The organism is Psychrobacter sp. SC65A.3 (genome assembly GCF_025642195.1).
Classification (GTDB): Bacteria; Pseudomonadota; Gammaproteobacteria; order Pseudomonadales; family Moraxellaceae; genus Psychrobacter; species Psychrobacter cryohalolentis.
This window is the reverse complement of sequence record NZ_CP106752.1, coordinates 2,479,874-2,537,544: the sequence shown is the minus strand read 5'-3', so window position 1 is coordinate 2,537,544 and position 57,671 is coordinate 2,479,874. Positions and strand designations below refer to the sequence as shown.

At 42.4% G+C, this 57,671-nt stretch carries 47 protein-coding genes (2 of these 47 running past the window's edge); 21 read left to right on the top strand and 26 right to left on the bottom strand.

Going from position 1 to position 57,671, the window contains the following annotated elements:
- The 4 genes from OEG80_RS10755 to cysM form a co-directional block, all read right to left on the bottom strand.
- Nucleotides 1-301 carry the 5' portion of a RelA/SpoT family protein gene (locus tag OEG80_RS10755; RefSeq protein ID WP_263240779.1) on the bottom strand. 2,240 nt of this gene lie to the left of the window's left edge, so the window shows 301 of its 2,541 coding nt (coding positions 1-301); the start codon lies at nt 299-301; its stop codon lies off the left edge, out of view.
- A gap of 368 nt (nt 302-669) precedes the next feature.
- Nucleotides 670-2,211: a 23S rRNA (uracil(1939)-C(5))-methyltransferase RlmD gene (rlmD, locus tag OEG80_RS10750; protein WP_263240778.1), complete on the bottom strand. Its 1,542-nt coding sequence runs from the start codon at nt 2,209-2,211 to the stop codon at nt 670-672.
- Between the two features lie 158 nt (nt 2,212-2,369).
- On the bottom strand, nt 2,370-3,185 hold the full coding sequence (locus OEG80_RS10745; RefSeq protein ID WP_263240777.1) for a 3'-5' exonuclease: 816 nt from the start codon (nt 3,183-3,185) through the stop codon (nt 2,370-2,372).
- 87 nt (nt 3,186-3,272) lie between these two features.
- Nucleotides 3,273-4,229: a cysteine synthase CysM gene (cysM, locus tag OEG80_RS10740; RefSeq protein ID WP_263240776.1), complete on the bottom strand. Its 957-nt coding sequence runs from the start codon at nt 4,227-4,229 to the stop codon at nt 3,273-3,275.
- Nucleotides 4,230-4,631: 402 nt separating this feature from the next.
- Between cysM and OEG80_RS10735 the strand changes: the two genes are divergently transcribed.
- The 10 genes from OEG80_RS10735 (at nt 4,632) to tsf (ending at nt 17,658) form a co-directional block, all read left to right on the top strand.
- On the top strand, nt 4,632-8,156 hold the full coding sequence (locus OEG80_RS10735; protein ID WP_263240775.1) for an ATP-binding protein: 3,525 nt from the start codon (nt 4,632-4,634) through the stop codon (nt 8,154-8,156).
- 126 nt (nt 8,157-8,282) lie between these two features.
- Entirely contained in the window at nt 8,283-9,095 is an 813-nt protein-coding gene (locus tag OEG80_RS10730) for a crotonase/enoyl-CoA hydratase family protein (protein WP_263240774.1), read from the top strand.
- A 197-nt stretch (nt 9,096-9,292) separates the two neighbouring features.
- The gene (locus OEG80_RS10725; RefSeq protein WP_020442728.1) at nt 9,293-10,552 is read left to right on the top strand and encodes a multidrug effflux MFS transporter; all 1,260 of its coding nucleotides are present in this window, start codon (nt 9,293-9,295) and stop codon (nt 10,550-10,552) included.
- A gap of 367 nt (nt 10,553-10,919) precedes the next feature.
- Nucleotides 10,920-11,792 (top strand): transporter substrate-binding domain-containing protein, encoded by an 873-nt coding sequence (locus tag OEG80_RS10720; protein ID WP_011512753.1) that lies wholly within the window; start codon nt 10,920-10,922, stop codon nt 11,790-11,792.
- Nucleotides 11,793-11,804: 12 nt separating this feature from the next.
- On the top strand, nt 11,805-14,006 hold the full coding sequence (locus OEG80_RS10715) for an ATP-binding protein (RefSeq protein WP_263240773.1): 2,202 nt from the start codon (nt 11,805-11,807) through the stop codon (nt 14,004-14,006).
- Between the two features lie 20 nt (nt 14,007-14,026).
- Nucleotides 14,027-14,389, top strand: coding sequence for a response regulator (locus tag OEG80_RS10710; RefSeq protein WP_011512755.1), 363 nt, complete (start codon nt 14,027-14,029; stop codon nt 14,387-14,389).
- Nucleotides 14,390-14,435: 46 nt separating this feature from the next.
- Nucleotides 14,436-14,885: a chemotaxis protein CheX gene (locus OEG80_RS10705; RefSeq protein ID WP_020442730.1), complete on the top strand. Its 450-nt coding sequence runs from the start codon at nt 14,436-14,438 to the stop codon at nt 14,883-14,885.
- Between the two features lie 41 nt (nt 14,886-14,926).
- A complete protein-coding gene (locus OEG80_RS10700) occupies nt 14,927-15,376 on the top strand; it encodes a chemotaxis protein CheX (protein ID WP_020442731.1) in 450 nt (149 codons plus the stop codon).
- Between the two features lie 346 nt (nt 15,377-15,722).
- Complete coding sequence (gene rpsB / locus OEG80_RS10695) at nt 15,723-16,517, top strand: 30S ribosomal protein S2 (protein ID WP_011279657.1); 795 nt, start codon at nt 15,723-15,725, stop codon at nt 16,515-16,517.
- A 256-nt stretch (nt 16,518-16,773) separates the two neighbouring features.
- Nucleotides 16,774-17,658, top strand: coding sequence for a translation elongation factor Ts (gene tsf, locus OEG80_RS10690; protein WP_011512758.1), 885 nt, complete (start codon nt 16,774-16,776; stop codon nt 17,656-17,658).
- A gap of 135 nt (nt 17,659-17,793) precedes the next feature.
- Here the strand turns inward: tsf and OEG80_RS10685 are convergent, their stop codons facing one another.
- The 4 genes from OEG80_RS10685 to hflX form a co-directional block, all read right to left on the bottom strand.
- The gene (locus OEG80_RS10685; RefSeq protein WP_263240771.1) at nt 17,794-18,615 is read right to left on the bottom strand and encodes a lytic transglycosylase domain-containing protein; all 822 of its coding nucleotides are present in this window, start codon (nt 18,613-18,615) and stop codon (nt 17,794-17,796) included.
- A 592-nt stretch (nt 18,616-19,207) separates the two neighbouring features.
- Nucleotides 19,208-19,897, bottom strand: coding sequence for an LrgB family protein (locus OEG80_RS10680; RefSeq protein ID WP_149493171.1), 690 nt, complete (start codon nt 19,895-19,897; stop codon nt 19,208-19,210).
- Nucleotides 19,898-19,928: 31 nt separating this feature from the next.
- Nucleotides 19,929-20,357, bottom strand: a complete 429-nt coding sequence (locus tag OEG80_RS10675; protein WP_181209574.1) for a CidA/LrgA family protein — start codon at nt 20,355-20,357, stop codon at nt 19,929-19,931.
- 283 nt (nt 20,358-20,640) lie between these two features.
- The gene (hflX, locus tag OEG80_RS10670) at nt 20,641-22,110 is read right to left on the bottom strand and encodes a ribosome rescue GTPase HflX (protein ID WP_263240767.1); all 1,470 of its coding nucleotides are present in this window, start codon (nt 22,108-22,110) and stop codon (nt 20,641-20,643) included.
- Between the two features lie 413 nt (nt 22,111-22,523).
- On the opposite strand from hflX, the gene OEG80_RS10665 reads away from it, so the two are divergent.
- Nucleotides 22,524-23,324: a lysophospholipid acyltransferase family protein gene (locus tag OEG80_RS10665; RefSeq protein ID WP_263240765.1), complete on the top strand. Its 801-nt coding sequence runs from the start codon at nt 22,524-22,526 to the stop codon at nt 23,322-23,324.
- 155 nt (nt 23,325-23,479) lie between these two features.
- On the opposite strand, the gene OEG80_RS10660 is transcribed toward OEG80_RS10665, so the two are convergent.
- Nucleotides 23,480-24,520, bottom strand: coding sequence for an aldo/keto reductase (locus OEG80_RS10660; protein WP_263240763.1), 1,041 nt, complete (start codon nt 24,518-24,520; stop codon nt 23,480-23,482).
- Nucleotides 24,521-24,561: 41 nt separating this feature from the next.
- The gene (locus OEG80_RS10655; RefSeq protein WP_263240761.1) at nt 24,562-25,059 is read right to left on the bottom strand and encodes an FKBP-type peptidyl-prolyl cis-trans isomerase; all 498 of its coding nucleotides are present in this window, start codon (nt 25,057-25,059) and stop codon (nt 24,562-24,564) included.
- 157 nt (nt 25,060-25,216) lie between these two features.
- Between OEG80_RS10655 and OEG80_RS10650 the strand changes: the two genes are divergently transcribed.
- Both OEG80_RS10650 and OEG80_RS10645 read left to right on the top strand, forming a co-directional pair.
- On the top strand, nt 25,217-25,876 hold the full coding sequence (locus OEG80_RS10650; protein ID WP_263240759.1) for a DUF1294 domain-containing protein: 660 nt from the start codon (nt 25,217-25,219) through the stop codon (nt 25,874-25,876).
- Between the two features lie 96 nt (nt 25,877-25,972).
- The gene (locus OEG80_RS10645; RefSeq protein ID WP_263240758.1) at nt 25,973-26,641 is read left to right on the top strand and encodes a S24 family peptidase; all 669 of its coding nucleotides are present in this window, start codon (nt 25,973-25,975) and stop codon (nt 26,639-26,641) included.
- A gap of 157 nt (nt 26,642-26,798) precedes the next feature.
- Here OEG80_RS10645 and lspA read toward each other — a convergent pair whose 3' ends face one another.
- The 3 genes from lspA to OEG80_RS10630 all read right to left on the bottom strand — a co-directional run bounded on the left by lspA (nt 26,799) and on the right by OEG80_RS10630 (nt 31,646).
- Nucleotides 26,799-27,437 (bottom strand): signal peptidase II, encoded by a 639-nt coding sequence (gene lspA / locus OEG80_RS10640; protein WP_263240756.1) that lies wholly within the window; start codon nt 27,435-27,437, stop codon nt 26,799-26,801.
- Nucleotides 27,430-30,273, bottom strand: coding sequence for an isoleucine--tRNA ligase (gene ileS / locus OEG80_RS10635; protein ID WP_263240754.1), 2,844 nt, complete (start codon nt 30,271-30,273; stop codon nt 27,430-27,432). Before ileS ends, lspA begins: the two co-directional genes overlap by 8 nt.
- 656 nt (nt 30,274-30,929) lie before the next feature.
- Nucleotides 30,930-31,646 (bottom strand): GntR family transcriptional regulator, encoded by a 717-nt coding sequence (locus tag OEG80_RS10630; protein WP_149493177.1) that lies wholly within the window; start codon nt 31,644-31,646, stop codon nt 30,930-30,932.
- 153 nt (nt 31,647-31,799) lie between these two features.
- Between OEG80_RS10630 and OEG80_RS10625 the strand changes: the two genes are divergently transcribed.
- Together OEG80_RS10625 and OEG80_RS10620 are read left to right on the top strand one after the other, a co-directional pair.
- Entirely contained in the window at nt 31,800-32,498 is a 699-nt protein-coding gene (locus OEG80_RS10625) for an aspartate/glutamate racemase family protein (protein ID WP_263240751.1), read from the top strand.
- A gap of 64 nt (nt 32,499-32,562) precedes the next feature.
- Nucleotides 32,563-33,921 carry an NCS1 family transporter gene (locus OEG80_RS10620; RefSeq protein WP_011512773.1) on the top strand — a complete coding sequence of 453 codons (1,359 nt, stop codon included), beginning with the start codon at nt 32,563-32,565 and terminating at the stop codon, nt 33,919-33,921.
- A 97-nt stretch (nt 33,922-34,018) separates the two neighbouring features.
- Here OEG80_RS10620 and OEG80_RS10615 read toward each other — a convergent pair whose 3' ends face one another.
- Together OEG80_RS10615 and OEG80_RS10610 are read right to left on the bottom strand one after the other, a co-directional pair.
- On the bottom strand, nt 34,019-34,570 hold the full coding sequence (locus tag OEG80_RS10615; protein WP_263240749.1) for a protein disulfide oxidoreductase: 552 nt from the start codon (nt 34,568-34,570) through the stop codon (nt 34,019-34,021).
- A gap of 297 nt (nt 34,571-34,867) precedes the next feature.
- Nucleotides 34,868-36,505, bottom strand: coding sequence for a carbon-nitrogen hydrolase family protein (locus OEG80_RS10610; RefSeq protein ID WP_201530774.1), 1,638 nt, complete (start codon nt 36,503-36,505; stop codon nt 34,868-34,870).
- A 533-nt stretch (nt 36,506-37,038) separates the two neighbouring features.
- Here OEG80_RS10610 and OEG80_RS10605 point away from each other — a divergent pair.
- The gene (locus OEG80_RS10605; RefSeq protein WP_020442745.1) at nt 37,039-37,671 is read left to right on the top strand and encodes a BLUF domain-containing protein; all 633 of its coding nucleotides are present in this window, start codon (nt 37,039-37,041) and stop codon (nt 37,669-37,671) included.
- A gap of 147 nt (nt 37,672-37,818) precedes the next feature.
- On the opposite strand, the gene OEG80_RS10600 is transcribed toward OEG80_RS10605, so the two are convergent.
- The gene (locus OEG80_RS10600) at nt 37,819-39,261 is read right to left on the bottom strand and encodes an FAD-binding oxidoreductase (protein ID WP_263240746.1); all 1,443 of its coding nucleotides are present in this window, start codon (nt 39,259-39,261) and stop codon (nt 37,819-37,821) included.
- A 399-nt stretch (nt 39,262-39,660) separates the two neighbouring features.
- On the opposite strand from OEG80_RS10600, the gene serA reads away from it, so the two are divergent.
- Nucleotides 39,661-40,887: a phosphoglycerate dehydrogenase gene (gene serA, locus OEG80_RS10595; RefSeq protein WP_020442747.1), complete on the top strand. Its 1,227-nt coding sequence runs from the start codon at nt 39,661-39,663 to the stop codon at nt 40,885-40,887.
- 124 nt (nt 40,888-41,011) lie between these two features.
- On the opposite strand, the gene trhO is transcribed toward serA, so the two are convergent.
- The 4 genes from trhO to metX all read right to left on the bottom strand — a co-directional run bounded on the left by trhO (nt 41,012) and on the right by metX (nt 45,258).
- Nucleotides 41,012-42,070: an oxygen-dependent tRNA uridine(34) hydroxylase TrhO gene (gene trhO, locus OEG80_RS10590; RefSeq protein WP_263240745.1), complete on the bottom strand. Its 1,059-nt coding sequence runs from the start codon at nt 42,068-42,070 to the stop codon at nt 41,012-41,014.
- Nucleotides 42,071-42,337: 267 nt separating this feature from the next.
- A complete protein-coding gene (locus OEG80_RS10585) occupies nt 42,338-42,919 on the bottom strand; it encodes a tetratricopeptide repeat protein (RefSeq protein WP_263240743.1) in 582 nt (193 codons plus the stop codon).
- A 402-nt stretch (nt 42,920-43,321) separates the two neighbouring features.
- Nucleotides 43,322-43,939 (bottom strand): methionine biosynthesis protein MetW, encoded by a 618-nt coding sequence (gene metW / locus OEG80_RS10580; RefSeq protein ID WP_011512781.1) that lies wholly within the window; start codon nt 43,937-43,939, stop codon nt 43,322-43,324.
- Entirely contained in the window at nt 43,936-45,258 is a 1,323-nt protein-coding gene (gene metX, locus OEG80_RS10575) for a homoserine O-acetyltransferase MetX (protein WP_263242514.1), read from the bottom strand. Before metX ends, metW begins: the two co-directional genes overlap by 4 nt.
- A 511-nt stretch (nt 45,259-45,769) precedes the next feature.
- Here metX and hemH point away from each other — a divergent pair.
- A complete protein-coding gene (hemH, locus tag OEG80_RS10570) occupies nt 45,770-46,789 on the top strand; it encodes a ferrochelatase (protein WP_263240742.1) in 1,020 nt (339 codons plus the stop codon).
- Nucleotides 46,790-46,875: 86 nt separating this feature from the next.
- On the opposite strand, the gene OEG80_RS10565 is transcribed toward hemH, so the two are convergent.
- The 6 genes from OEG80_RS10565 to OEG80_RS10540 form a co-directional block, all read right to left on the bottom strand.
- Complete coding sequence (locus OEG80_RS10565; RefSeq protein WP_263240740.1) at nt 46,876-47,232, bottom strand: hypothetical protein; 357 nt, start codon at nt 47,230-47,232, stop codon at nt 46,876-46,878.
- Between the two features lie 219 nt (nt 47,233-47,451).
- A complete protein-coding gene (locus tag OEG80_RS10560) occupies nt 47,452-48,240 on the bottom strand; it encodes an SDR family NAD(P)-dependent oxidoreductase (RefSeq protein WP_263240739.1) in 789 nt (262 codons plus the stop codon).
- 118 nt (nt 48,241-48,358) lie between these two features.
- Nucleotides 48,359-48,889, bottom strand: coding sequence for a hypothetical protein (locus OEG80_RS10555; protein ID WP_263240738.1), 531 nt, complete (start codon nt 48,887-48,889; stop codon nt 48,359-48,361).
- Between the two features lie 192 nt (nt 48,890-49,081).
- Nucleotides 49,082-52,048, bottom strand: a complete 2,967-nt coding sequence (gene polA / locus OEG80_RS10550; protein ID WP_263240737.1) for a DNA polymerase I — start codon at nt 52,046-52,048, stop codon at nt 49,082-49,084.
- A 239-nt stretch (nt 52,049-52,287) separates the two neighbouring features.
- The gene (locus OEG80_RS10545) at nt 52,288-52,701 is read right to left on the bottom strand and encodes an Ohr family peroxiredoxin (protein ID WP_263240736.1); all 414 of its coding nucleotides are present in this window, start codon (nt 52,699-52,701) and stop codon (nt 52,288-52,290) included.
- 279 nt (nt 52,702-52,980) lie between these two features.
- Complete coding sequence (locus OEG80_RS10540; protein WP_263240735.1) at nt 52,981-54,333, bottom strand: MBL fold metallo-hydrolase; 1,353 nt, start codon at nt 54,331-54,333, stop codon at nt 52,981-52,983.
- A 318-nt stretch (nt 54,334-54,651) separates the two neighbouring features.
- Here OEG80_RS10540 and OEG80_RS10535 point away from each other — a divergent pair, with 318 nt between their 5' ends.
- From OEG80_RS10535 to OEG80_RS10525, 3 genes are all read left to right on the top strand, one after another.
- Nucleotides 54,652-56,247, top strand: a complete 1,596-nt coding sequence (locus OEG80_RS10535) for a peptide chain release factor 3 (protein ID WP_011512790.1) — start codon at nt 54,652-54,654, stop codon at nt 56,245-56,247.
- Between the two features lie 189 nt (nt 56,248-56,436).
- The gene (locus tag OEG80_RS10530) at nt 56,437-57,291 is read left to right on the top strand and encodes an RsiV family protein (RefSeq protein ID WP_263240734.1); all 855 of its coding nucleotides are present in this window, start codon (nt 56,437-56,439) and stop codon (nt 57,289-57,291) included.
- 82 nt (nt 57,292-57,373) lie between these two features.
- Nucleotides 57,374-57,671: the 5' portion of an FHA domain-containing protein gene (locus OEG80_RS10525; RefSeq protein ID WP_263240733.1), read on the top strand. It continues 836 nt past the right edge of the window; the window shows 298 of its 1,134 coding nt (coding positions 1-298); it begins with the start codon at nt 57,374-57,376; its stop codon lies beyond the right edge, outside the window.

Here is a 57,671-nt window from a genome sequence, read left to right as displayed (position 1 = left end):
AATCTAACGCTTCAAGCTCTTGCTGTGAAAACGCCTCGGATTCATCAAGGATTTTATCCCTTAAATAGTCATTTTCAAGATTTGAGTCATGACTGTAGTAGGCGTAATTAACAGAGCGATCAAAGGTAGTATGGAGTTTATGAGTGGCAAGTTGATACTTGATATCTAGTGGGATTTGAGCATAGCTATTGGCAGACTGGTGCGAGCGTTGACTCGCGACCAGTTGCGCTGCCAAAGTTGCACTGTCGGCTTGCGTGGTTTGTCCATCTACCAGCGGTAATCCTTCACGAATTTTTACCATTGCCCACTCCTCTTAGCTATTTTGACTTGATAATAACGCCATCTACAATGCTAGAGCTAAACATGAGCTTGCTATCGATAAATGGTCAGTTATAAATCAATACAGCCGCTAAAAAATCCATTTTTTAGCAGCTATAAAATCAATTATAGGGATCTTGCATAGAATTATGAGCGCTTAGACTCACTATGTTTTATAAATAATAAAAACAGTGACTATTATTATCGCATGTTGCGATGACAAATCAAGCAAGGCTCTGTAATGATAGCGTTAGCCGCATATGCGAGTAACGCAGATATCATTCTTAAATTGCAGCTATTAACGCCTCTAAAAATCATAGGTTAATACTACACTCTGCCATTACATACGGTTTAAGCAGATACTTTTTCAAAGCGCGCGATGGATTCAACGTGACCAGTATGACAAAACATATCCATGACGCCAGCGTGAGTCAAACGATAACCTTGTTCGAGCAATGCTTTGGTATCGCGAGCAAGTGTAGCAGGGTTACAGGAGACATAGACAATCCGCTCGGCGTTAAACTTAGGCAAATATTGCATAATCTCCCACGCGCCAGAACGCGGTGGATCGATAAGCAGCGCATCAAACCCTTGGTTAGCCCACGGTTTGTCTGTACAGTCATGCGTCAAATCTTGGCTATAAAACTCAGTATTATTAATGCCATTACGGCGCGCGTTATCAGCGGCGCGTGCAGTCATAGCTTCACTGCCTTCAACACCAACGACCGAGCCGGTTTCACCAACCAAGCGCGCGAGAGGCAAGCTAAAATTGCCTAAACCGCTAAATAAATCTAGAACGCGTTCACCTGCTTTTAAATCAAGCAAGTCACAAGCAAGCTTGGTCATTTGACGGTTTACCGACAGATTAACTTGGGTAAAATCGGTGGGAATAAATTCAAACGTCAAATCATACTCTGGTAATTGATAATACAAACGTCCAAACTGCTCGCTTAAATCATCTGTATCCCTCAAGGCAATACGTTGGATACTATCCGCACCCTTTGATTGTAGATACAGTTGCCAATTACGTGCTGCAAAAAATACTTTTAGCTTATCTATATCGTCATCTGATAACGGTTCAAGATTACGCACAATTAGCGCAACTGGCTGATCGCCATCAGGCAGCTCTGGTAAATGCTCGCCCATTGCCAACTCAAGCTGAGCAATCTTGTCACGACTCTCTAAAGTGCTAATAAGAGTTTTTAAGTTTTCAATCTCAAAGCCAATACGCGGATCTAAGATATGACACTCATTTAACTCTGCTAAGAAATTACTAGAACGCTCGCGAAAGCCGACCAGAGCCGTTTCTTTTTTGACCACATAACGTACGCCCAGTCGGGCTTTGGTACGATAGCCCAGGCGATCACCGACTACCGGCTCAAGCCAGTGATCAGGTGCCACATTGGCTTGATGGACCAACATCTCAGCAAGGACAGATTGCTTAAATGTAATTTGTGCATCTGGCTGCCAATGCTGCAAATTACAGCCACCGCAAACACCAAAATGCGGGCAGGGTGGTACCACGCGCTCAGGGTTTGGATTGGCAGTGATGCTCACCGCATCACCCTCTTCAAAGCTCGTGCGACTATTGGTAATCTTGACCAACGCACTTTCACCTGGCAGGGCAAAGCTGACAAAGATTTTTTTGCCATGCTTGTCAGTGATATGACCGTCAGCTTCACCAAATCCATTACCATATACGGCAACGCCGCGACCATCATGCGATAAGCCATCGATAGTAAAGGGGAGTGGCTCAGCATCTTTTAGACGACGACGCGTCTTTGATGATGGCTTAGATTTTTTCTTATTAGGCGGAATCGTAATCGTTTGCGTCTCATTTGCCTGTTCGGTTACATCTACGTTGGTAAGCGTCTTTGAATCGGTGGGTTGCATAAACCTGCCTATAAAATGAAGGTGTTAAAAATAATAGCAATTTTAACATATAAAGCGACTAAGGTATTAGGCGCTCACAAAGTAAAAAAGCGGTGATTATAAAACTATAATCACCGCTTACATGTATTGTCCATCAATATATCAACTGGCTAAAATTGCTAGCTGATAAGCCAGTCATTCAAAAATGCCTGATGACGTGGCGTGCCATCTACTTGGGTAAATTTTGTTAGATAATCACGGCTTTGCTGCTGCCAAATGGCAAAATCTGGCAAAGATAGCTGACCGGTCAAACGCAGCCAGCGCAGATATATCAGCCAAGTATTCATCACATCAGACTCGCAATATATTGACAGCGTTTGCCAGTCATTATTGCTGACAAGCTCGCCAACCATACTGCCATCAACATCTGTCTTACCGGGCAAGCCATATAGGCTAGCAACGACATCCATAGCCTCGCGGCGGCTGGCACCGTATTGGCTAAACCGATCCATCAAATCAATATGGCGCGTATGAAAGCGATTGACATAATTATCAAAACGCATGTTTTTGATACGCTCGCCTTCTTCAAATAACCAAGGCGCTGCCAAGTCATATTGCATGGCACGATAAATAAGTACAGGAATATCAAAACCTGAACCATTCCAGCTGATCAGTTTAGGCAGTTTTGCAATATCACTAAAGGCGCGAAAAAACTTGGCAAGAATTTCTTCTTCGCTAAATTTGTCTGCAGTAAGGGAAAATAATGAAAAAGTACCATCTTTAATGTATAGGGCAGAGATACAGACAATGCGCTGTAATGGCAAACGCATAAAATCATGCCCGGCTTCTTGTATACGAATGGAAGTTAACGCACTGAGTGTATCTGCATCGTTGAGCTTAGCCAATTGCGGATAGATACGGCGGGCAGCATCGGTATCTGCAACCGTTTCAATATCAAAGACCAAAATAGGGTCAGACGAAAAAGCTTGTGACATAGAGGTTTCTACCTGATTATTGTCTTACTACACTGCATTAAACGCACTGACCGCATCAACGACATTGTCAGCGATTTATAAATTATCTTAGTTTACATTATCTAAGCTATCATCAACATTATATAAGCCGGTCGATAAATAACGATCACCGCGATCGCAGACAATAAAGGCAATGACGGCATCAGGATTTGCTTTAGCAACTTGTGTGGCTGCCCATGCTGCTGCACCTGATGAGACGCCCGCAAAAATCCCTTCGGTTTTAGCAAGCTTACGCATATAAACCTCAGCGACGCGCTGATCGATATCCATAATCTCATCGACTAATTCGGCATCAAAAATCCCTGGCATATAAGCGGCAGGCCAGCGGCGGATACCAGCGATAGCTGCATCCTCATCAGGCTGTAAACCGATGATTTGTATATCAGGGTTTTGCTCTTTTAAATATTGTGCCACGCCGGTAATGGTGCCTGTGGTACCCATAGAGCTGATAAAATGGGTAATTTTACCGTCTGTTTGCGCCCACAGCTCAGGACCTGTAGTCAGATAATGCGCCTGTTTATTATCAGGGTTATTAAACTGATCTAAGACAATACCTTTACCGTCCGTTTGCATTTGTAATGCCATGTCGCGCGCGGCTTCTATCCCTTCTTCTACCTCAATCAGCGTCGCACCATAAGCCGTCATGGCATCTTTACGTTCTTGGGTTGAGTTGCTTGGCATAAACAAGGTAATCGGATAGCCACGCATCGCCGCTACCATGGCTAATGCAATACCAGTATTGCCACTGGTTGCCTCAACCAACATGTCACCTGGCTTAATATCACCGCGTAGCTCCGCTTGATAAATCATATTAAAAGCAGGGCGGTCTTTGACAGAACCAGCAGGGTTATTACCTTCAAGCTTGGCTAGCATGATAGCACCATTGTCAATCTGCTCTTGTTCAGGTAAGCGCTGCAATTTGACTAACGGCGTTTGACCGACGCAATCAGCAAGGTCAGTAATTTGAGTAATAAAATTGGCGTTTGACTGAGCTGTAGCGGACATAAAGTATCCTTAATAGTATCTATTTTTAAAGTAGTTTAACGCTATAGTAAAGTGCTATATATTCGGCAATACTTTGAGGTAACGGCAGCGTTTTTATTATTTGATAAGATTATGGTATTAAAGTGTTGAATAACCATGTTTTTATAAATGCGTCAATAATAAGTCAATACATCGTGACTGTCAGGTATTTATTATGGAAAATAAAAATTTGCGACATTGTATCATCTTGTTTTTGATGGCGCTTAACGCAGATAGCTTTATCGATGATTGTCTAACAGCGGCTAATGGAATCCTGTTAAGATAATCATAAGATATATAGTCGTTAATAGATGATACCTAAGCGGTCAGTAAAAGCATTGTAAAATGCCAGTAACAAAAACAGTAGTGGAGATGGTGCCCAGTATGGCTCACAAAAAACGTTTTGATACCAGTAGTGCTTATGGTCAGCTGGTCATATTGGTATTTTTGCCCATCTGTTTACTCGCAGCAGTGGGCGGTATCTTGGTGTTTTATGAAACCATGCGTGCCAGTAATTCAGAGCAAGCAGTGTTGGCTGAGGCGGTACTTATCCGCTATTCACCTACGATTGCAGAGATAATACCTGAGCTACTAGAGCAAGATGCTGCCAAGATACAGACTTCAGAAAATAATAATAAAAATGCTAATGACAATAATAATAAAGTCTCGCAAGCTGCGATTGCAAAGTTAGAAGGCATCCAAGATAAACTCAGGCGTATGCGGGCAGAGCAACATGTTCAGCGTATCGCTATTGTCAATCAGAGCAACGACATACTCGCTACAGTTGGCTATGGTACGGAAGAGGCGTGGCCTGCAATCGATCCATCAGAGCGTTTTTTAGCGCAAAAATCCACTCCTATCGGTACCGCATACGGCAGTATATTAGGTGAATTTGAGGGTCAAACACTGTGGTTATTAGTCGATATGGATAGTGAGCCGCTTTATATTGCGCGCTATCGTATCGCTATGGCATTGGTGATTACCGGTTTGTTTACGTTATTAATTCTACTACTAAGTTTAAACATTTATTCAAAACGTTGGATTGCGCCGATTTATGAGCTGCGGCTGCAATTACAACGTACTCACGTCGATAATCTTTATCAGCCTATCCCCGTTGAGTCGAATGGTGAACTAAATCTATTACAACAAGACTTGGTGAGAACATTACGCCGTTTGTATGTCAGTTTCCAAGAGCTGAAAGAACATGCGGAGCAGACCGAAGATGATTTGCGTCTTGCTTTTGATGAAATGGAGATGCAAAACATCTCTATTCGTAATGCGCGTGATGCGGCAATCTCAACCAGCCAAGCCAAATCAGCGTTTTTAGCCAATATCAGTCATGAGCTGCGTACGCCGCTCAATAGTATTGATGGTTTTATTAATTTGCTCGCGCGTCACGGTGAGCTCAATCCTGAGCAAGACTTGTATGTACAAACCATCCGTAAATCGTCCGCCCACTTATTGGCGTTAGTCAATGATGTGCTTGATTTCTCTAAAATCGAAGCGGGCAAGTTGGTACTAGACCGCCATGAGTTTGATCTTTATGACACTATCTATGATGTGGTCGATATGCTGTCGCCGGTGTCTGCAGAAAAAGGTCTGCGCATGGCGGTACTGTTTTACAACGATGTGCCAATGCGTATCAATGGTGATGCGCTGCGCCTCAAACAAGTACTAACCAATATCGTTGGTAATGCGATTAAATTTACTGATAGCGGTGACGTGGTGGTGCGCGTCAGTTTAGATGACTATCAAGACAATTATTTGATGATTAGCGTGCAAGACAGTGGTAAAGGCATCTCGCTGTCTGATCAAAAAATGCTCTTTCAAAGCTTTAGTCAAGGAGACCCATCCATCACGCGTCAGTATGGTGGCACAGGATTGGGTCTGGTCATCTCTAAACAATTAACACGGCTGATGGGCGGCGATATTGGTTTTTATGACAATATGCAAGAGAATATTTCCAATCAAGGCGCGACGTTTTGGTTTCGTATGCCAGCCCATGTTGATGTGGTAGAGGCAGCGACAGGAGAAACCATTGAGCTACCTGTATTGGCACCATTGGCAAGTGCGACTGATGAATTTAACGTTCTTATTTGGATTAATCATACCGCGTCTATACAAGTACTGAAAGCTAGTCTGCATCATTTGCCTATTAAGCTAACCCAAGCCAATTCTTTGCCAGGTTTGCTTGAATCGTTAAAAGAGCGTGGTAATTATTGGGACTGGGTCATCGTTGATGATGATACCCAAGACGATATGATGGCGCTGCTTAAGCAAATCCGTTTACATTATCAAGGTAAACTGGCCGTCTTTGGTTATCAAGTTGCCGCTGATCAAGCACTACTCAATCGTTACCATGCCAATATCTTGTATGAGCCATTAGACAAGAGACAGTTGTATGCCATGCTAGATACACAAAAGCGTAGTGTACCTACTGGTATTGCAGAACCACGTTGGAAAGGCGTTACCGTATTGGCAGTTGACGATCATTTGCCAAACTTACTGGTGCTTGATGCGCTGCTGAGCGAGCTTGGTATTCATGTTATTACGGCCAGTAACGGATTTGATGCGATAGAGCTAATCAGTAAACAACAAGCGAAAAATATCAAAGCTACTAAAACTGAAAAACAAAGCCTGTCGAAAAAAACTCAAATCTCAAAAGCGGTCACGCGAGATGATGTCAGTAAATCAGCGGTTAGCACGTTACATATCGAAGACGTAACGATAGAAGAAAAGGGTAACGCACAACCTAAAGATAGGATCGATCTTATCTTTATGGATATTCAAATGCCACGTATGTCAGGGCATGAGGCGGCGCGACAAATCCGTAAGATTGAAGCAGCAGATAGTCATATTCCCATTATTGCACTGACTGCACATGGGCTGGCAGACGAGCGGGATAAATTAGTCGCTAGTGGTATCAATGATTATGTCGGTAAGCCTATTAGCCAGCCGCAGCTGCTACAAGTATTACAAAAATGGCTTGGGCGTAATGCGTCGTCATCACCATTAACGGCAGAAAATAATGAGTATCCACAAGGTCTTGGCATAGCAGGTGACTTACAAGTATTAGACTCAAAAACCATTGACGCTCAAAATTCTGATGTACCAAATATGATGCTGCAACCTTCCTCATCTGCGCCTAAAAATGCAGCGCCGCCTACCTATCAAATGATTCGAAGCGAGCAGGTTCAGAGTTATAAACCTACCAAGATGAGCAATGAGAAAAGAGTGAAGCGACCTCTGTCACTGAAAAAAATCCGTGATGACTACCTGCGTGACAGTCAACCACGTGAAGACTATCGACGTGAAGACTATCGACGTGAAAATCTGCGCGAAACGCAGCCACGCTATGAAAATTTGCGTTTTCAAGAACAAGGGCAAGCAGCATTTGGCACGCGTTCTATTCAAACGCTCGATGATAATAAAGATGAACTATCAGTCAGTACTGTGTATTTGCAAAACGACAATAACTTAAATGCCTCTGTATTTAATACCTTGGATATTCTAGATTGGCAAGATGCATTGACGCGATCAGCCAATAAGCCAGATCTTGCTGCCAAGCTAATCATTATGATGCTTGATACCATTAATGAGGAAAAACAAGCATTGACGCAAGCATGGGAGACACACAATCGCAGTATGCTCGCGCAAATCGCTCATCGTATATTGGGCGGCAGTCGTTATACGGGCGTGCCACAATTGCGGCAAGCCAGCCAAGATTTAGAAGATAAGTGTTTACTAAATATCCAGCATACCACGCCTGCACAGTTTGCAATGTTAGCGCCTTATTATGAGGCTTTATTAACCGCTTTGAATAATTTGCAAACGCTGGATTTGTCTGCTTATCCGCAGCTTAATTACCATCGTCTAAGTGAGAACGATATGACTTGGAAAATGATTTAAGGAGAAGTTTTATGATGCTAAGAGCTAACGATATCGTGGCAGTCAGTTATTGATAAGGTAGGAGATAGGCAAGGCTGTTAATATCACTCTATATATAAGCTATTATTTCAATTATTAAGGATGATTATGCACACTATCGCCACCTACCAATATGAAACACTGCAAGTTAGCGCGACTGATGATATTTTAACCGTGACAATCAATCGACCTGAGAAAAAAAACGCCATGAGCTTCAAAGTGGTCGAAGAGTTGATAGCAGTGGCAGCACGCATTGGTAAAGACAAAACAATACGTGCGGTAATTTTAAATGGCGCTGAAGGCACCTTCTGCGCAGGGATTGACTTGGGCGACTTAAACCACCCAAAAAACCAAGCTTTTGCGCTATGGGAGCTGATCAAACCTTGGCAAAGCTCATTTCAGCGCGTGTGCTTGGTGTGGCGCGATGTCCCAGTACCTGTCATTGCCGTACTTGAAGGATATTGTATCGGTGCAGGCTTACAGCTGGCGCTGGCATGTGATATTCGTATCAGCCATCCTGATTGTAAATTGGCTATTATGGAAGCTAAATGGGGACTAGTACCAGATATGGGCTTGACGCAATCTGGTTTTGGCGTGGTACGAGCTGATATCCTAAAAGAGCTGGCAATGACAGCCCGTATCGTTAGTGCAGAGCAGGGCAAAGAGCTAGGATTGGTCAGTCATTGCAGTGAGACGCCACTTGAGCAAGCGCAGCAACTTGCTGCTGAATTTGCTGAACGGTCACCAGATGCCGTGCTGGCAAGTAAACGCGTTATCAATGCCATGTTTGAACAATCTGCAACTACTTTATATATAGAAAAAGTCTGGCAATTAAAGATGATGTTCGGGCGCAATCGTAAACTTGCCCTTAGAAAAGCGAAGCAAGCCAGTACTGTATTTGGCAAGCGCCAGTTCCGTTAATACAGTTTAGATAGCTTATTGTTTTAAATGACTTCATCTTATTTCAAACGAACCATTGTTTTATTGATTAAAGTTTGTTTTATTAACGTGATACCTCTATTGAAATATAGGCAGACAGTGCGATATAAGACTGTCTGCTTGCGTAGCGGTTCGTCGATAAAAATAAAATAACAATCACTAGATCAAATGGTTTAACTATGTCTGCTCCAAAATCCCCCCTTCCTAATAAACCGCTTGCTGCTGACCGCGTGCGCTCTGCCGATTTACCTGTCGCATGGATTATGATGCTGGGTCTTATCGTTGCGGTAGGACCTTTATCTATTGATATGTATCTGCCAGCGTTACCATCGATGGCGGATGACTTTGGTGTGTCGACTGCCTTTATGGCAAACTCCGTACCTGCTTACTTTGTCGGATTGGTATTTGGTCAATTGTTTTATGGTCCCTTTAGTGACCGCGTTGGTCGCGTCAAGCCTTTATATATAGGCATGGTCTTATATGTGATTGCCTCTATTATTTGTGCAACCACCAACAATGAATACGTATTGTTCGCTGGTCGTACCTTGCAAGCGCTCGGTGCTTGCGTAGGGGCAGTGGTTACCCGTGCTGCGATTCGAGACCGTCTAACCGCTAAGCAAACGGCAAAAGCGTTTTCTATCATGATTTTGGTAATGGGTTTAGCGCCAATACTAGCACCATCACTTGGCGCAGTATTTTTGCAGTATTTTAGCTGGCATTCTATCTTTTGGTTTTTGGCGGCTTTTGGCACGTTAAATTTATTACTGACCAAATTTTTCTTTTTTGAGACCCTTAGCGAAGAAAACCGCACTGTGCGTCCTGCCAAAGAGATACTCAGTCAATATTGGGATTTGCTTAGAGATCCAACCTTTAACTATCCGGCGATTGGCGGCGGGTTATTGATGGGCGCAATGTTCGTTTATATCAGCTCGGCCTCTGAACTTATCATGGATACCTATGGTATGTCAGCCACACATTTTGGCTGGCTCTTTGGTATGAATGCCGCAGGCTTTGTGGCATTGACGCAGCTTAACCAATGGCTGACCAATCGCTTCCGTATTTTGAGTATTTTACGTTTTGGTGCGATGATGCAGGTTATCTCAGCGGGGGCTCTATTTATCCTCGGTATCGTATTTGGGACCGATGCTTGGTTGCCATTGGTCTTAGTCTGTATTTTCTTTTGTATCTCAGGTTTAGGTTTGACACAGCCCAACGCTTCAGCGATTGCGCTTGCTTTTCAAAAGCGCCGTGCTGGTATGGCCAGTGCGCTACAAGGCTCGCTTATGTTCTCAGTAGGTATCTTTGGTGGATTGTTATTAAACTTATTCCCCGTCAATCCAGTACTGAAAATCGGTATCGCGATGTTTGCACTGATGAGTCTTGGTTGCTATTTAATTTGGCAGATAGACCGTAATTTGGATTTAGATAATGCAGATTAATTAACTGACAAATTCTATTTATTAATATTCATCAGTAAAAAAGTATTCAGTACGTATTCATCGTCTGAGTGCTTTTTTTTATGCTTTTTTTATGCATTGTTAATAATATCTATTTTTGGTACAAGCCTCAGTACGCTTAGCTTGATAGGTAAAAATCTTGAACCTGATTTATATATTGTATATACATTTATGGCTATATATAAACAATTGTTTGCCTTGATAAAACAAAGTGATTGCAATGGCTGAGTTGCTCAATTATTATCTAAGGTAATTTTCTGTAATTAAGTGTTTTTTATACCTTTCTTAAACTTACAGAATTGTTTTTAAAATTGATTTTTTGAATAAAATTGAGGCTTAAGGATAAGAGATGAAACTATTATATCGAGCATTACCGATTATATTGAGTGTAGGCTTATTTGGGTGTGGAAATTCTTCTACCCAAGACAACGCTAATGCAGCTGGCGCAACAGTAACGGAACATAAAGACAATTTTGTCAGTAAACTTCCTGCTACAGCACCGACATTAAAGGTGGCAATGACTGGTGATTTACCGCCTTTCTCATTTCAAGATGATTATGGCAACATGCAAGGCACTGATGTCGATTCGATTAGAGCCATTGGGGAAGAGCAAGGCTTTAAAGTCGAATTCTACAAAGAGTCATGGCAGGATATGTTCGATAGTGTGGAATCGGGAAAGCGTGATTTAGCTATTTCTGGTATTTCTTATAAAGATGATCGTGCAATTAGATATGGTCTATCAACGCCTTACTTTTTCAATCCAGCTACTATTATGTATTTGGAAGGAAAGTTTGATATCAAAGATTTAAACGATATCAAAGGTCTAAAAACAGGTACTTTAGAGGGTTCTAAAGAAGAAGACACTCTAAAAGAGATGGGTAGCTCGGTTGAATTGGTTTCAAGATCTACTGCATTTTTGGCTTATCAGGACTTAGTTCAAGGTAATACTGATGTGTTCTTATATGATATGCCAGTTTTGCAATACATTATAAAAGGTTATCCAGAACATAAAGTTAAGATTGTCCCTTATGAAGCAGCAGATGCGCCTTCAGCACAGCAAGTCGTTTTGATGGCAAAAGAAAATACTAAGCTGATCAAGAGTGTAAATGAAGGCATTACCAAGTTAAAAGCAAAAGGCACATTTAAAGAGATTGAAGAGAAATGGCTGGGTGCGACTGAGCCTGCGACCAAAAGTACTTCAAATAATCAGCAATCGAGCTAAGGGACTATAAAGATGGCAACCACACACAATGTCGATAATAAGCGCTATCGCAGTCTGATTATTTCGATTGCACTATTTTTATCTTTGATTGGCGCCTTGCTAGCGTTTACTTTTTATACCTCAAGCTTGCTTGAAAGAAATACAGTTTTAATTGATAAAACCAACCAAGTTGCTAATAGCGCCCAAGCGGTAATTAAAGACTTATTTGACTTGGACAGCAGTTACGGTGAAGACACCAACTCGCCGCATATACAACGAGTATTAGAACGTTTGGAGCACAATACAGCGCTTATTACTAGCTCTATCACTGCTATTGAACAGGGTGGTGAAATTACCGATGTCGATGGTAAAAGCTATGACTTACCGAAGATTAATAATAACTCTCAAACCAAAGTCGCTGCGGCGAATGAGCAGTGGTTACTTTTAGAGCCTAAGATTCAGACTTACCTTAAAGACGCTGACAACATCATGGTCGATTCATCTGATGAATTGATTCAAGCGGTTGAACAGGCAAAAACATCGAGTCTACTAATTAACGATTCGTTAGACCAGCTCACCGATGAAGTGTTTATCAACGCTGAACGCCAAGCAAGTACTATCCGACTCATTCAGGTATTGGGTGTTGCAGCTATTTTTGCTTACTTCCTAATTTTCGTCTTTTTCTTTGTACGTCGTCTGCGTGATACCGATGCTGAAGCGTTGGCCGCTCGTCGTGAAACGCAAGAAATTATGGAAACGGTTAATACCGGCCTGTTCTTGTTGGATAAGGATTTGAATATTGGTCAGCAGCATTCTCGCGCACTTAATGGCATTATTGGTGAGGATAGGTTGGCAGGAGAAAACTTTGCCGATGTACTGCGTGGCCGTATCTCAGACAAGGATTTGAGAACCACCCGTCAGTTTATCGAGCAGTTATACAACCCACGTGTCAAAGAAAAGCTGGTTGATTCTTTGAATCCTTTGCATAAAGTCATGCTACACAATGCGTCTGGAGAAGAGAGTACCACCAGTCGCTTCTTAGACTTTAAGTTTTCACGTGTTTATGAAGATAAAGACATTGCCCGTATTTTGGTCAACGTCAATGACGTCTCAGATGCCGTTTATTTAGAGCAGCGTCTAGAGAAAGAACGCTCGCAAAATGACATGCAGATTGAGATGTTGACGACCATCTTAAACGTGAATCCAAAAATTATTAATGAGTTCATTAGTAATACCAAAGCTCACATCGATAAGATGAACAATATCCTGAAAAATCCTGGTAGCTCGCAATTTGAGCTAGAAGGGAAGCTAAAAGCGATTTATCGTGAAATGCATAGCCTAAAAGGTGAGGCATCTGCGCTTAAACTGCATAGCTTTACCAAAATCGCATCAGATGCTGAAGATAAGCTTGATGCGCTGCAAAATCAAGGCAAGCTGTCGGGTAATAACTTCTTACCGCTCGCCGTGCATTTGGATGACTTATTGAGCCTATCGAATACCATTGAAACGCTAGGTGAACGTATCAATCAGGCAGCGCCAAAAGCTAACAATAATGCAAAACCTGTAATGTCAGTAAAGACTGTACCACAACCAAGTGTTGTCCAAGCTCAAGTAGCAGACGTTGCTACCACTAACATAAATGTCGATGGCGGTAATGAAATCGATTTGAGCGATGAGTCAGATGACGAGCATCTATCTTATTACCAAGATTTTGCTAAAGACATTGCTGTTAGACAAGGCAAGAAAATACAGCTTAACGGCCATAATTTAGCACATATAAACATCCCTGAACGTCTCAAACAACCGATCAAAGAAATCAGTATTCAGTTGCTACGTAATGCAGTGGTACATGGTATTGAATCACCTGAAGCGCGTCAGTCAGCGGGCAAGTCTGCCATCGGTAGCATTGATTTAGAGATGCAACGTGACAGTCAAAACTTAATCATCGCACTGCAAGATGACGGTCAAGGTATTGATTATGAGGGCATTCGTCATAAGCTGATTGCTGATGGTCGTTTCACGCAAGAAGAGGCAAGTCAGATGACTCATGGTGATCTGCTCAAAACTTTGTTTGCTTCTGGTTTCTCGACCAAAGAACATGCCGATGAAGATGGCGGTCGTGGTGTGGGCTTAGACGTTATCAAGGCGTTGGTCAAAGAGCACAACGGTAAGCTAAATGTAAATACTGAGCTTGGAAAAATGACCCGTTTTGTCATCACCTTGCCTGCTGCGTAATTAAGGACAATAAAAAATCTATGTATAAATTAATGATCGTCGATGATTCAAATATTATTCGAAACCGTATTCAGCGCGCTTATGACTCGGGTCAATTCATGTTGGTTGCTACGGCAACCAGTGGGGTTCAAGCGCTTGAAAAGTTCAATATTCATCGTCCAGATGTGGTGACCATGGATTTGACCATGCCGCAAATGGACGGTCTTGAATGTATTGAAAAAATCATTGCTATCGACCCTGACGTTCGTATCTTGGTTGTCTCAGCCTTGTCTGACAAATCTACTGGCATTGAAGCGTTATCATTGGGCGCGAGTGGGTTCTTGTGCAAGCCTTTTTCAGAAGAAGAGCTGGTAGAGTCTTTGTATGAGTTGGTACAAGACTAATATTGTCCAATAATTTTAATAAATACCTTATTAAAGAACACACATTATGAAAGAGCAAAATTTACAAATTTTTGTGAGTATCATTACCAACTATTTTACTCAGTTTGGTAATGATGAGTTGGTGGTCGATACGCCTTACTTGTTAGAAAACCAACAGCCAAAAGTCCATGATTATACGGGCGTCATCGGTATATCAGGGGTGCAAAAAGGGGTGGTGTATTTTACGGCGACCACAGCGTTATTGAGCAGTATTCTAGACAGTATGGGCGAGATAGATAAAGGTGAGGACAATCTGGTCGATTTAGCAGGCGAGGTTGCCAATACGGTTTCGGGTAATGCTCGTCACGAGTTTGGTCCAGAATTTCATATCTCTGTCCCGTTTGTCTTTAAAGGCTCGCCGCAAAGTATCATTTTGCCTAAAAGTGGACGTTCTTTTATCATTCCAGTGAGTTGGCGCAGTCAAATCGGAGAGATTGTGGTTTGTTTGCAAGATTGAATACACAACCCCGTGATGATAACTATGGACGATGAACAATTATGGTTAATGTAGAAAAATTAGGCGTCTTTTTAAGTTCAATCAGTGCATTTTTTGCGCAGATTGATGCTGAGGCAGTGGTCATTGATACGCCTTACCTAAACAGTAATAAAAATGCTGTTGGTTATGATTATAGTGGCATGATTAAAATATCTGGACCGCTTGAAGGCTGTGTCTATGTCAGTGCTCCAAGCAATATGTTGCGTGAAGTTATCAAAGTGATGGGCGAGCCTGACTCTTCCATGACGATGATGAAAGACTTGTTGGGTGAGATGGCAAATACCATCTCTGGCAACGCTCGTACCGAGTTTGGTGCCGATTTTATTATCTCACCTCCTAAGATTATTGAAGGGATACCCAGTATCCCTTATCTGCCAAAAGACCGCCAAAGCTATGTCACGCCATTTACGTGGCGAGGCTATAAAGCAGTTATCGGTATCAGTATCGCTTAATCTTATTCTAAATTGAATAAAAAAACGACGTCTCACCGTCGTTTTTTTATTCATTATCATCCACTTAAACCTTATAATAGCGCTAGCAGTCGCTAAGCGTTATATGATAAAATACAGCCCAGCTATTTTTTATCATATAGTATTCTGTACGTTCAAATCGTAGCTCAGTTTTTTTAATCAACCAATGACACACACATCATGGCAAAAAATTGCTGGGTGTTTGGCGACTTGATTAATTTGCTTCACGGCTAGGTGCTTTATTTTATCTAACTCATAGCAGATGCGTGTCGCTAGATAGGCAGTTTTTGTGATGTGGAGGCATAACCCAACCAACAGGACATTTAACATGGCTACAAAGAATCCAACCAAAATCGAAATGCGCGACCTATTACAAGCCGGCGCTCACTTTGGTCACCAAACACGTTTTTGGAATCCAAAAATGGGTCCATATATTTTTGGTGCCCGTAACAAGATTCATATCATTAACCTTGAGCACACTGTAAAAGCGTTTAACGAAGCATTGACTTACGTTAACGGCTTAGCTGCTAAGAAAAACAAAGTATTATTTGTTGGTACTAAGCGCGCAGCTAGCGGCGTTATCGCTGAGCAAGCAGCACGTGCTGGCATGCCATACGTTGACCATCGCTGGTTAGGTGGTATGTTGACTAACTGGAAAACACTACGCCAGTCAATCAATCGTCTAAAAGAGCTAGAAAAACAAGCTGAAGACGGTACTTTCGCTAAGCTTACTAAGCGTGAAGCGTTAGAGCGTACTCGCGATATGGAAAAACTTGAGCGTTCACTAGGCGGTATTAAAGACATGGGCGGTCTACCTGACGCAATCTTCGTCGTAGACGTAGATCATGAAGCAATCGCTATCAAAGAAGCTAAGAACCTAGGTATCCCAGTTATCGGTATCGTTGATACTAACTCTAACCCTGATAACGTTGATTACATCATCCCAGCAAACGATGATGCTATCCGTGCTGTGACTTTGTACGTAACTTCTATGGCTGATGCAATCATCGCTGGTAAAGAATACGCACAAACTCAAGCTGGTGGTAAAGCTGAGCAAGAAGCACCTGCTACTGAAGAAGCGGCTGATGCTCAAACTGAAGAAGCTGCTACTCCAGCAGAATAAATCGCTGAGTGATATGGTTTGATGTTGTAAGGCTGCCTTGATAGTTTGTCTATTGGTAGTCATATAACATGACTTATAGTATAGACAGCATAAAGACAAACAATAGGCATGATGTAGTATTACTCGTCATGCCTTATTGTTAAAGCGGATTTGTTAAAGTGGCGTTGTTAAGCCACTATACAGAATTCAAGTGCGTTTAGATATTGTGCACTCCCATATATAATAATGCTCACCTACATAATAAAAGGTAACTCTTATGTCAGAAGTAAAAGTATCTGCCAAAATGGTAAAAGAATTGCGTGACCGTACTGGTCTTGGCATGATGGAATGTAAAAAAGCGTTAGAAGAATCAAACGGTGATGTCGAAACTGCCATTGATAACCTACGTAAATCTGGTCAAGCAAAAGCGGCTAAAAAAGCGGGTAACATCGCAGCTGACGGCGCTATCATTATCGCTCAAGGCGACAGCAAAGCATTCTTGTTAGAAGTTAACTGCCAAACTGACTTCGTTGCAAAAGATGAAAACTTCGCAGCCTTTGCAGAAACAGTCGCGAACCTTGCATTAGAAAACAATGTGACTGACGTAGCTGCTATCGCTGAATTGCCATATGGCAATGGTCAAACAGTTGAAGAAGCACGTGTATCTCTAGTACAAAAAATCGGTGAGAATATCCAAATCCGCCGTGTTGAAGTACTTGAAGGCGCTAACATTGCTGCATACCGCCATGGTCTACGTATAGGCGTAGTGGTATCTTATGAAGGCGGCAGTGCAGAAACTGGTAAAAATCTTGCTATGCACATCGCTGCGTTTAACCCAGTTGCTGTTGCTGATGAAGACGTCGCTGCTGATCTATTAGCGCGCGAAAAAGACATCATTGAAGCAAAAGCACGTGAGTCTGGCAAGCCTGACAACATCGTTGAAAAAATGATCGAAGGTGGTCTACGTAAGTACCTAGAAGAAGTTACTTTATTACGTCAGCCATACGTTATGGACAATGAGAAAAAAGTTGGTGACGTACTAAAAGCTGAAGGCGTAAAAGTACTTGGTTTCAAACGTCTAGAAGTCGGTGAAGGCATTGAGAAAAAGCAAGAAGACTTCGCTGCTGAAGTTGCTGCTACTCAAGCACTAGCTAACAAGTAAGTTTTAAAATGCAGTAAGTACTGAGTTTGTTTTTGCTCAGTACTTATAGATTGTTTGATATAAGAAGCAATCGAGCATAAAAAAGCCCGTTATTTATTTAACGGGTTTTTTTATGTCTGTGATTTTTATTTTGGATTAACGCAATGCCAAATAAGCAGAGTTGGCATAGCTTGCGCTATTACTGTTGCTACTCGTGCCATAACTAACGTTTTGCATGCCACCGCCATTACTGGTATTGGCAGTATTGCTATTATTAGCATTCATCGTATTACCAGATAGCCCTGAATCGTTTTTATACAGGCTATGATAGCGGCTCATCACACTTTTAACATAGTTACGCGTTTCTTTGAACGGTGGAATGCCATTATATTTATCGACGTTACCTTCACCTGCATTATAACCCGCGACCGCAAACTCGACGTTGTTGTTAAAGCGGCGCATCAGCCAAGCGATATATTTGGCAGAACCTTCAATATTATCAGCAGGATTCCAAGGATTGCTCACTTTAAATCGACTTGCTGTAGCTGGCATTAGCTGCATTAAACCCTGCGCACCGACTGGTGAACGAGCATTGGGATTAAAGGCAGACTCAGTATGCATCATGGCTTTCATAAGCCCTGGATCGACACCGTGGCGCTGAGCTGAAGCCAAAATATAGCTATCATAAGAGTTACGAGTACCGCTGCTGCTTGCAGAGCTGCTTCCATAGTCATTGCTATTACTGCTGCTACCACCATCATACAGACTAGAATCTTTATAATAAGTGACTTTTACTTTTTTAGTAAATTTATCAAAATTACCACTGGGATTGACGTTGGTGAGAAGTACTTGTCCGCCTTTGTCTTTATAGATATACATATTGCCTGCTTGAGCAGCGATAGGTAGGCTAGATAGGGCAACGGCGGTGAGTAAAACGGGAGACAAGCAGCGGGTTATGAAAGGTGCAACATTTATCATAGAGTTATCACTTTTTATCGAGTAGTAGCAAATTGCCTTGCTTATGGACGCATTGGTTTGCGCAATAAAGCGGTTATCCTGTCTGCAATATTTCATAGTCACTAAGCTTAAGCACTACAACGCAGAACCACGGTTAACAAAACCAATTGCAATAGATACAAAAAATAATAGTTGCTTACTATAACATATAATAACTTTTTACTACATCTGATTGCCCTGACAAGCTGGCCAAACAAACATTTAAATTGTAAAAATTTTTAATAAAATCAATATGGTATTGCAGTGTACCTTATTAAGTACGAGGTCAGAAGTAGCCACAGACCATTTACAGTAAAGGCAAAATAGAGGAGGGCTATTATCACTAATATTTGCCAAAAAGCATTGAAATACACGATGAATCTAAATATTCGCAGCTGTACTATAGTGAATTCAGTATTAAAGCGATACAGTAGGACTGGGATGAATTTTACGCAGCCTCTGTCGGCGTAGGCACAGCACGCCAGAAAAATTTATACCAGTACTGCGTTGGGATATAACGTATCTGTTTTATTTGGAATTGACTATAGAATAGCAGTGCTATATTAAAGGACTATTAAGCAGAAAGTGCCGTGACAAATATAGGTACCCAGACAGCAGTGACCAAACCATTCACTGCCAAGCCAAACGCGGCATATCTGCCCGCTGTATGACTGATTTGCCATGCTTCTACGGTGCCGAACGCATGAGCAACTAAGCCAAGCGCTAAGCCTTTAGCACGGTCATCTTCAATGCCAATAAATAAGAAACGCGCTAATGTCCCGCCAATGAGACCTGAAACGATAATAATCAGGTTTGCCATCGCCAGAGGTGCTTTGATTAAATCTGCGATGCTCAGACCAATCGGCGTGGTCACTGAACGACTGGCAAATGCTAATATCGTATCGTGACTGAGTGAAAATAGATAGGCTAATGACATCGGTAATAATGCGCCAATCAAACTCGCCATCGCCACAATCAAGACAAGTTTCTTGATAGGTAAACCTTTGAAATTCATGGCAGCCAAAGGTATTGCCAATAAGACAGTAACATAACCTAATAGATGGTCAAAAACGGGCTTGGCAACGGCGTAATAATTATTGTAATCCCATTGGAAAATGAATAGAAATATAACGACCAATACTAGTGCGGTAATGACCATCGGTAACCATGAAAGTTTGCGTGCCAATATGCGAGCAATTACATGGGCTGCTAAAGTCAGTAATATCGCCGCAAAGGTTGCCACAAACACATTATCAAAACTCATAAGATTCCTTTATTCATACCGCTCAAGGCTGTCATTTTTGCTCATTAATAGTAGTGTTGCCGTTCATATCATTATTACGGTTCAGCCAACGATTGGATAACACGGCAAATCCCCAAATCGGTATCAGCGTACTAATCAGTATGGTAAGCATAAAGCCCCATAGCTCATCTCCTAAAGCAAATAACAGCAAGCCTGCACCGGCTGAAACTGGCAAAAAAGCAAAGCCACTATCGACAAGTAAAGTATTACTCGCTTGGGTAAGCCAGCCTGGAATACCTTTGATAAATCGCCAAATCATCAGAATAAAAAACATGGTCAGTAAGCCGACGATATTGGCCGCTTTTTCAATACCCGCCAACTGACAGACAAATACTGCCGACTCACGTACAGTAACAACAATGGCGAGCGTCAGTAGTAATGCCATCCATAAGGGCATTTTTGAAGAATGGGTAGACTTCATAAGCAAGTGGACCACGTCAGGGATAGATAAAAGAGTAAAAAGATGAGTGAGAGGAGAATCACGAGTGCAGTATATAAAAGATTATATATAGAGTGTCGCAACTAATAAAGCGTATCGGTCAATAGTGACCATATAGTCTGTAAGTAATAAAATCGATACATCGATATATAGCTGTTGCTAATACGAGTTTCTCTTGTGCGCTATGTTGATTCAGCATTAAAAAGGACACTATTAATAAATAGCGTCCTTTTTAATTTTATTCAAAGTATTTTAAGTAAATGACTTATTTTTGCAAATCAGATGTTTGAGTATCTTCTATCATCGAGTCTTCCGCTACTCTCTCAGCTTCAGCATTTAATGCCTCAAATTCAGCAAACGCTTTTTCTTCAGCGTCCGTCATCGTTTGTTCTTCTACATCATCAGGCTGCTCAAACTCTTCAAGTATCGGCATCAGCAATGTTGCTTGCGCTAATGGCAATACATCTAGAGGCTCTAAGTTGGATTGACCAAGTAACTGTCTCAGTCTATCGCTTGGCAAGCGAATCGTTAAGCACTCATGACCACTGTCATCATAGCTTTCTTCTTGAATAACGCCGAGCTCATACAAAGCATTTTTTAACTGCCCTGCGCTATAAGGTAGCGTCAAATCAAAGGTGGTCAGTGTGCCAGTCAGTAACTGCTGCACGGCTAATGACAACTCTTCCATGCCTAAGTTTTCTCTGGAAGAAACATAGACGCGGTTGGGTTGACCTTCGCTAGCATAACCGATACGTGCAGGCTCATCGGTCAAATCGATCTTGTTGTAGACATTAAGCACAGGCACATCATTATCAATTTCAGCCAGTACGTCTTTCACCGCCTGAATTTGCTCATGCATATCTTCGCTCGAAGAATCGATGACATGGAGCAACAGGTCTGCTTCAAGTGTCTCTTCTAAGGTCGCATGGAAAGATTCAACCAATTCATGTGGAAGATGACGGACAAAACCTACTGTGTCGACCAGTACCACACGTCCTACACCTTGCCAATCTAAGCGGCGTAACGTCGGATCGAGTGTCGCAAACAGTTTGTCGGCTGCATAAATGTTTTCATCGACCAAGCGATTAAACAAGGTAGACTTACCAGCATTGGTATAACCCACAAGCGAAATAGTCGGCACATCTGATTTTTGACGGCGAGCTCGACCTTGCGCACGCGTCTGTCTGACTTTCTCGATTCTACTTTTGAGCTGCATGACTCGCACTTGTAGCAAGCGACGATCCGTCTCAAGCTGGGTTTCACCGGGTCCACGTAGACCAATACCCCCTTTTTGACGTTCCAAATGCGTCCAACCACGCACCAAACGTGTCGACAAATGGTTAAGCTGTGCCAGCTCTACTTGTAGCTTACCTTCGTAAGTACGTGCACGCTGCGCGAAAATGTCCAAAATCAGACCCGTGCGATCAAGTACGCGGCATTGTACCAAGGCTTCAATGTTACGCTCTTGTGAAGGCGATAAGCTGTGGTTAAAAAGCACGATGTCCGCATCATGCTCGCGCACCAGTTCTGCTATCTCTTCTGCTTTGCCGCTACCAACAAAATATCTGGCGTCAGGGCGTGCACGTGAGCCTGTGACCAGTGCCAAGCGGTCTGCGCCTGCTGAGTCTGCCAATAATTCAAATTCACCTAAATCATCAGGATCTTGAATTTGGCGGATGTCTAAATGTACAATGATGGCGCGCTCGCCACCGGTATGTCTTTCAAAATATTCCAAAGAGTATCACCTATCCATAAAGTAAATAAATCGCAACGCTGCCTATTCTAAATATCAGTTCTAAATATTTGGGTTTTATTCAATACATTGAATAAATTACCAAGCTTATCGAAATAGAATAATCATCATAGTTGCGTTCAGATAACCATTTATATGTGGTCTTATTAGTTGATATTAAAGCGTATTCACACAATTAGCGATGATTTTATGTTACAGCGTTCATTAAGTAGGATTTTATCTTGGCAGCGTAATATTTTTTCTAAAATGAATCAGTTAGAGAAATTAGCAGCAAATTACTCACAAAACCTATTCATAACTCAGTGAACAAGTCGTCACTGACTGCATAAACTTTGTTATACTCATTGGGTTTGTTTACCATATATAATCATAAGTTTTAATTACGAGGGACACAGATGAGCCAACCCAAGACAGGCTTTTCAATCAAACAGCAATTGGGGCGCGGCAAACAGATTGCTGGTATGACCACCACAATTGCTGGTGGGCTACGCGCCGCCCAACGTATCGGGGCATTTAAACAGCCACCACGCGAAACACTGCCGCGCTACATTCAAGCTTTTTGTCGCAAAATGGCAGGCTCTTTTGGCGTCAAGGTTATCGCCGTTGAGCGCGTAGAGCAACATCACGGGCTATGGGTTTCTAACCATGTATCATGGATGGATATCCCTGTGGTCGGTACAGTGAGCCCTGCTTTTTTCTTATCCAAAGCCGAAATAGGTGAGTGGCCTATCTTTGGTAAGCTGGCACACGCGGCGGGCACCGTATTTATCGAGCGTGGTTCCGGTGATGTCGGCTCAGTTGCGTCGCAGATTGCTAACTTTTTAACCAAAGGCTTCTCGGTTATCTTTTTCCCTGAAGCGACTACCACAGATGGCAAAAAAATCAAACGTATTCATGGCACCTTGCTACAAGCGGCGATAGATGCTGATGTACCTGTGCGCCCGCTGGTGATTGCGTATGTCAATAAAGACGGTACCTTAAGTGAAGAATTGCCTTATTACGGCAAGCTGACGATGAAAGACAGTTTGAAAAAGGTTTTAGATAGTAAAGATGTCACCGCTTACGTCTTACCACTAGAAGCGATCGATCCTAAAGGTTTGAGCAAAAGTCAGCTGACAGATTTATTGCAAGCACGTATGCAAGAAGGCTTAGCTGAATTACATTCACGTGTATTGACCAAAATAGTGAAAGTTTAATTCTATACGCTTCAAATTGGTTAGTTAAACGTGTATAAAAAAGGCGCAAATCTTAGTAGTTAATACTAACGACTTGCGCCTTTTTCTTTGCTATGCAAATACCTGAACTTCAGATTGTTGAAAGCTGAACAATATCAATCTATGACCACGCAAAATTATGGTGACGGATTAGGATGTTGAGTATGTACCGCTTCGATAGCGTCTAGTACATCTGAGTCTAAGGTTAAGTTAATGCTATCAATATTAGATTTCAGCTGTTCGATAGTGGTAGCACCAATGATATTGCTGGTTACAAACGAGCGTGAGTTAACAAAGGCTAATGCCATCTGCGCCATATCTAAACCAGCATCTGCTGCGATTTTGGCATATTGAGCGGTGGCTGATAGCGCTTCTTCGTTGGTATAACGGGCAAAGCGATCATACATAGTCAGGCGCGCGCCAGTAGGACGTTTACCATCAAGGTACTTACCAGACAGCACACCAAAACCAAGCGGTGAATAAGCCAGTAAACCCACATTTTCACGATGCGCAATCTCTGCCATCGCCACTTCATATAAGCGGTTAAGTAAACTATAAGGGTTTTGCACCGTAATAGGTGCGATCAAACCATTTTTATCTGCTTCCCATAAGTAGCGCATCAATCCCCAAGCAGTATCGTTTGATAATCCATAAGCACGGATACGGCCTTTTTTAATCTCGTCATTTAACGCTTGGATGGTTTCTAAAAAAGGCGTCAAATCATCGAGCGGCTGTGCTGCCATCGCTTCGGTATAACCGAGCTGACTGAAATAGTTCGTTTGACGTTCAGGCCAGTGTAGTTGGTAGATATCAATATAATCGGTCTGCAAACGCTCAAGATTGCCATCAATAGCACTGCTGATATGCGCGGCATTAAAACGCGTTTGCCCATCACGTAAAAAATCCATTGGCGATATTTTACTGGCAAGAACGACTTTATCGCGTTGTTTGGTCTTTTGGAACCATGTGCCCATAAAGCGCTCAGTATCGCCTTGCTTATCTTTATCCGGCGGTGAGGGATACATCTCAGCAGTATCCCAAAAATTTACGCCTTCACTGAGTGCTAAGTCCATCTGCTCATGTGCATCGCTTTCGCTATTTTGCTGTCCCCACGTCATCGTTCCCAAGCAGATTTTGGAAACTTTTTCATTGAGCTGTGGCAGTGTTTGATATTGCATATGTTCTTCCTTTTTTATTTTATTCTAAAGCAATTTTTATATTATATGAGCTTGATACCTGTGACACCCGGTGGCGTCACTTGAAAGATTGTAATTTTAAACTGTACAGATTGTCCAGCAAGCGGATGGTTAAAGTCTACTTCTACTTCGTCATCAGTGATGGCGCTAATCGTACCGGGTAAAGTGTTTTTGCCTTTGTCTTCAAATTCTACTAGCATACCAATTTCAGGATTGTCAGCGATAAGCGCAAACTGAGTAGGGCTAAAGCGTTGGATGTTGTCAGGATTCCATTCACCAAATGCTTGCTCTGGCTCAAGATGAGCGGAACGCGTATCGCCTGCACGCAGATTCATCAGCACTTGCTCAAAGCCAGGTAACAAGCTCTCATCACCTATAGTTAAAGTAACGGGTGTATCACGGCTAAAGGTTGAATCAATTACGGTGCCATTCTCGAGTGATACTTCAAAATGCAGCTTAACTAGGCTGCCAAAGGTGATACGTACATCTTCATTTGGTGTGATAAATTGCGAGTCGGTCATGGAAAATTTACCTATTACTGGAGTAGGAAGTTAGGTGGACATCAATATAAGAAATGATAAGTCATCTAGAAAAGGTTGTAAGCGCCAATAGTGTAACGTAAATAGTGTAATATATTTGGCGAATCTAAAAGTGAGCGCAGCATTTATGGCAAAACTGATGGCAAACAAACAAGGTCGAGTCACAAAATGGCAAGACGATAAAGGCTTTGGTTTTATTGAAACCGAAGCGGGCGAGTCGGTATTTTTTCATGTCAGCGCGTTTAAAGCGCAGCGTCGTCCTGTTATCGGCGAAGAGGTTGTTTTTACGGTTGGCTATGATAATCAAAGACGCTTGCAAGCAAAAGAGGTGCAAGAGCTGAGCTTTGTACAACAAAAGATGGCGCAAAAAAATAAGCAAATTCGCCAGCGTAATCACAAACGTAACGCCCAAGCAGAGTTTGAAGCGGGGCAGAAGAAACGCTTGTTTCTTGGTGTTGGATTTTATGGTGTACTGATATTACTGGCGGTCATGAATAAGCTTAGCTGGCTAATTGTTGGGTGGTATGCTGTATTGGGCATGATAACCTATACCATGTATGCTAAAGACAAAGCGGCGGCTCAAAATAACGACTGGCGAACACCTGAAATGACATTACATGTTTTAAGTGCGCTTGGTGGCTGGGTCGGGGCAATGGTCGCACAAACCTACTTGCGTCATAAGTCACAAAAGCCTGAATTCCGTATTGCGTATTATTTGACTGTCATCATTAACATGGCAGGGTTACTATTTATATTGGCGGATGGCGGTTTGGATTTTTTACAGAAGAATCTTATTTAATGGAGTGACTTTAGTTCTATCAAATCATCCATTAAAATTTATTTTTTGAGACAGATTTGTTTATAGCTGTTTTGACTGAAAGCCTCGGAGAGATAAGTGACTGAAAAATTTACCAGTATAGAGATGGTTAGACGTGAAAACGTCAGAACACTGATGCAAAATTATAAAATAACAAGAATGATGTTATCTCAAGGTACAAACATTAACTATGCGTTATTAGGTCACTATATCGGCAAGAATCCTATTAAAGCCATTGGCGATGAGACAGCAAATAAAATTGAAGTATTTTTTAATAAACATATCAACTGGTTGGATCATGAACATGATGTCGCTAAAAAGGCAAATAATGGTCTAGGTTTTGGTGAAGAGACATCCGACAATTTAATAAAAGTACCGATATATAAAACCTATTTCTGTCATGAAGAAATCGAAGAAGAATGTTACTTTCATCCTCAGTTTTTTAAGGAGAAAGGTATAGACCCCCAGTCTTTTAGATTAATTTATGCGACAGATAGTAGTATGCAACCTTATATCAATATTAAAGATAAAGTGGGAATAGCGATAAATGACAACTGCATAAAAGATGGAAGTATATATGCTGTGATTTTAAATGGTAAACATATGATGTTTAAGCAGGTATTTATAGAAGCGGGCAATGTACTTCGATTGCATAGCTTACATTCAGATTATCCGGATAAGCTGGTGAACGTAGAGGATACAGATAGCCTTGTGATAGTGGGTAGGCTAATATATAGGGCTGGATAGGGTATAGTGAAATAATAATACAGGTTTGAAATGCTCAATAAAGGCAGTAGTTTGTGCGACTCTATTGCGTTTTTAAACAATAAAAAGCCCCGCTATAATCGATATAGTAGGGCTTTTTATTGTTAATAGATTGTACTTTTAATATTATAAAGACGCGTTAAACTTCACGTTTCTTTTCTAGAAACAGCATATCAATCACAATCATTGCCACACCGATACAGATACCAATATCAGCAATATTAAAGATAGGATAATGCCAAACATCAGCATAATGCACATGGATAAAATCGATGACATGACCATGTAATAAGCGATCGATTAAGTTACCAACGGCACCGCCTAATACCAATGCTAAACCGAGTGATAACAGCTTAGCTTGACGAGGCGCTTTAAGCAGATAGCCTATTAAAAATAGCGACATCAATAGTGCGAGCCCTGCAAAAAACCACTTTTGCCAACCGCCAGCATCTGCCAAAAAGCTAAAAGCCGCGCCGTAGTTGTAAGCAAGCGTCCAGTTTAGAAACGGCTCAATCACAGGTACAGGTTCAAGAAAGGTCAGATTGGTTTCAGCCAACCATTTCGTCCACTGATCAAAAATAACCACGACCAGTGACAACAGATACCAGTTAAGTGCAAGGCGACCATTAGCAATCATCTTTGGCGTCTTATTCGAGCGACTTTTAGGCGTCGATGAGCTACCCGTAGTTGCATGAGCCGGTTTAGGTGAGTTGTCGACTTCGATAGACGGCTGTTTATCATCCGGTAAGTTCGTGGGATTAGGCGTTAAATTAGGCATAGTGGCGCACCTCGCCGTCACCGCTGACGTTAGTTGCACAGCGAGCACATAATTCTGAATGTGTGCTATCTGTACCAATGTCGTCACGGATATGCCAGCAGCGCACGCACTTGGTACCGGTTGCAGCATTTACTTCGACGACTAAATCTGCCGCTGAACTATTACTGTCCGCTTGTTCATCTGTGCTTGCTACATTAGCAGGGGCAGAACTCAAAGGTTTTAAAGTTGCGCTACTGGTAATGAGTACAAAACGCAGCTCTTCACCAAGCTTAGCTAGGCTTTCATGCATAGCGCCATCAGCATATAGATTGACGTCAGCGGATAAGTTGGCATTGATGATTTTTTCGCCACGTGCCGTTTCGATATGTTTATTAACCATATCTTTTGCGAGCATGATACGTTGCCAGTCATCGTTGCTGATGGCGCTCAGCTCAAACTCTGGGAAGGTATACCATTCCTCAGTAAACACATAGCTATCAGCACCATGTAATACTTCCCATGCTTCTTGGGCCGTGAATGATAAAATCGGCGTAATCCAGCGAATAAGTGCATGAGCAATATGATAAATAGCTGTTTGCGCAGAGCGGCGTGGCTGACCGTCAGTCTGGGTGGTGTATTGACGGTCTTTGATAATATCTAAATAGAAGCTACCCAAGTCTTGCGAGCAGAAGGCGGTGATATGTTGCGTGACTTGGTGAAAGTCCATCGCATCATAAGCACTAATGATTTGTGCTTGTACTGTTTGTGCACGCTCAATGATAAATTTATCAAGGCTAACCAGCTCATTAATATCAACACTATTGGTAGCAGGATCAAAATCATCGGTATTGGCAAGCAAGAAGCGTAGGGTATTACGAATGCGGCGATACATATCGATTGCACCCTTAAAGACAGTTTTACCCGCGCTCATCTCATAACGATAGTCGCTCGATGCAATCCACAAACGCAGCATATCTGCGCCCGTTTTATTGATCTCTTCTTGCGGCGTGATGATATTGCCTAGTGATTTACTCATCTTACGACCGTTTTCATCAACTACAAAACCATGGGTCAATACTTGCTTAAACGGTGGGCGCTCGTACATGGCTTCTGAGGTCAGCAATGACGTCTGGAACCAGCCACGATGTTGGTCAGAGCCTTCTAAGTACATATCAGCAGGATTGGTTAACTCGTCGCGTTGATCAAGTACGGCAAAATGTGTCGTGCCAGAGTCAAACCAAACGTCTAAGGTATCAGTCGCTTTATCATAATCAGCAGCTTCCGCGCCTAAAAAATCCTCACAGCTGGCATCAAACCATGCTTCTACGCCACCTTCATTGATTTTTTGTGCTGCCGTTTCCATCAGTTCAAGCGTATTTGGATGCAGCTCGCCGGTTTCTTTATGGGTAAAGAAAGTAATCGGTACGCCCCACGTACGCTGGCGAGAAATACACCAATCTGGGCGACCTGTCATCATAGATTCAATGCGGTTTTGACCCCACGCTGGTGTCCATTGAACCGCTGGAATATCAGCAAGTGCGCGCTCACGCAAACCTTGTGTTTCCATGCTGATAAACCACTGCGGCGTGGCACGGAAAATGATTGGCGATTTATGACGCCAGCAGTGCGGATAGCTGTGCTCAATTTTGGTATGGCTAACCAGATGACCGTTTTCGTGTAGGGCAGCGATGATTTGTGGATTGGCTTTATATATGTGCTCACCAGCAAATACCACCGCGCTTTCTAAATAAACACCCGTACCACTCACTGGGTTTTCAACAGGCAAATTATATTTTAGACCAACGATATAATCGTCAAGACCATGACCCGGTGCAGTATGGACCAAGCCAGTACCACTGTCAGTCGTTACGTGATCGCCCAAGATTAATGGCACTTGACGCACATCGATAAGCGGATGCTGAGCATGTAGACCTTCAAGCTCGCGACCTGATACGGTAGCTAAGACACCTTTATTCTCGAGTTTAAATTCACTTAGCGCCGACTCAACCAAATCAGTCGCCAGTAGTAAGTTGCCGTTTTCCGTAGCGACCACACTATAATCATGCTCAGGATGGACTGCAATAGCTTGGTTAGCAGGCAATGTCCAAGGCGTCGTCGTCCAGATAACGGCAGAGATATTGCCGTCTATTTCAGCCAATGCCGCAACTTTGTCACTGTCTACAATATCAAAGCTGACATAAATGGCGTCTGAGACTTTATCTTGATATTCAACTTCGGCTTCAGCCAATGCTGAACTACAATCCAAGCACCAATTGACCGGCTTCATACCGCGAGTTACGTGACCATTGTCATAAATTTTGGCAAGGGCGCGCACGATATTGGCTTCTTGATGGAAGTTCATGGTTAGATAAGGATTGTCCCAATCACCAAACACACCCAGACGCTTAAAATCCGCCTTTTGTAATTCGATCTGTGTACTGGCATATTCACGACATAGACCACGGAATTCGGTTGCAGAAACCTTTTGACCGACTTTGCCATGTTTGGCTTCGACTTTTTGCTCGATAGGCAGACCATGACAGTCCCAACCGGGCACATAAGGCGCATCAAAACCAGATAGCGTTTTTGATTTTACGATAATGTCTTTGAGTACTTTATTGACTGCATGACCCAAGTGAATCTGACCGTTGGCGTATGGAGGACCATCATGCAAAATGTATTTGGTTGCCCCAGCACGTGCCGCACGAATTTTACCGTAAACATCATCTGCTTCCCAAGCTGCTAGCCAATCTGGCTCACGTTTGGCAAGGTTTGCACGCATCGCAAACGGCGTGTCGGCAAGGTTTAGAGTATCTTTATAGTCTTGGCTTGGCATATCAGTACTTTTATCAGTCATAGAAGGCGTCTTTTAGAATGGTGATGAAAATGTAAATTGAATTAAAAAGTGCGTGTAAAGCTGGCTACAAAAGCTAAAGTAATAATTTGATTGAAAGTAGATAACACTCGCTATTATATGACAAAAAGAGTGGGGTAAGAAGAGCTGCCGAGTATCGTTTCTATGTCCGTCAAAACCGTCACAAAATTCATTTAACAAGCGATTAGTTGTTATTTTATATCTGCTAGGATAATAAAGGTGATAATAAATTGAGCAATCAATGTCCATGCTGTCTTTATGTGCAAGACAGCATCATATCACTATCGTCAGATAATCCCTACTTTCAGTAGTTGATAGTCGTTGTTGATTTAACTTTTCTTATTCATTGATTTCAATCTGCATCACATATCATATCCGATTCAATTCGATTTCAAGAAATGAAACATACACTTACTAATATGGGTTTATTAAGGTGTGAATACCACGCAAGGTCATATGACGTATAAAGCCGTAGCATAAGCGCTAGATTATCAGTATAGAAAAATGGATGCTTTAGTTGGCTAGTTTTTATCGCCGCTGATTATTTTAAATAAAAAACCTGCCAGTCAAATGATTGGCAGGTTTTTTAATGTAAACGGCTTTAAAGGGTGCTACAAGTGCATTTCTATTACCAATACTCAAGCAGGCACGATAGTCAGCTGCTCGGCTAAGCTAAAGAAAGGTTTTGCTGCGCATTTAAAATCCAGGCTAGATTCTAAGTGATTCAAGTGTTGATTAATCAGCAATAACAGACCTTCTTCATCCCTGTTTTCAATGGCATTTACCATGCCAAGATGTTCGTCTTCAGCGCAGTTAGATGAGCCAACTTTATTATATAGCCCAATGATTAGCGTGGTACGTAAGGTAAGTTCACTCAAAAACCGCTCTAAAACTGTATTGCCTGAAATCATTGCCAACTGCATATGGAAAGTGCGCGATAGGCGTAGTTCCGCAGGCTTATCACCTTGCGCCCGCGCGTCAGCTTCGGCAGCTATCGTAGCACGCATGTCAGCAATGTCTTGCAGCCTGGCATTTTTGATTACTTTACGGGCAAGCGTACGCTCAATCGTGCGCCGTGCTTCAAACACATCACCTGCTTCTTTCGGTGACGGAGTTGAAACAAAAGCGCCTCGGTTGGGCTGTAATTGCACCACATGCATCGTTGCAAGGGTAGAGAGTGCTCGCCTCACATTGGCTCTGTTGCAGTTAAACAAGTCACTCAGCATCTGCTCGCCAAGCTTTGTTCCAGCGGGCAAGCGTTGCTCTGACACCGCAGCGGTGATGGAGTTAATAATAGTTTGCTCGGGTATTTCATCGAGCACAGGAACTGTTTGTTTGGTTTTCTCTATTTTCATAGACGCAATTATAGTGTGCGACTGTTATCGCTACAACAAATATTAAAAAAATAGATTGTTTTGTTAACAATAATGGTTAACAATGATTGTTAACAAATGTGACATGCTGCTGATCTGTGAATAATGACGATAACCTATGAATAGCGAGGCTCTATGAAAATTCTAGTGATGAACCCAAACTCGACCACTTCTATGACCGATAAAATCGTTGAAAGCGCGCGTCAAAAAGCCAGTGCAGGTACGACCATTATTGGCGCTTCTGGAACGGATTCGCCTGCATCTATTCAAGGGCATCATGATGAAGCGCTCTCTGTCCCTGATTTGATTAAACGCTTACAACAAGCGGAACAAGAAGGAATTGATGGTGTGGTCGTTGCCTGCTTTGATGATCCAGGTATTGGTGCTTGCCGCGAAGTGTTTTCAGGTCCAGTTATTGGAATTTGTGAAGCGGCGGTCAAAGCCGCTAGTATGATTTCAACCTCTTTTAGTGTGGTCACCACCTTGCCACGTTCTGTACCCGTGATTGAAGATTTGATTCATGGTTATGGTTTATCTCATCGCTGTAGAAAAGTACGCTCTGCTGCCATACCCGTGCTTGCTCTTGAGGAAGCTGGCTCTGGTGCCCGTGAAAAAGTTCGTGATGAAATTTTACGTGCAGTGCGTGAAGACAACTGTGAAGCGGTGGTTTTGGGCTGTGCTGGGATGGCAGACCTAACAGAATGGCTGACTGCGGAAACGGGTGTGCCTGTGATTGATGGTGTGACTGTGGCTACTCGTATGATTGAGGCACTGGTTGGCTGTGGTCTAAAAACCAGTAAAATTGGCGCCTATGCAGCACCTATCCAACATTAAATAGAAATGGACGAAACAGCTATTAACCAATAAATATTCAACATTCTCAAGGAAGGGGAAGGTGATGGACAATATTCAAGGAGCCGTTGCTACGGCAGGTGTAAAAACAATAGAGCATAAAGGGGTTGGTGAAGAGAGCCTAGCGCCGCAAACCACACGAATTATGGGCTCTTGGTCTTATTTATTTACTTGGTTAGGTGGGTGTGTCTCTATTGGTACCTTCACCGTTGGGTCAGGTTTGGTTGGTACCCTTAACTTATTACAAGTAGTGCTAGCAATCGCCATTGGTTGTACGGTTATTGGTGCAGCGCTCATGATTAACGGTCGCGCAGGTCATAAATATGGCATCCCGTTTATGGTGCAAAGTCGTTCATCTTTTGGTTTCACTGGTAGTCGCATACCAGCACTGGTGCGCTCTGTACCTGCGATTGTCTGGTTTGGCTTTCAGAGCTGGATTGGTGCTGGTGCATTAAATTTGGTGTCTGATGCTTTGTTTGGCTACAGCAATATAGTCGTTTTCTTTGTTGGTTTTCAGTTTTTACAAATTGGTCTGTCCGTTTTGGGTTTTCATGGTATCAAATGGCTTGAAAACATTGGCTCAATTTTTATTATTGGTTCACTGATTTACATGTTTATTAGTGTGATTAATAAATATGGTGATGTGATTTCAACCAATCTTATTAATACAGAAGGGACTTGGGGAGCGCCATTTTGGGGCGCAACCATGCTGTTTTTAGGCGTTTACAGTACGATGATGCTTAACGTCTCCGACTATTCGCGTGAACTAAAAGAAGATGTTGGTCTTTTTCGTCAAGTAGCCATCTATGCCAACTCTATCCTACCTGCAACATTGTTTATGGGTCTAATTGGTGTGATGGTGACCAGTGCGACTGGTGAAGTTGATCCTATCAAGGTTTTTTCTAGCGCCGTTGATAACAAGCCTTTATTAATCATTACGATGCTTTTCATTGCTTTTGCGCAGGTCACTACCAATATCTTAAACAACGTCGTACCGCCTGCCTATGCATTAATGGATATCTTCAAAATTAAGTATAAAACCGCTGCAGTTATTGTTGGGTTGCTTGCCTTTGGGACATTCCCTTGGGAGCTAGTAAAAGATGAATCTGCTGCAGGGTTAAACTTATTTATTCAAACTTACTCAGCGTTTTTGGGTCCTATATTTGCCATCTTAGTCGTTGACTATTATTTCTTGCGTAAGCAAAAGCTAGATCTTGACAAGCTATATGATGAAAATGGTCCCTATAAGGGCGTCAACATGGCAGCTGTTATCGCTATGGTAGTGGGGATTGTAGTCGCTCTATTATTTTCAAGTATCTCTTGGTATGCAAGCTTAATTCCAGCAGGCGCTATCTATTGGATCTTGATGTTAAAGATGCCGGCTGCACAGCGTTTTATGTCCTAATTTGTTCAAATTTTTAGACAAAAAACCTTATAGCAGTGAGCTCTGCTATAGGGTTTTTGCGTGAGGTGCTAGACTAAGACTACAGTTAATTTCAGCCCTAAAAAACTGACGACAGCCACAGTCTTAGTTTTAATGACCATAATGGTTGAATACCTGTAAGCCCTTGGCTCATCTCGCCATTTTTTAATATGACATAAGAGGGCGTGACTTGCCCTTGCCAATCATCAAAGATAGCGCCTTCTTTATCGTTTACAGTATTAAAACTATAATTGTTTTGCTTAAGGTAGTTGTGTAACTCTTGGTCAGAGCCGGACTTGATAGCGACTGTAACGACTGGATAGGTATTTTCTGTAGCCAACGCATTAATATTCGGTGAGGTCACGCTACATATCGGACACCACGTACCCCAAAAATAGACCAGCGTGGGTTTATCCGCACCCATTGCTGCCAAATCAATACTCTGCCCTTGATAATCCATCAATTGCAACTGTGGATCGGCTGGCATGACCGGCTGTCGCCACCAGTTAACAGCAGTATAAATAATGGCAAATACCAAGCCGTAGAGCAGCACAGTTTTAATAAGTGAAAGTGCTTTTTGCTTGGGTGTCTTTTTAGGTCTCTCAATCGTCTTGTCGCTATCAGTCGTCATAGTGGCTGCTTTTTTGCTCGGTGGCTTTTATAAGTATAGTGAGTTCAGTATTAAAGCGATACAGTAGGACTGGGATGAATTTTACGCAGCCTCTGTCGGCGTAGGCGCAGCACGCCAGAAAAATTCATACCAGTACTGCGTTGGAACATGTTGGAACATAACGTATCTGTTTTATTTGGAATTGACTATAGTTTTGAATAGATAAAAATATACGGCTGAATAGTCAGCCGTATGATTAAAATATTAAGAGTCTCATTAATTAAGTATGCTATTAATTAACGGTTAGATAGTCCTTACTTAAGGCTTTTGCGCACGGTTTTGTAATGGATCGCCTAAAAGCACGCTACCAGAGTTTTCTCGAAGCTCATCATCGCTCAATTTACTCGCTGATATTTTAGATTTTCTCTTCCATTTCAAGCTATACAAATCGTCACGGCGATCAAGTAGATTGTGTACCGAACCTTCATTACGGACATGAATAAGCTTGTCTAAATTCACATCTGAAAAGAATACCATCTCGGTATTCGCCGTCGTTTCTGCCATAATCGCGTCATGCGGGAAAGCAAAATCTGATGGCGAGAAGATAGATGACTGCGCATATTGAATATCGAGACTTTCAACTTGTGGTAAGTTACCAACTGAGCCGCAAATCATCACATAGCATTCGTTTTCAATGGCTCGCGCTTGGGCGCAGTGGCGTACGCGTAGATAGCCGTTTTGGGTATCGGTCCAAAATGGCACAAACAAAATATCCATGTCATCAAGTGCCATTAGACGGGCAAGTTCAGGGAATTCAACGTCATAACAGACTAAAATACCGATACGACCGGCATCGGTATCAAACACCTTAACTTCATCACCGCCTTCAATCACCCACGCACTACGCTCATGCGGAGTAATATGGATTTTGCGTTGCTCTTCTACCGTACCGTCGCGGCGACACAGATAGCTGACATTGAATAAGGTATCTTCTTCATCCAAGTAGGGCATAGAGCCAGTAATAACGTTGACGTTATAGCTGACAGCCAAATGCGATATCTCATTTTTAAACCATTCGGTATAGCCTGCCAAAAATCGAATCGCAACGTTTTGATCGGTCGATTCACACAATCCCATCAATGGCGCGTTAAAAAATTCCGGTAAGCAGGCAAAGTCAGAGTTGTAATCAGCCATAATATCAACAAAGAATTCGACCTGTTGCAGTAGTTCCTCTGGCGATTCAACTTCACGCATCTGCCATTGAATACCGCCAATACGCACTTCAGATTTGCGAGTATTTGGCTTGTAGTCTTTTGGCTCATAATAAATATTTGCCCACTCAAGCAAGGTTGCAAAACCTTTAGACTGTTTGTCATCTGGCAAATAAGCGGTCAAAATACGCTTGACGATAAAACCATTCGATAACTGGAAAGAAAGCGCAGAATCATGAATTTCACGTGAGGCAACCGCATCGATATAGTCACCGGGCGTTAAATCTTGATGGTTATGGTAGTTTGGAATACGACCACCAGCTAAAATTGCTCGGAAGTTCAACTGACGACAAAGCTCTTTACGGGCATCATACAGCCTGCGACCCAAACGATAACCACGGTATTCAGGGTCAATGAGAGCGTCTAAACCATAGATAGCATCACCTTCAGGGTTGTCTCTGATAATCTCTTTATGACCAATCAAGTCATCATAGGTATGTGGATTAGAGAATTTTGCATAATCAACGCGCATAGATAATACGATACCAATAAGCTCGTCGTGATCAAATAAAGCAATCTGCCCTTCTGGGAAAGCGTCAATCAAAGTATGAATTGTATTCTTTGACCATGCGCCGCCTAAATTGACATAGACTCGATCCATTAACGCTTTAAGTTGCGGGTAGTCTTTTTTCTTAATCTCAGCAATCGTTAAATGAAAGTCTTCTGGTTTTTCTATCTTACTCATAAAATTCCTGTCTGTTTTTTCTGTATGCGGGTGTTGATAAGTGATATTGATAAATGAAGGTACGACACATCTTGCGATTAATTTTTATATAAGTGGGATAAATAACGGCAAACTTAATTCTCAACTTAAGGACAAGGTTTCGGCATAACAATGTTGAGAAAAATATACCAATAGGCTGTGAGAATCGTTACAATCATTTATCTGTGTATTTACAATAAGTTATAAGGATCGTTTCTCATATGATCTATTTTAATGAGGCATTTTTATAAGTTTGCAAGTGGCTCTATCGCACTTCAAGGGTGCTTTGACTGCCTTTTAACGTACATTGACTGCTGATTATAGTTTTATTGAAGTAAATGTCGACTGGTATGATATCAAGCTCGTCAGCTAATGACAGTCAAACGTCGTAAAGATTTGCTAGGTTTTTGTGAGTCTTTCTGCCCCGTATAGACATCATTTGATAAATTTATACTTAATTTTATTTGGTTGTTTTCCCTTGCTCATATTTAATATTAACCCGTTAGGAATTTTTAATGACGCCTGAAATTCATACTGCTGCTTTTAGAACATTAGACGACATTGAAGATACTGCACTGGTGCAATTGGTGTACGTCAGTAGCATGACGCTTAGTTCGCGTTTTAGTACGACGATATTCGAAGAAGTAGAAAGTCATGCGCGTAATTATAATCAGCAGCAGGGTATTACAGGCACGTTATGCTATGGCAATGGGCATTTTTTGCAGTGCATTGAGGGTGAAAAAGCCAGAGTACTGACGCTAATTCAGCGTATATATGTCGATACACGTCATAAAAACATTCAAGTGCTATTAGTACAAGTCATCAAGCAGCGCAGTTTTTCTGATTGGCGTATGCGCTTACTGTTTTTGGAACGTTGGTTATGGTCACCTGCAACCAAAAAACAAGCGGCACAGCTATCACCGTTTTTGCCATTTTCGCCCCACGATTGGAGACCCGATCATACCGAATTATTCTTACAAGTGATCAAAAATTTTGATACGCCGCCTCATATCAATGCAGCGGGCATCACTTACAATGCGCTAGGTAATATGGTGCGCCATGTCGCTGCGCCGCATCAGGCTTTTTTAGTTGTTCAGGGTTTTTTGAGTGTGCTGCTCGTCGCAGGTTTAGCGCTGCTGTATGTATAGTTTATGCCACTTTAGAAAGATATAGGCGATTCACTTAAATATATCGTACTAGCGTTATTTGAGCATAAAAAAAGACGCTAATCTTATCGATTGAGCGTCTTTCTATTTATCCTTAATAATTAAAGATATATCAAGAGTAAGAACGCCTTACATATCAAAAATCTTACCACGGTTCATAATATTATTGGGATCAAAAACCTTTTTTACTTCGCGTAAATAATCAATCTCAGTTTCGCTGCGGCTATAATGTAGATACGGCTTTTTAGTCATACCTACGCCATGCTCAGCAGAGACTGAACCACCATATTTTTGTACATTCTCAAACACATATTTGTTGACGACTTGACACTCGCTAAAGAAATCGTCTTTACTCATATTTTCAGGTTTTAAGATATTTAAATGCAAGTTACCATCACCGATATGACCGAACCAACAGACTTCAAAGTGAGGGTAGTTGCTACTGACGATATGATCAATCTCAGCGATAAATTCAGGGACATGACTGATAAGTACTGAGACATCGTTTTTATACGGGGTAAATACTGAGATGGTCTCAGAGATATATTCGCGTAGTTTCCATAGCTCTTCCGCTTGCGCTAGACTTTGACTCATCACACCATCGACGACCCAGCCTTGCTCCATGCAATCTTCAAATATCGCCATGGCTTTATCCATGATAGGCTCGTATGGCGCTTCAAATTCTAATAGCGTATAGAATTTGGTGCGCGATTCAAATGGCTCTTGTACTTGACCGTGTGCCATCAGCTTATCAATCGCTACGTCATCAAAGAATTCAAACGCGGTCAAATCTATCTGTGCTTGAAAAGCAGACAGAACATTCATCACATCATTAAAGCTGTCCATGCCTAAGACCATGACGTTTAAGTCTTGCGGCTGACGCTCAAGCTTGATTTGTGCATGAGTGACAAAGCCAAGTGTGCCTTCGCTACCGATAAACAATTGACGTAAGTCATAGCCAGTAGCATTTTTGACCATACCGCGATTAAGTTGCAAGATATCACCTTTACCGGTCACCACAGTCAGCCCCATAATCCATTGACGGGTCATGCCATAGCGGATAACTTTGATGCCGCCAGCATTGGTGCCGATATTACCGCCGATTTGACTGGAGCCAGCAGAAGCAAAATCGACAGGGTAGTAGAGGTCTTTCGATTCAGCAAACTGTTGCAACTGCTGCGTGACCACACCGGCTTCAATCTCAACCATACGATCGGCAGGATAAAATTGTCCGATATGGTTCATCTTATCCATACTGACCACAATCTCACCATTGGCAGCGACTGCACCTGCGGATAATCCCGTACGACCGCCACTTGGGGTCAATACCACATCATGATCATTAGCAAGTAATACAATTGCTTGTACTTGCTCAGTAGTCTTTGGAAAGACGATAGCCGCAGGTGCGGGTGCGAAGTGCTTGGTCCAGTCTTTACCCCAATGTTCTAAGCTTTCACTATCAGTTTTAATTTGGCTGGCATCAAACTGATGGGTATCAAGCAGAGCGCTGAGGATGGTTTGAACAGCAGCTGCATGGGTTTCAGGTAGGGCTTGGCTAGATAAAGAAGTCATGGTCAAATCTCGGTATCAACGTGAGTGCTATGCATAAAGAGGATTATTATAAGAGTTATTATATAACCAAATGGCTATAACTGAACGTGTGTAATGATGTATGTTGTTAAGGGAATATTAACGATGTATATTATTGCAATTTAATAGTCGTCGCAATCGTAGAGTGTTATTAGTTTGCCTCTGTATATGCGTACACAGCATAAAGAAGGGGTACTTGCTCATTTGGATAGCAGGATTCACTATAGCATAAAAAGTTTTCAGGATTGATAACCAATAATTCATCTAATCTGCTAACATCGCCGCCCAATTTTGTGTAAGATATCCAGACTCTTTTCGTTTCATTCATCCAAGCTTATCCCTCAGATGATTTTTATAAGACAATTATAGGACAGTTCTCACATGGCGTTATCACTCCAAAAAGACAAAATCCGGTTTTTATTGCTTGAAGGTCTGCACGACAATGCTTTAAAAGTATTAAAAGATGCTGGTTATCAAAACATTGAAAATATCAGTCATGCATTGGATCAAGATGAGCTGATTGAAAAGATTAAAGATGCTCATTTTATCGGTATTCGCTCGCGTACGCAGCTGACACGTGAAGTGCTTCAGCATGCACATAAGCTTATCGGCATTGGTTGCTTTTGTATTGGTACCAACCAAGTAGATTTAGATGCTGCTCGTGAATTCGGTATCCCGGTCTTCAATGCGCCATTCTCAAACACCCGTTCGGTCGCTGAGCTGGTACTTGCTGAAGCCATTATGCTCTATCGCGGTATCCCTGAAAAGAGTGCCACTGTACATCGCGGTGGTTGGGGTAAGTCTGCGACTAACTCACATGAAGTACGCGGCAAAACCATCGGTATCGTCGGTTATGGCTCTATTGGCTCGCAGCTGTCTGTATTGGCTGAAAGCTTTGGTATGAAAGTCATTTATCATGATGTTTTGACCAAACTGCCACTAGGTAATGCAGTCCAAGTAGCTAGCTTAGAAGAGCTGTTATCTACTGCTGATATCGTGACTTTGCATGTACCTGATCTGCCAAGCACACGCTACATGATGGGCGCGGCGCAGTTTGCGCATATGAAAGACGGCAGCTACTTTATCAATGCTGCGCGTGGTACTTGTGTCGAGATTGATGACCTTGCTGCCGTGCTTGAATCTGGCAAAATCTTGGGTGCAGCAATTGATGTGTTCCCAAAAGAGCCAAAATCTGCTGATGAAGAGTTTGAATCACCACTGCGTAAGTTCGATAATGTCATCTTGACCCCGCATATCGGTGGCTCAACGCAAGAAGCACAGGCAAATATTGGACTGGAAGTTGCAGATAAATTTGTGCGATATTCTGACCAAGGCGATACAGCAACGGCGGTCAACTTCCCAGAAGTATCGATTCCGTTTAAAGAAGGCACGCATCGCCTGCTACATATCCACAGAAACGTACCAGGCGTCCTGTCACAGATTAACCGTCTGTTTGCTGAAGCAAATATCAATATCTTGGCACAGAGCTTGATGACAGAAGGCGATGTCGGCTATCTCGTTATGGATGTCGATTATAATGACTCAACCGCGGCTTTAGATCAGTTGAAAGACGTTCAAGAGACAATTCGTGTGCGTATTTTGTTTTAAGTTTTGTAATAACAGTTTGAATTTATAGTTAGCGCTATAAATAGCGAATAACAAAAAAGAGAGGCTCTATTCATAGGAGCCTCTCTTTTTTTTATCGCATTTTCCATGTCCCTAAGGCATAAATTTAGCCAGCTTTAGTTTTATTGGCTGCGTCTGTTTGACGGCGAGCTTCGACCTTAGCTGCTTTGCGCTTCTCGACGACATCAATGACGTCACTACCGATATGGGCTTCACCACGTTTTTGTGCCAATTGCATTTGATGCTCACGCTCACGAAAGCGTGCTTTTTGCTCATCGGTCGCTTTATCGATACAATGCGGACATGACTCACCCTTTATGTAGGCAGGGCTTTGCATCTCATCTTGCGTAATCGGCATACGACAGGCAAAACACTGCTCATAACTGCCTTTTTCTAAGTTGTGATTGACTGAGACACGGTTATCAAAGACAAAGCAATCACCTTCCCACATAGAATCGCTGGCAGGTACTTCTTCTAGATATTTTAAAATGCCGCCTTCTAAATGATAAACCTCTTCAAAACCTTGCTCGCGCATAAATGCCGTTGATTTTTCGCAGCGGATACCGCCCGTACAGAACATGGCGACTTTTTTATGCTTGCTTGGGTCCAGCTCTTTTGCCACGTATTCTGGGAATTCACGAAACGTTTCGGTATTAGGATTGACCGCATTTTGGAACGTGCCAATTTTTACTTCATAATCATTACGTGTATCAATCAGGATGACATCAGGGTCTGAGATTAAGGCATTCCAGTCGCTTGGCTTTACGTAGCGCCCTACCGATTGCAATGGGTCGATATTCTCTACACCCATCGTGACAATTTCCTTTTTAAGCTTTACTTTGGTGCGATAAAAAGGCTGGGCATTGGTGTAAGATGCTTTAAAAGTAAAACTGCCAATCGCTTCGATACTACGCAGATAGTCTAGGACGTTATCGATACCTTGGCGGCTGCCAGAAATGGTCCCATTAATACCTTCGCTGGCAATTAGCAAGGTGCCTTTGACGTCATTGTCGAGCATGGTATTTAGAATTGGGTCACGGTACTTTTCAAAGTCAGCAAAGCGAGTGAATTTATATAGGGCAGCGACGACAATATTATTGGTCACGCTGTCGTATTCGGTCGCATGGGTTGATGCTTTTACGTTATCAGTCTGTGAGGTACTCATGTTTTTCTCCTGCTGGCTAGGTCGCAAACCTAGTGCATTTGGTTAAGGTGCTTTTTATCATTAACGGTTAGAATGAGTTGGTAAGATTCATAACACTAGCACGATTGTGGAATTAGCTAATGCGCGCGTAGTGTAGCAAATTTTAGGAATATTTTGGGTGTTTTATCCTTCTTAAGCCAGATATAGGCGATGATAAAAATAGTCAATAAAAAAGCCCAGTAAAATACTGAGCTTTTTGCATATTCATTGTATAAAGTAAATTAAAACTTATTTACTCTGAAACCAAGTATCTGCTTTGCTGCGAGCACTAGCGATATCAGCACTGGATAAATTTAATGCCAATTGACCAATTTTGCCACGGGCTTTATTACGGACTTTTTCATCGAGCATGCCATCACGGGCAGCCAAGTCGTACCATTTATAAGCATCGACTAGATTTTTTTGCTTTTCATCTAACAAGGCAAGTGTATAGCTAGCACGGTTATCACCACGCATAGCGGCTTTTTCTAACCAACCACGCGCTTGTTGTAGGTTTGGTTGTACACCTTCACCGCGCAAGTACATGATGGCTAAGTTAAGCTGAGCAGGGGCAACACCTTGCTGAGCTGCCTTGGTATACCACTGAATCGCTTGTTGGGTATTTTTGGCAATACCTTCGCCTTTTTGCAAACGCTTGGCCAGATAAAATTGAGCATGATCATTACCTTGAGCCGCGCGATTGGACAACTCGCTGACAGGCATTAGCTCAAAACGTGACGTATCAAGTGGTACGTTTGATATTAACTCAGCGTTGGCAAAACCTGCACAAGAAAAAAAGGCAGTAAACAACGCAGCTTTTAATAATTTCATAGCAGCTCCAAAATTAGGCAGTTAATAAGCAAAAAAAATTGTCCCGCTAAACATTGTCTCGCTAAAGACAGTTAAACGGCGATAACAATTAGGCGACATCTTGCAAGACCAACTTACCTAATTATTAGCAATATAATTAATCGTTATCATGTGCCAATGGACTCCAATAAAGCCGACAAACGGTATTAATCGGGGTGCAGTTGACACTATTTCGCTAGCTTAACACCCAAACTTACGAAACTCAAATACTAATTACACGATTTACTGCCTATCTATACCTCGTTGTCCTCAATAAAATCATAGAGTTACTTAGATGTAAGAATATATTAAGACTTTATTAAGGTTAAGGTTGTACTTATGGGTGTCAATATTACTTTTAATAAGAGCTAGCAGTAGCAAATATCATTTAGGTTTTTGTTTGGTGACGCGATAAATAGCGACATCTGCCAATAGGTTTGGCGCTTGTCTTATCAATGCTGTCATCAACGGTGAATGCCCTTTTTCAGAATCACTGACGGCAAAACGATTGATAATATGAATATCATGCTGCGCGCACAGTTTCTCAAAATCTTTAAAGGTACATAGATGAATATTTGGGGTGTTGTACCACTCATAAGGCAGCGCTTCTGAGACCGGCATAATACCTTTCAAACCCAAATGTATTCGGTTCTGCCAATGGGCAAAATTAGGAAAAGTAATAACTGCTTCACGAGCGACGCGCAGCATATCAAGCAACAGTATATCAGGCGATTTGACTGCTTGTAGTGCACGTGCCATTACTACAGTATCAAAACTATTATCAGCGAAACGCGCCAAGCCGTCATTCAAGTCTTGCTCAACAATGGATAAACCATTAGCGATGGCTTCATTGATTTTGTCCTCGTCAATCTCAAGTCCATAACCCGTTACGCCGCGATTTTGCTGTAAATGCGCGAGCAGCTCGCCATTACCACAGCCTAAGTCAAGCACATGTGAGTGTGGGGCAATCCAACGCTCAGCCAATTGATGATCCATTCTCATGAGCGCGCTCCTAATGTTTTTTGACTGTTTTGGTCTCGGTTATCAGTCATAAATGGTGCATTTAGGAAGCCTTTGACAGCGCCCATATAACGCGGAATATCAAATAAGAAAGAATCATGCCCGTGCGGCGCATCGACATTGATATAGCTGACCGGTTTACCAGTCGCCATCAGCGCATCGACAATCTCTTGTGAGCGCTCGGGAGCAAAACGCCAATCCGTGGTAAATGACACAATCAGATACTGGCATTCAGTATGGGCAAAGGCGGCTTTCAATGCGGTCAGCTCTTGATGATTGGTTGCACTTATGTTGTCGATATCCGCACTGTCCGCTAAAGTATTTACTAGCTCATCTTCGCTACTATCCGCTTTTACAGACTCAGCCAAGGACGAGGCTAAAGATTCTGGCGACGAATCTATAGCAGACTCTAATGGATAATCCCGTGTCGGGTCAAAGTAATCTAGCGCTTTGGTCATGAGCAAATAGGTATTGGCATCGAAATTTTCGCTAAAGCGCTCACCTTGATAGCGCAGATAGCTTTCGACTTGGAACTCAACATCATAGCCATACATAAACTTGCCCGACTTTAAATCACGGCCAAACTTGGCTTTCATTGCATCGTCAGTCAGATAGGTAATGTGTCCTACCATTCGCGCAAGGATAAGCCCTCGGCGAGGGTAAGTACCTGCTAGCAGATAGCGTCCGTCTTTAAAGTCAGGATCAGATAAAATAGACTGGCGTGCTACCTCATTAAAGGCGATATTTTGCGCAGACAGCTTGGGCGTACTGGCAATAACCACGCAACGTTTTAAACGGTTTGGGTAATCTACTGACCATTGCAGCGCTTGCATACCGCCCATTGAACCACCGGCGACGGCATGCCAGACGTCAATGCCCAAGCGATCTGAAAGCATGGCTTGGGTCTTGACCCAGTCTTTGATAGTGACCAGAGGAAAGTCAGGTCCATATACTTGTGCTTGACTGCTATCTGGATTTATTGTCGTGGGACCAGTAGAGCCAAAGCAGCTACCGATATTATTAACACAGACCACAAAGAATCGATTGGTATCAATGGACTTATTGGGTCCGATCATATTGTCCCACCAGCCAGCTTTTTGATCTTCATCGCTATGAAAGCCTGCTGCGTGATGACTGCCTGATAGGGCATGGCAAATAAGCACAGCGTTTGACTTGTCGCTATTAAGCGTACCATAGGTTTCGATAATCAAATCGAATGATGGTAAAGTGCGATTACACTCTAGAGTTAATGGCTCAGCGAAATGAAGAGTCTGGGGCGTGACGACTCCGACTGAGTTCAATAATTCCTCAGTGTTGATTGAGCTTTTAGCATTGCCTTTAGCATTGCTTTTATCTGTGGCGGACTGGTCACTGGTATTATCAGGGCGTGCGTTCAAAGCTACCTCACAAGACAACAATCATCAATAAAATAAGAAGGACACTGTATCGACAACTCGTTTTGCCGATATTTTTAAATGGTTTACTAAAAGCGTTTTATCTACACTGTTTTTTGACCATGTGCTTGCCTATTGTAGGGCGATGCGCATATGAGTACAACCTTCAAGCGCAGCCTTTCATACTTAGTTTTTATGTTATTAAGCCAATCGAAAAAAATGCTGGGTCATTGCTACAAGTTTTAGGCGCTATCGACGTAGGCGAGTAGTGATAACTGCGTGTCAAATTGTACAAGGACACTTTTGCCATGCGTTATAAAGGGTTAAAATGCTACACTAACAGCGTGCTCATTGAATACTGTCTTAACAATCTTTTGTAGAGCTTCCTTCATCAACTTAACTATAAAACAGTGCTGCTATGAAACCTGACCTGCCTCCCCGTATTGCCGTTTTACTTGTCAACCTTGGTACGCCAGATGAGCCGACCGCGCCAGCTGTCCGTCGTTATCTCAAACAGTTTTTGTCCGATCCGCGCGTGATTGAAATCCCAAAATTCTTATGGGCGATTATCCTCAATCTGTTTGTGCTGCCAAGTCGCCCGAAACGGGTAGCAGAAGCATATGCCAGTATTTGGGATGGCGATTCGCCGATGCGCAATATTCTTAACGCGCAAGTTGAGATGTTAGACAAGCGTTTGGCTGAACGTGCTGCGCCATTTCGCGTGTCTGTTCATGCCGCGATGAGCTACGGTAATCCGGGTTTGCCTGATGTCATGGATCAATTGCGTAGCGAAGGGGTTGACCATTTCGTCATGTTACCCGTGTTTCCGCAGTATTCAGCGACTTCAACAGGTGCAGTTTATGATGCGATTACTAAGTGGTCGCTGAAGCAGCGTAATTTGCCCAATATAACGATAGTTAAAGATTACTTTGCTCATCCTTTATATATTAAAGCATTAGCAGATAGCATCCGCCGTTTTCAAGCGGTACATGGCAAGCCTGAAAAGCTCATGTTTAGCTTTCACGGTATTCCGCAGCCTTATGCTGATAAAGGCGATCCGTACCCGAAGCGCTGTAAATGTACGGCGGCACAAGTGGCTCATGAGCTTGGGCTAAAACCAGATGAATGGATTATCAGTTTCCAGTCACGCTTTGGTAAGCAAGAATGGATTAAGCCCTATACCGATGTGGTACTCAAAGAGTGGGGCAGCTCAGGTGTGCGCTCGGTACAAATTCTGAGTCCTGCGTTTTCGGCAGATTGCCTAGAAACCTTGGAAGAATTGGCTATCGAAAACCGCGAGACTTTCCTGCATGCTGGCGGGCAAGAATACCATTATATTCCAGCGCTCAACGCTGATGAAGCACATATAGACTTGTTAGAGGCAATGAGTGCGCCATTGGTAAAAGGTTGGGCAGGGACTCTGGATGGTTGGGCATAAACGTTTTTAATATCAAATGAATATTCAAAAAAATACCGAACATCACGTTCGGTATTTTTTTATCAATAATTTTCTAAAAGTACTATTTAAAAGTCATTGTCATGGCTTAGTTTTGCCGCGTCTTTGTCAGCAATGTCGGCAATACTGGGGTAATGGCTATCATCTAAATTCTCTTCAACCAGCAACTCATCAATACGTGATTCATCGATATTTTGATGATGTACAGGGGTAAGACCTTGGGTTGCATCACTCCCGACTTGCGAATTATTAAATCCTGCATCATCGTCAAAGTCATCATTGTCGATAACATGCAGCATAGGATTGTCTAAATCGACCTCTTGGCTACCTTGGTTATTTTGACCTTCATCGATATCATTATCAATATTTTCATCACCTTCGATGTGATTCATCTCTTCTGGTAGCGGGGTTTTTGAGTGTTCCATACTGTCTTCCTTAGTTTTTATAGTTAACAAGCCTAGTAGGGTTTAAATGTGGTCGTATAGCTATTTTGTCCGCTTATCATCATTGCCTCTAGTAGTAAGGTGTCACAGGATGTTAAAAATATGTACGAAGGTTGCTTATTTAACCGTAAAAAAACGGCTGCCAAATCTTGGTAGCCGTTTAAATATTGTCATGTTACCTTTGAAATTTATAATCTAAATTTATTTAGTACCGATTTTACTATTGATAAAGCGCATTAATGAGTCAGGGGCGACTTGTGACGCTGTATGTAGCATTTTCGCAGGAAAGCCAATAGGATAGTGAGTCCGTGACAGCTTGCGATTCGGCTGAGCGCTTAATTTACACAAGGTTTTAGCCACATCGTCAACGTTTAGATTGATGCCCAAACGGTCGATACTGGTGACCTTGATGTCTTTCGTCATGTCGGATTTTACCCATAGTGGCATGACATCAATCACTTTGATACCTAGCTCAGCGTATTCAATATTTAGCCCTTCGGTTAAACCGCGGACAAAGAATTTACTGGCAGAATAAGTTGCCACTTCAGATTGACCATATATCGCTGAGGCAGATGAGAGATTAATGATTTTGGCATTTTTTCTGTCGGCTAAATGCGGCGCTAGCTTATGACAGCCGATGAGCACACCTTTACAATTGATATCAATCAATGACAATTGCTTGTCCAAGTCAGTATTGGGCAACGCGCCACTCACCAATACGCCAGCATTATTAATCAAGACATCAATACCACCAAAATTCTCCAGCATATGATCGATTGCCGTATCCCATGCTTCAGGGTCAATGACATCTAGATGACCATGGACGAGACGATTGCCTTTTAGCGCTTTTTTAAAAGTTTTATCATCAATCGCACGCTCAAGCTCAACCGTGTCAATATCAAAAAGACCGACGCTATGACCTTTTGCGAGCAATCGTTTTGCTGTCGCTAGACCGATACCGCGTGATGCACCCGTAATGAATATATTCATAATGACTCGCTTAATGATTGATGATAAATGATGCCTGAAAAAATGCGCTAACTTTTAGTATAGCAAACTCTCTATTAAAAGTTAGCGCTAAGACAAATGCTATCATGACCAGTGATTGCTACGCTTGGCATGATGAATAGCGCTTATTAAGTGGCAAGCGTCTTTCAAACATAAGCGGTTTAAAACGCCATATATAGGTCAATGCAATCGCGTAAACGCCAGTTTCTGCCATTTCTTCAACGATCTCTCCTAAACCTTTAGGAATCATAATCGCGTTTTCGCCCATATATTCTAATAATGCTAACCCTACTATCATAAGATATAAATAAACCGGCACTGATTTTAGTACTGCCCAGAGATAACGCCAGGTATATGCTAATAAACCCACGATAAGCAGATAAACTATAAGAAGTACCGCATCTTCCCACCAGTCATAGGACTGATTTAACAGTGAAAAATCGCTATCAATAAACAACTCAGGTAAATAGTTTAACTCGCGACGGATCACCGCAAAAAACGTCAATACTGATGCCAGCCAAAAATAAAGACTTTGCTTGCTTTCACTCTGCACTACATATTGCACGCAACGTAATATACAGGCTATCAGTAAGATAATGCCGGGGATTTCGATAATGCCATCTGCAGCCAAAATAAGCGCTCCTGATTTTTAGAATAAAAAAAGTGAGCGCTAAGGCTCACTTTAGACTAAAAAATAATTTGGGAAAAAATAAGATAGGTTTATTATACCGACAATTATAATACGCGACTGTTTTTTTTAGTTTACGCTGCGAGTGTCAAGTATCTTAAATAGCATTAAACCTACTTAAAATCTCCTTAAGAATCAATGCGCCTCATCCCAATTCTGACCACTATCCGTCTCAACCAATAGCGGCACTGCAAAGTTGACGTTCCAGCCTTTTTCAACCGCTGTTGCTGTTAAGACATCTTGCATAGCATCAGTAATCAATTGGCTTATCTTATCGACCTTGTCGGCATCGACTTCGAACACCAGCTCATCATGAACTTGCAGTAGCATTTTTGCCTGCTCTTTAGGTAGTACTTTATCGACGGCAATCATAGCAAGCTTAATCAAGTCAGCTGCAGAACCTTGTAATGGCGCGTTAATCGCCGCTCGTTCAGCGCCTTGTTTGACCATGCGATTGCTATGATTGATATCAGGGGTATAAAGCTTACGACCCAATATCGTCTCGATATAGCCATGCTCATAAGCGCTGGCACGAGTATTGATCATATAGTCTTTGACGCCAGGATAGCGCTCAAAATACATATCGATATAGTCTTGCGCCTCACTACGGCTCATCTGTAACTGTTTGGCCAGTCCAAAGGCGCTCATGCCATATAGCAGACCAAAGTTAATGGCTTTGGCATTACGGCGCTCGGTTGCTGTAACCTCTGCGACCTCTTTTCCTAGTACTTCGGCGGCAGTGGCGGCATGAATATCTAGCCCTTCATTAAAGGCATGAGTTAGATTTTTATCACCTGAGAAATGCGCCATCAAACGCAGCTCAATTTGCGAATAATCCGCCGCTAATATGACTCGACCCTCTGGCGCAATAAATGCTTGACGAATCAAGCGACCAGTAGCGGTACGAATAGGAATATTTTGTAAATTGGGATCAGTCGAAGATAAGCGCCCAGTACTGGTCAATGCTTGATGATAGCTGGTATGCACACGGTCAGTCTTGGCATCTGCTACATTATCAAGCGCATCGGTATAGGTGCTCTTAAGTTTAGAGAGTCCGCGATACTCTAAAGTAATATCGACCAAAGGATGGTCGATTTTTGATAATACGGCTTCACCGGTAGAATATTGACCGGTTTTGGTTTTTTTGCCACCCACGACGCCAAGCTTATCGAATAACATCTCGCCAAGCTGCTTAGGAGAGCCAAGATTAAACTCTTCACCGGCGACTTCGTACGCACGTTTTTCTAGGGCAATGATTTCTTCATCAAAGCGTTTTGATAGCTCATTTAAAAACGGACGCTTAATTAAGATGCCATTGGCTTCCATTTGGCACAGTATTTCCGCTGTTGGAATCTCAAGTTCATGTAGTAGCTTAGCGTTATTGGTATCATCAGCAAGTTTTTTGCTAAACAAATCAAACAACTGATAAGTAATATCGGCATCTTCACACGCATAGTCACTAGCAATATCAATCGCTACTTGATCGAAACTCACTTGCTTAGCGCCTTTACCAGCGACATCCTCAAAGCTGATGGTTTGCGTTTGTAGATAGTGCCGTGCCAAGTCATCCATACCGTGGCGAGTAATCGCAGCATTAATCACATAGCTGGCAAGCATGGTATCCATCGCCCAATTGTTGGGTTTGTCATGAATATTGCCTAAGAGGTTTATATCATAAAGGCTAAGAATATGGGCATCATACTTTAAATGTTGACCGATTTTACCGATGTTTGGGTTTTCTAAAATAGGCTTTAAACGCGCCAAAACGGTATCGCGGTCGAGCTGTTTTGCTATTAATTCATCGCCTTCTAGCGCATGAGTCAGCGGAATATAATAAGCTTCGTGTGCTTGCACAGCAAAAGACAAGCCAACCAATTCAGCCTGACGCCAATAGACACTCGTGGTTTCGGTATCGATAACGAAATGCGGCGCAGATGCTAATAATTGAACTAAGTTGTCAAAGGCAGACTCGTCTAAAATAGTATGCCATGCTCTATCATGAATTTTGCTATCGGTAATATCACCGATGGTGCTTGATTGTAGGGATTTAGCGATTTGCGCTTGTGACTCAGCATCAGCCTGACTATGAGCAACACTTTGCGTGCCATGCCCATTAGCGTTGGCTGGATGATTAGGGTGATCAAGTGACGCTAGCTCATTTCTAAATTCGAGCTCACTATATAGCTCACGTAGCTCATCGATGTGGGCGCAAGGATCAGTGTTTATTTTTAAATCTTGCCAGTCTTGCCCCACTTCTAAATCAGTAACAATGGTTGCCAGCTGCGCGTTCATCGGAATATCATCGGCATATTCGAGCAAGTTTTTGCCAGCACGTCCTTTGATATTGGCGACATTTTTGAGCATATTATCGATATTGCCATATTCATTGAGCAAATCTTTGGCGGTCTTTTTACCAATACCGGGCACGCCTTTGATACCGTCAGAGGAATCGCCCATCAAGGTTAAAAAATCAATCATTTGCTCAGGATTGATACCGAATTTTTCAACCACGCCAGCGCTATCAGTCATCTTGCCTGTGAAGCTATCTTCTAGTATGACGCAGTCATTAATCAGCTGCATCATGTCTTTATCACCAGTTGAGATAACCACGTGATGCCCTTCGGCAACTGCACGATAGGCGAGCGTACCGATGATATCGTCGGCTTCTGCGCCTTCGATACGTAACAGTGGAATCCCAAGCGCAGTGACCAAACGATGAATATAAGGAATCTGCTCGGCAAGCTCGATATCCATTTTTGGACGATTGGCTTTGTACTCTTCTGACATAGCATGACGAAAGGTTGGTGATTTGGTATCAAAACAAACGGCCATATGGGTTGGATGATAACGGCGCATCAGCTTTAAAAGTGCATTGAGCGTGCCACGTATTGCATTGGTGACTAGCCCTTGCGAATTCTGCATGGTTTTTGGCAGCGCATGATAGGTACGAAACAGATAATAAGAGCCATCGACCAAAATAAAAGGTGGCTGGTTTTTGTCCACATGCGTGGTGTCCATTGTCGCTACATTTGGCATCGTTGCAAAGTTTGGTAGTGTATTGGGATTAATAGGCGAGTGGGAGTTGTGATCGTTGTCGGTCATAGAAAGTCACTTATCAGGTTTTGGGTCGCAAGTATTGGTCAGTAAATATTTTGCAGTAAGTATGGAGTAAAAAGATACCTTCATTATAACGATAAAAGCGCTGCGTGCCGAATAGATGATGAACGAATAGAATGCATAAACAGTTACGATGTGTACGACCTAAAATGATAATTCATAAAAAAAGAACCCAGATCAACTGAGTTCTTTTTATCATTGTAACTATTGTAGTTACTAGAAACTTATTTTACTTCTGAGGTTACTGCGCTATCGACATTACCATGGGTCGCTTTAGAATATGGGCAGACCTTATTGGCTTTCTCAACCAATTGCTGAAACTCATCCGCTGATAGCTCTGTATTTTCACCGATAACGTGAATTTTAACGGCCAATTTAAAGTCTAGACCTTCACCTTTCTTTAAATCTACTGATACTTCAGTAGTAGAATCAAACTTTGCTTTTTCTGCTCCTTTGACGGCACCAAGTGCACCATCAAAACAAGCAGCATAGCCCATAGCGAACAGTTGCTCTGGGTTATTACCGTCTTTACCAGAACCGGGTGCAACCATATTGATGGTTAAATCGCTGTCTTGTACGCTAGCTTTACCTGCACGGCCACCAGTGACAGATGCTTTAGTCGAATATAGGGTTTCCATAATGTATCCTTTTATATAAATTGTTTTCCATCATTTCTAGATAGTATTTTTGAGTCTTGTTATAGCTAGTTATAAAATAGCCCATCTAGCATACCAGAGGACAAGGCAAGCTTTATATAGCGGCAGTAAAAGTATGATATGAATTTGTAAGTTAGTTTTCTCAGTAAAATCAGATTATAACTAGCTCTCTATACGTAGTCGTTGCAATAAAGTGAAAGCGATAAGACTGATTTAGTCAAAACAAATCGTTGTTCATAAAAACAGCTTGTATCTATAGATTTATTTATGAGCTGCTTGCCATGCGCCCATCGAACCAAGATAAATATCGATGTTTTCAAAACCTTGGCTTGCAAGCCATCCTGCGGCTATTGTGGCCCGTGCTCCGCTAGCACACATCAAGGTGTAATGATGTTTCTTATCAAGTTCACGCCAACATTTGTTAAGATGTCCAACGTAAATGTGTTGTGACCCCTCGATTGCGACAGTATCTCGTTCGTCGGCATCACGGACATCGAGTAGGGTCCAGCCCTCAGTGTCATTCTTTAGACGAGCTTCAACCTCGCTAGTATCAATCATAGGGGTTTGCTGCATTTTTTCACCTTTTGCAGCAGCGGGAACCACGCCGACATAGCCACCTAATACGTTATCAAGGGCAATCCGAACCAGATGCTCCATAGCCGTGGCGAGTTGTGCCTCATCAGAGGCAATTAATGCCAAGCTTTCGCCTTCATGGATGTACCACCCGGCAAAGGCGGAAATCATGCTCACGGGTAGGCTCATCGCTCCAGGTAAATGACCGGAAGCATAAGCCATCGGCTCACGAATATCAATCAGATGATCGGCACCGCAGCTTTTCAACTGCTGTAGCGAAAAGCTGCGCGGTCGAATAACAGACGGAGGTGCAGTACCGCCCTCCATGTTCAAGCGCTCCATCAGTCTGAAATAAGGCGGCTGATAATGGTTTTCGCTGACCTTAAAGCGGATAAAGGCGTCGCGATCTGTGAATTGTAAACGTGGGTTATTTAATCTTTCATGACCGACGCTAGAGAATTCACGCTCTGCCATACCTGATCCGCAGACAGAGCCCGCGCCGTGTGCAGGATGTATAATTGCCTGATCACCTAGTGCTAAGATTTTTTGTAGCGAATCATAGAGTAGACCTGCGACTTCCTCATCTCTATCAGGATAGAAGTCAGTACGGCCGACGTCACCGACGAATAGGGCATCTCCGGTGAAGACCGCCACAGCTTTATCGGGGTAAGCTGTGTCAAATAGAGCATAGGCAAGATGGTCATCAGTATGACCGGGCGTTTCTAAAACGCGTATTTCAAGCTGACCGATGGTAAAACAATCACCATCGCGCACCGTTTGAGCATAGACGATAGGCTGTTCTGGGTTCGGACCGTGAAGAACACTGGCGCCGGTCATTTCTGCTAGAATCGGAGCACCGGAAACAAGGTCTTCGTTGCGATGAGTTTCGAAAATATGTGTGATTTCTAACCCTTGTGCCCGTGCCTTTTCTACATAAATCGCGCAGTCACGGCGAGGATCTATCACTGCAGCTTGACCACCTGACCCCACCAGATAAGATAGATGGGCAAGCCCAGGTGTCTTAATCTTTTCAAGCAACATAACTGTCTCCTTCTAATAATTTTACAATGACTAATATATGATTGTTTTTATCTCTTTTAATAAAAATCTTTGAATAATCAATGTTGTATGATGATGTTTTGATTGTCAAACAGGTTTCTTATACAATTAAATGAGTGTTTTGTAAAAATCATGGATCTAGATAAGTGGTGTAAATAAGGCTGTTGCAAGCTAAGGGATGAATAGTATCTTAACCATAAATCCGCTACAATACGCGCACCAAAATCCATCACATTTACTGTTAGACCTTTTCTAAATTCTTGTTTTTTTCTTCCAAAATTTAACGATAAGTTATTCATTATGAGCGTAGATCCAAAGAAATTAAATAAAGAAGTGGCCAAACGCCGCACCTTTGCCATCATCTCGCATCCTGATGCTGGTAAGACTACGATGACCGAAAAGCTGCTGCTATGGGGTAAAGCGATTCAAGTAGTGGGCGAGGTCAAAGGTCGTAAAACCGACCGCCATGCGACATCTGATTGGATGAGTATGGAGCAGGAGCGTGGTATTTCTATTACCACCTCGGTCATGCAGTTCCCTTATAAAGAACATATGGTCAACCTGCTAGATACACCGGGTCACGCTGACTTTAGTGAAGATACCTATCGTACTCTGACCGCTGTAGACAGTGCGCTGATGATGGTCGATGGCGCAAAAGGTGTCGAAGAACGTACCATCAAATTGATGGAGGTTTGCCGGATGCGTGATACGCCCATCATCTCATTCGTCAATAAACTTGACCGCCAGATTCGTGAGCCGCTTGAGCTATTGAGTGAAATCGAAGCGGTATTAAAGATTAAATGTATTCCTGTCACTTGGCCTATCGGTATGGGACAGGATTTTGTTGGTGTCTATCATTTAACCGAAAACAAAACCTATTTTTATGAGAAAGGTCATGGCGGTGATATGACGGTCGCTGAGACGCGCGAAGGCTATGATTATCCTGATATCCGTGAGCGCTTGGGCGCTTTGATGTTCGCCTCATTTGAAGAGTCATTAGAATTGGTACAAATGGCGCTAGAAGATTTCGATGTTGACGAGTTTTTAGCCGGTGAGATGACACCCGTATTGTTCGGTACAGCGCTAGGTAACTTTGGCGTCAATATGGTACTTGATACTTTAATCAAATATGCGCCGCCACCAAAAGCGCATCCGACCAATGAACGTGAAGTAGCTGCGACTGAGACAACGTTTAGTGGTTTTGTCTTTAAGATTCAGGCAAACATGGATCCGCGTCATCGTGATCGCATTGCATTTTTACGTGTCTGCTCAGGTAAGTACGAAAAAGGTATGAAATTAAAGCATGTACGCTTGGGTAAAGACGTACGTATTGCTGATGCTTTGACCTTTTTAGCAGGTGACCGCGAAGCGTTAGAAGAAGCCTATCCGGGTGATATTATTGGTTTACACAATCATGGCACCATCTCTATCGGCGATAGTTTCACTGAAGGTGAAGAGCTCAACTTTACCGGTATCCCGCATTTCGCCCCTGAGCTATTCCGCCGTGTTATTCTAAAAGATCCGCTTAAATCAAAAGCCCTGCAAAAAGGTTTACAGCAGTTGAGTGAAGAGGGAGCAACACAGGTCTTTATGCCGCAGATTAATAATGATTTAATCTTGGGTGCGGTTGGTGTACTACAGTTCGAAGTGGTTGCCCATCGTCTCAAAGAAGAGTACAAAGTACAATGTATCTTTGAGCCAGTATCGATTGCGACGGTACGCTGGATACATTGCGATGACGAAGTAGCGTTAGCCAAGTTTAAGCGCAAAGCCCATGACCAACTATCGCTAGATGGTGGTGGTCATCTGACTTATCTTGCGCCATCACGGGTGAACTTGCAGCTGATGCAAGATCGCTATCCAGAAGTGACGTTTAGCAATACGCGTGAGCACTAAAATCCATTATTCCACTTTGCTTAATCTTAAAAGACACGTTATCGTGTCTTTTTTATTAGCTTACCAAACAGCGTATTATTGATTTTAATCCCTATGATTGTAGAAAAAACACGAACAGTGTTCCTACAATATAGGACAAAGGTTACGGTAGAATATCAGTAAATCTTATAGATATATTAAAGAGGCTATATGAAAACTGCTAATCAACGTCCTATTATTGAGTCACAATCAGTCCAGCAAGCTTCTACGGATGCGGGTAGGCTGCGTTTATTGTCAATAGTAAGTAGTGCGTTGCTGTTTGGCACGTTAAGCTTCTCAGCATATGCCGGTAGCCTTTTTAGTAGCACAGAGTACCTCGATTATCAGTTACCCAAAAAACTACAAGAAACCTGTGCGGCGCGTGATAACTGTCCGGAGATTGAAGTTAAATATCTTAAAACGAATCACAAGTGGCTAAATGATATCACCAATCAGCGTATCAATACGCTGGTTGTAAATAGTAAACCCTCCGAATCTGCGCCTATCACTACCAAAGCCACTCCAGCTGCTGTCAAAAGCGCGCTTGATAGTTTTGCTGCCTCGCAATTGAATGAGCTACCGAGTGACAGTGCATTTGCCTACAGCCTAACGGTGACACCTGAGTATGTGGGTCATATTAATGATTTTGAGACGTTCGAGATAAGCTCATATGTCTTTACTGGCGGCGCACATGGAATGCCGTATAGCGAATATTTGGTATTTGATCAAAAGACGAAAAAACAAATTAAACTGGCTGATATGCTGCAAAGCGGTAAAAAGCCACAGTTTAAGGCGCTTGCCTATAATGCTTATAAAGACTGGGTGAAAACGGTCGATAAAGATGTGAAAAACTACGAAAAAAATTGGCCATTTACCTTAAGTGATAACGTCACATTGACGGATAAAGGGATTGATATTCGTTATCAGCATTATGCTATCGCTCCCTATGCCTATGGTATGCCAGTGCTTAGCATTCCTTATAATAAGCTTAGCGGTATCATACAACCGCGCTTTATCCCTAAATAATATAGCTATAAACGTCAGAGACAATAGGATGGATCAGCTAATGACCATCATGAATATTTAATAATAAATAAGGAGTCATCGCATGACAAACGATATCGATAATATGAATGCCGCAACGACCAATACATGGCAGTTGAATGCCTTGACAGAGGCACTTGGCGATCTGACATTAACGGTCACTGACAGCCTCTCTGTGGGCCGTGGTAGTGATAATGGTCTGGTACTAGGTAGCAAGCAAATTTCACGCAATCATGCACAATTGAGTGTCTTAAACGGTCAGCTATACGTAAAAGATCTAGAGTCGTCAAACGGCACTTTTATTAATGATGAGCGTATTGCTGCCAATGAATCGAAGCAGTTAGCAGCAGAGGATACGCTTG

Bases quoted from the DNA above. Each gene is read 5' to 3' on its own strand.
- rlmD (WP_263240778.1), bottom strand. From the start codon at position 2,211: ATGCAACCCACCGATTCAAAGACGCTTACCAACGTAGATGTAACCGAA.
- OEG80_RS10745 (WP_263240777.1), bottom strand. From the start codon at position 3,185: ATGTCACAAGCTTTTTCGTCTGACCCTATTTTGGTCTTTGATATTGAA.
- cysM (WP_263240776.1), bottom strand. From the start codon at position 4,229: ATGTCCGCTACAGCTCAGTCAAACGCCAATTTTATTACTCAAATTACT.
- OEG80_RS10735 (WP_263240775.1), top strand. From the start codon at position 4,632: ATGGCTCACAAAAAACGTTTTGATACCAGTAGTGCTTATGGTCAGCTG.
- OEG80_RS10730 (WP_263240774.1), top strand. From the start codon at position 8,283: ATGCACACTATCGCCACCTACCAATATGAAACACTGCAAGTTAGCGCG.
- OEG80_RS10725 (WP_020442728.1), top strand. From the start codon at position 9,293: ATGTCTGCTCCAAAATCCCCCCTTCCTAATAAACCGCTTGCTGCTGAC.
- OEG80_RS10720 (WP_011512753.1), top strand. From the start codon at position 10,920: ATGAAACTATTATATCGAGCATTACCGATTATATTGAGTGTAGGCTTA.
- OEG80_RS10715 (WP_263240773.1), top strand. From the start codon at position 11,805: ATGGCAACCACACACAATGTCGATAATAAGCGCTATCGCAGTCTGATT.
- OEG80_RS10710 (WP_011512755.1), top strand. From the start codon at position 14,027: ATGTATAAATTAATGATCGTCGATGATTCAAATATTATTCGAAACCGT.
- OEG80_RS10705 (WP_020442730.1), top strand. From the start codon at position 14,436: ATGAAAGAGCAAAATTTACAAATTTTTGTGAGTATCATTACCAACTAT.
- OEG80_RS10700 (WP_020442731.1), top strand. From the start codon at position 14,927: ATGGTTAATGTAGAAAAATTAGGCGTCTTTTTAAGTTCAATCAGTGCA.
- rpsB (WP_011279657.1), top strand. From the start codon at position 15,723: ATGGCTACAAAGAATCCAACCAAAATCGAAATGCGCGACCTATTACAA.
- tsf (WP_011512758.1), top strand. From the start codon at position 16,774: ATGTCAGAAGTAAAAGTATCTGCCAAAATGGTAAAAGAATTGCGTGAC.
- OEG80_RS10685 (WP_263240771.1), bottom strand. From the start codon at position 18,615: ATGATAAATGTTGCACCTTTCATAACCCGCTGCTTGTCTCCCGTTTTA.
- OEG80_RS10680 (WP_149493171.1), bottom strand. From the start codon at position 19,897: ATGAGTTTTGATAATGTGTTTGTGGCAACCTTTGCGGCGATATTACTG.
- OEG80_RS10675 (WP_181209574.1), bottom strand. From the start codon at position 20,357: ATGAAGTCTACCCATTCTTCAAAAATGCCCTTATGGATGGCATTACTA.
- OEG80_RS10665 (WP_263240765.1), top strand. From the start codon at position 22,524: ATGAGCCAACCCAAGACAGGCTTTTCAATCAAACAGCAATTGGGGCGC.
- OEG80_RS10660 (WP_263240763.1), bottom strand. From the start codon at position 24,520: ATGCAATATCAAACACTGCCACAGCTCAATGAAAAAGTTTCCAAAATC.
- OEG80_RS10655 (WP_263240761.1), bottom strand. From the start codon at position 25,059: ATGACCGACTCGCAATTTATCACACCAAATGAAGATGTACGTATCACC.
- OEG80_RS10650 (WP_263240759.1), top strand. From the start codon at position 25,217: ATGGCAAACAAACAAGGTCGAGTCACAAAATGGCAAGACGATAAAGGC.
- lspA (WP_263240756.1), bottom strand. From the start codon at position 27,437: ATGCCTAATTTAACGCCTAATCCCACGAACTTACCGGATGATAAACAG.
- ileS (WP_263240754.1), bottom strand. From the start codon at position 30,273: ATGACTGATAAAAGTACTGATATGCCAAGCCAAGACTATAAAGATACT.
- OEG80_RS10630 (WP_149493177.1), bottom strand. From the start codon at position 31,646: ATGAAAATAGAGAAAACCAAACAAACAGTTCCTGTGCTCGATGAAATA.
- OEG80_RS10625 (WP_263240751.1), top strand. From the start codon at position 31,800: ATGAAAATTCTAGTGATGAACCCAAACTCGACCACTTCTATGACCGAT.
- OEG80_RS10620 (WP_011512773.1), top strand. From the start codon at position 32,563: ATGGACAATATTCAAGGAGCCGTTGCTACGGCAGGTGTAAAAACAATA.
- OEG80_RS10615 (WP_263240749.1), bottom strand. From the start codon at position 34,570: ATGACGACTGATAGCGACAAGACGATTGAGAGACCTAAAAAGACACCC.
- OEG80_RS10610 (WP_201530774.1), bottom strand. From the start codon at position 36,505: ATGAGTAAGATAGAAAAACCAGAAGACTTTCATTTAACGATTGCTGAG.
- OEG80_RS10605 (WP_020442745.1), top strand. From the start codon at position 37,039: ATGACGCCTGAAATTCATACTGCTGCTTTTAGAACATTAGACGACATT.
- OEG80_RS10600 (WP_263240746.1), bottom strand. From the start codon at position 39,261: ATGACTTCTTTATCTAGCCAAGCCCTACCTGAAACCCATGCAGCTGCT.
- serA (WP_020442747.1), top strand. From the start codon at position 39,661: ATGGCGTTATCACTCCAAAAAGACAAAATCCGGTTTTTATTGCTTGAA.
- trhO (WP_263240745.1), bottom strand. From the start codon at position 42,070: ATGAGTACCTCACAGACTGATAACGTAAAAGCATCAACCCATGCGACC.
- OEG80_RS10585 (WP_263240743.1), bottom strand. From the start codon at position 42,919: ATGAAATTATTAAAAGCTGCGTTGTTTACTGCCTTTTTTTCTTGTGCA.
- metW (WP_011512781.1), bottom strand. From the start codon at position 43,939: ATGAGAATGGATCATCAATTGGCTGAGCGTTGGATTGCCCCACACTCA.
- hemH (WP_263240742.1), top strand. From the start codon at position 45,770: ATGAAACCTGACCTGCCTCCCCGTATTGCCGTTTTACTTGTCAACCTT.
- OEG80_RS10565 (WP_263240740.1), bottom strand. From the start codon at position 47,232: ATGGAACACTCAAAAACCCCGCTACCAGAAGAGATGAATCACATCGAA.
- OEG80_RS10560 (WP_263240739.1), bottom strand. From the start codon at position 48,240: ATGAATATATTCATTACGGGTGCATCACGCGGTATCGGTCTAGCGACA.
- polA (WP_263240737.1), bottom strand. From the start codon at position 52,048: ATGACCGACAACGATCACAACTCCCACTCGCCTATTAATCCCAATACA.
- OEG80_RS10545 (WP_263240736.1), bottom strand. From the start codon at position 52,701: ATGGAAACCCTATATTCGACTAAAGCATCTGTCACTGGTGGCCGTGCA.
- OEG80_RS10540 (WP_263240735.1), bottom strand. From the start codon at position 54,333: ATGTTGCTTGAAAAGATTAAGACACCTGGGCTTGCCCATCTATCTTAT.
- OEG80_RS10535 (WP_011512790.1), top strand. From the start codon at position 54,652: ATGAGCGTAGATCCAAAGAAATTAAATAAAGAAGTGGCCAAACGCCGC.
- OEG80_RS10530 (WP_263240734.1), top strand. From the start codon at position 56,437: ATGAAAACTGCTAATCAACGTCCTATTATTGAGTCACAATCAGTCCAG.